General features: G+C 43.1%; 55 protein-coding genes, 2 pseudogenes and 1 riboswitch (1 of these 58 running past the window's edge). Of the genes and pseudogenes, 21 read left to right on the forward strand and 36 right to left on the reverse strand.

The features are described from left to right. Positions 1 to 205: 205 nt before the first annotated feature. The 11 genes from E4665_RS13565 to E4665_RS13615 all read right to left on the reverse strand — a co-directional run bounded on the left by E4665_RS13565 (position 206) and on the right by E4665_RS13615 (position 10368). Positions 206 to 1435 carry an MFS transporter gene (locus E4665_RS13565; protein ID WP_241654882.1) on the reverse strand — a complete coding sequence of 410 codons (1230 nt, stop codon included), beginning with the start codon at positions 1433 to 1435 and terminating at the stop codon, positions 206 to 208. Positions 1436 to 1979: 544 nt separating this feature from the next. Next, the gene (locus tag E4665_RS13570; RefSeq protein WP_135349344.1) at positions 1980 to 2495 is read right to left on the reverse strand and encodes a hypothetical protein; all 516 of its coding nucleotides are present in this window, start codon (positions 2493 to 2495) and stop codon (positions 1980 to 1982) included. Continuing rightward, positions 2492 to 3160, reverse strand: a complete 669-nt coding sequence (locus E4665_RS13575; protein WP_135349345.1) for an ATP-binding cassette domain-containing protein — start codon at positions 3158 to 3160, stop codon at positions 2492 to 2494. The genes E4665_RS13570 and E4665_RS13575 overlap by 4 nt, the downstream gene beginning before the upstream one ends. 11 nt (positions 3161 to 3171) lie before the next feature. After that, positions 3172 to 3981: a hypothetical protein gene (locus tag E4665_RS13580; RefSeq protein ID WP_135349346.1), complete on the reverse strand. Its 810-nt coding sequence runs from the start codon at positions 3979 to 3981 to the stop codon at positions 3172 to 3174. Continuing rightward, positions 3978 to 4778, reverse strand: a complete 801-nt coding sequence (locus E4665_RS13585) for a hypothetical protein (protein ID WP_135349347.1) — start codon at positions 4776 to 4778, stop codon at positions 3978 to 3980. Before E4665_RS13585 ends, E4665_RS13580 begins: the two co-directional genes overlap by 4 nt. Then, positions 4765 to 5547 carry a hypothetical protein gene (locus E4665_RS13590; RefSeq protein ID WP_135349348.1) on the reverse strand — a complete coding sequence of 261 codons (783 nt, stop codon included), beginning with the start codon at positions 5545 to 5547 and terminating at the stop codon, positions 4765 to 4767. The genes E4665_RS13585 and E4665_RS13590 overlap by 14 nt, the downstream gene beginning before the upstream one ends. A 22-nt stretch (positions 5548 to 5569) precedes the next feature. Then, the gene (locus E4665_RS13595; protein ID WP_135349349.1) at positions 5570 to 6340 is read right to left on the reverse strand and encodes a hypothetical protein; all 771 of its coding nucleotides are present in this window, start codon (positions 6338 to 6340) and stop codon (positions 5570 to 5572) included. After that, positions 6337 to 7281 carry a hypothetical protein gene (locus E4665_RS13600; RefSeq protein WP_135349350.1) on the reverse strand — a complete coding sequence of 315 codons (945 nt, stop codon included), beginning with the start codon at positions 7279 to 7281 and terminating at the stop codon, positions 6337 to 6339. The genes E4665_RS13595 and E4665_RS13600 overlap by 4 nt, the downstream gene beginning before the upstream one ends. 432 nt (positions 7282 to 7713) lie before the next feature. Then, entirely contained in the window at positions 7714 to 8145 is a 432-nt protein-coding gene (locus tag E4665_RS13605; protein ID WP_135349351.1) for a hypothetical protein, read from the reverse strand. A 684-nt stretch (positions 8146 to 8829) separates the two neighbouring features. Then, on the reverse strand, positions 8830 to 9783 hold the full coding sequence (locus E4665_RS13610; RefSeq protein WP_135349352.1) for a hypothetical protein: 954 nt from the start codon (positions 9781 to 9783) through the stop codon (positions 8830 to 8832). A gap of 393 nt (positions 9784 to 10176) precedes the next feature. Beyond that, positions 10177 to 10368 carry a hypothetical protein gene (locus tag E4665_RS13615; protein ID WP_135349353.1) on the reverse strand — a complete coding sequence of 64 codons (192 nt, stop codon included), beginning with the start codon at positions 10366 to 10368 and terminating at the stop codon, positions 10177 to 10179. A 297-nt stretch (positions 10369 to 10665) separates the two neighbouring features. Between E4665_RS13615 and E4665_RS13620 the strand changes: the two genes are divergently transcribed. Further along, positions 10666 to 11853: a S53 family peptidase gene (locus E4665_RS13620; RefSeq protein WP_135349354.1), complete on the forward strand. Its 1188-nt coding sequence runs from the start codon at positions 10666 to 10668 to the stop codon at positions 11851 to 11853. A gap of 143 nt (positions 11854 to 11996) precedes the next feature. On the opposite strand, the gene E4665_RS13625 is transcribed toward E4665_RS13620, so the two are convergent. Further along, positions 11997 to 13340 (reverse strand): helix-turn-helix domain-containing protein, encoded by a 1344-nt coding sequence (locus E4665_RS13625; protein ID WP_135349355.1) that lies wholly within the window; start codon positions 13338 to 13340, stop codon positions 11997 to 11999. A 775-nt stretch (positions 13341 to 14115) separates the two neighbouring features. Further along, positions 14116 to 14226, forward strand: a riboswitch (SAM riboswitch). A gap of 532 nt (positions 14227 to 14758) precedes the next feature. Between E4665_RS13625 and E4665_RS13630 the strand changes: the two genes are divergently transcribed. The 7 genes and pseudogenes from E4665_RS13630 to E4665_RS13660 all read left to right on the forward strand — a co-directional run bounded on the left by E4665_RS13630 (position 14759) and on the right by E4665_RS13660 (position 21936). Next, the gene (locus E4665_RS13630) at positions 14759 to 16333 is read left to right on the forward strand and encodes an ABC transporter substrate-binding protein (RefSeq protein ID WP_135349356.1); all 1575 of its coding nucleotides are present in this window, start codon (positions 14759 to 14761) and stop codon (positions 16331 to 16333) included. Beyond that, positions 16330 to 17340, forward strand: coding sequence for an ABC transporter permease (locus tag E4665_RS13635; RefSeq protein ID WP_241654870.1), 1011 nt, complete (start codon positions 16330 to 16332; stop codon positions 17338 to 17340). The genes E4665_RS13630 and E4665_RS13635 overlap by 4 nt, the downstream gene beginning before the upstream one ends. Beyond that, positions 17337 to 18203 (forward strand): ABC transporter permease, encoded by an 867-nt coding sequence (locus tag E4665_RS13640; protein WP_135349357.1) that lies wholly within the window; start codon positions 17337 to 17339, stop codon positions 18201 to 18203. The genes E4665_RS13635 and E4665_RS13640 overlap by 4 nt, the downstream gene beginning before the upstream one ends. Continuing rightward, positions 18203 to 18955, forward strand: coding sequence for an ABC transporter ATP-binding protein (locus tag E4665_RS13645; RefSeq protein WP_241654872.1), 753 nt, complete (start codon positions 18203 to 18205; stop codon positions 18953 to 18955). Before E4665_RS13640 ends, E4665_RS13645 begins: the two co-directional genes overlap by 1 nt. Before the next feature lie 86 nt (positions 18956 to 19041). After that, positions 19042 to 19725: pseudogene (locus tag E4665_RS13650) on the forward strand (ABC transporter ATP-binding protein); the annotation flags it as partial. Further along, a complete protein-coding gene (locus E4665_RS13655; RefSeq protein ID WP_135349360.1) occupies positions 19722 to 20789 on the forward strand; it encodes a pyridoxal-phosphate-dependent aminotransferase family protein in 1068 nt (355 codons plus the stop codon). The pseudogene E4665_RS13650 and the gene E4665_RS13655, both read left to right, overlap by 4 nt. After that, entirely contained in the window at positions 20779 to 21936 is a 1158-nt protein-coding gene (locus E4665_RS13660) for an amidohydrolase family protein (protein ID WP_135349361.1), read from the forward strand. The genes E4665_RS13655 and E4665_RS13660 overlap by 11 nt, the downstream gene beginning before the upstream one ends. Positions 21937 to 22740: 804 nt before the next feature. Here the strand turns inward: E4665_RS13660 and E4665_RS13665 are convergent. Then, positions 22741 to 23328, reverse strand: coding sequence for a TetR/AcrR family transcriptional regulator (locus E4665_RS13665; RefSeq protein ID WP_135349362.1), 588 nt, complete (start codon positions 23326 to 23328; stop codon positions 22741 to 22743). 213 nt (positions 23329 to 23541) lie between these two features. On the opposite strand from E4665_RS13665, the gene E4665_RS13670 reads away from it, so the two are divergent. Continuing rightward, positions 23542 to 24066, forward strand: a complete 525-nt coding sequence (locus tag E4665_RS13670; protein WP_135349363.1) for an NAD(P)H-dependent oxidoreductase — start codon at positions 23542 to 23544, stop codon at positions 24064 to 24066. 128 nt (positions 24067 to 24194) lie between these two features. Here E4665_RS13670 and E4665_RS13675 read toward each other — a convergent pair whose 3' ends face one another. The 5 genes from E4665_RS13675 to E4665_RS13690 form a co-directional block, all read right to left on the reverse strand. After that, a complete protein-coding gene (locus E4665_RS13675; protein ID WP_135349364.1) occupies positions 24195 to 25013 on the reverse strand; it encodes an aldo/keto reductase in 819 nt (272 codons plus the stop codon). A gap of 210 nt (positions 25014 to 25223) precedes the next feature. Further along, entirely contained in the window at positions 25224 to 25547 is a 324-nt protein-coding gene (locus tag E4665_RS13680; RefSeq protein WP_135349365.1) for a carboxymuconolactone decarboxylase family protein, read from the reverse strand. Positions 25548 to 25627: 80 nt separating this feature from the next. After that, positions 25628 to 26371, reverse strand: a complete 744-nt coding sequence (locus E4665_RS13685) for an SDR family oxidoreductase (protein WP_135349366.1) — start codon at positions 26369 to 26371, stop codon at positions 25628 to 25630. Positions 26372 to 26390: 19 nt separating this feature from the next. After that, positions 26391 to 26537, reverse strand: a complete 147-nt coding sequence (locus tag E4665_RS18195; RefSeq protein WP_167815209.1) for an NAD(P)H-binding protein — start codon at positions 26535 to 26537, stop codon at positions 26391 to 26393. Positions 26538 to 26574: 37 nt separating this feature from the next. Next, complete coding sequence (locus E4665_RS13690) at positions 26575 to 27558, reverse strand: aldo/keto reductase (RefSeq protein WP_135349367.1); 984 nt, start codon at positions 27556 to 27558, stop codon at positions 26575 to 26577. Positions 27559 to 27900: 342 nt separating this feature from the next. Here E4665_RS13690 and E4665_RS13695 point away from each other — a divergent pair, with 342 nt between their 5' ends. Next, complete coding sequence (locus E4665_RS13695) at positions 27901 to 28320, forward strand: MerR family transcriptional regulator (RefSeq protein WP_135349368.1); 420 nt, start codon at positions 27901 to 27903, stop codon at positions 28318 to 28320. Between the two features lie 285 nt (positions 28321 to 28605). Here E4665_RS13695 and E4665_RS13700 read toward each other — a convergent pair whose 3' ends face one another. From E4665_RS13700 to E4665_RS13730, 7 genes are all read right to left on the reverse strand, one after another. Then, positions 28606 to 28887, reverse strand: a complete 282-nt coding sequence (locus E4665_RS13700) for a DUF2933 domain-containing protein (RefSeq protein WP_135349369.1) — start codon at positions 28885 to 28887, stop codon at positions 28606 to 28608. Between the two features lie 29 nt (positions 28888 to 28916). Continuing rightward, on the reverse strand, positions 28917 to 29108 hold the full coding sequence (locus E4665_RS13705; RefSeq protein ID WP_135349370.1) for a hypothetical protein: 192 nt from the start codon (positions 29106 to 29108) through the stop codon (positions 28917 to 28919). Positions 29109 to 29213: 105 nt separating this feature from the next. Continuing rightward, entirely contained in the window at positions 29214 to 29414 is a 201-nt protein-coding gene (locus tag E4665_RS13710; RefSeq protein ID WP_135349371.1) for a hypothetical protein, read from the reverse strand. Further along, a complete protein-coding gene (locus E4665_RS13715; protein ID WP_135349372.1) occupies positions 29414 to 30823 on the reverse strand; it encodes a sensor histidine kinase in 1410 nt (469 codons plus the stop codon). The genes E4665_RS13710 and E4665_RS13715 overlap by 1 nt, the downstream gene beginning before the upstream one ends. Further along, on the reverse strand, positions 30820 to 31533 hold the full coding sequence (locus E4665_RS13720) for a response regulator transcription factor (RefSeq protein WP_135349373.1): 714 nt from the start codon (positions 31531 to 31533) through the stop codon (positions 30820 to 30822). The genes E4665_RS13715 and E4665_RS13720 overlap by 4 nt, the downstream gene beginning before the upstream one ends. Positions 31534 to 31881: 348 nt before the next feature. Continuing rightward, positions 31882 to 32097 (reverse strand): cation transporter, encoded by a 216-nt coding sequence (locus E4665_RS13725; RefSeq protein ID WP_135349374.1) that lies wholly within the window; start codon positions 32095 to 32097, stop codon positions 31882 to 31884. Between the two features lie 65 nt (positions 32098 to 32162). Further along, positions 32163 to 34562 (reverse strand): heavy metal translocating P-type ATPase, encoded by a 2400-nt coding sequence (locus tag E4665_RS13730; RefSeq protein ID WP_135349375.1) that lies wholly within the window; start codon positions 34560 to 34562, stop codon positions 32163 to 32165. A gap of 808 nt (positions 34563 to 35370) precedes the next feature. Between E4665_RS13730 and E4665_RS18850 the strand changes: the two are divergent. Continuing rightward, a pseudogene (locus tag E4665_RS18850) lies at positions 35371 to 35436 on the forward strand (IS200/IS605 family transposase); the annotation flags it as partial. 40 nt (positions 35437 to 35476) lie between these two features. Here the strand turns inward: E4665_RS18850 and E4665_RS13745 are convergent. Beyond that, entirely contained in the window at positions 35477 to 36013 is a 537-nt protein-coding gene (locus E4665_RS13745) for a GNAT family N-acetyltransferase (protein WP_135349376.1), read from the reverse strand. 203 nt (positions 36014 to 36216) lie between these two features. Next, entirely contained in the window at positions 36217 to 36480 is a 264-nt protein-coding gene (locus tag E4665_RS13750) for a hypothetical protein (protein WP_135349377.1), read from the reverse strand. A 255-nt stretch (positions 36481 to 36735) separates the two neighbouring features. Here E4665_RS13750 and E4665_RS13755 point away from each other — a divergent pair, with 255 nt between their 5' ends. The 4 genes from E4665_RS13755 (at position 36736) to E4665_RS13770 (ending at position 43019) form a co-directional block, all read left to right on the forward strand. Then, positions 36736 to 37845: a GerAB/ArcD/ProY family transporter gene (locus E4665_RS13755; protein WP_167815210.1), complete on the forward strand. Its 1110-nt coding sequence runs from the start codon at positions 36736 to 36738 to the stop codon at positions 37843 to 37845. Positions 37846 to 37884: 39 nt separating this feature from the next. Continuing rightward, positions 37885 to 39414: a spore germination protein gene (locus E4665_RS13760; RefSeq protein ID WP_135349379.1), complete on the forward strand. Its 1530-nt coding sequence runs from the start codon at positions 37885 to 37887 to the stop codon at positions 39412 to 39414. Positions 39415 to 39437: 23 nt separating this feature from the next. Further along, on the forward strand, positions 39438 to 40598 hold the full coding sequence (locus E4665_RS13765) for a Ger(x)C family spore germination protein (RefSeq protein WP_135349380.1): 1161 nt from the start codon (positions 39438 to 39440) through the stop codon (positions 40596 to 40598). A 441-nt stretch (positions 40599 to 41039) separates the two neighbouring features. Further along, positions 41040 to 43019, forward strand: coding sequence for a methyl-accepting chemotaxis protein (locus E4665_RS13770; RefSeq protein WP_135349381.1), 1980 nt, complete (start codon positions 41040 to 41042; stop codon positions 43017 to 43019). A 270-nt stretch (positions 43020 to 43289) separates the two neighbouring features. Here E4665_RS13770 and E4665_RS18855 read toward each other — a convergent pair whose 3' ends face one another. Next, positions 43290 to 43733 (reverse strand): transglutaminase-like domain-containing protein, encoded by a 444-nt coding sequence (locus tag E4665_RS18855; RefSeq protein ID WP_422067264.1) that lies wholly within the window; start codon positions 43731 to 43733, stop codon positions 43290 to 43292. A 322-nt stretch (positions 43734 to 44055) separates the two neighbouring features. On the opposite strand from E4665_RS18855, the gene E4665_RS13780 reads away from it, so the two are divergent. From E4665_RS13780 to E4665_RS13790, 3 genes are all read left to right on the forward strand, one after another. Continuing rightward, positions 44056 to 44334: a hypothetical protein gene (locus E4665_RS13780; protein ID WP_167815212.1), complete on the forward strand. Its 279-nt coding sequence runs from the start codon at positions 44056 to 44058 to the stop codon at positions 44332 to 44334. 289 nt (positions 44335 to 44623) lie between these two features. Continuing rightward, the gene (locus E4665_RS13785; protein WP_135349406.1) at positions 44624 to 44749 is read left to right on the forward strand and encodes a YjcZ family sporulation protein; all 126 of its coding nucleotides are present in this window, start codon (positions 44624 to 44626) and stop codon (positions 44747 to 44749) included. A 282-nt stretch (positions 44750 to 45031) separates the two neighbouring features. Then, positions 45032 to 45142 (forward strand): YjcZ family sporulation protein, encoded by a 111-nt coding sequence (locus E4665_RS13790; protein ID WP_277752227.1) that lies wholly within the window; start codon positions 45032 to 45034, stop codon positions 45140 to 45142. Positions 45143 to 45344: 202 nt separating this feature from the next. On the opposite strand, the gene E4665_RS13795 is transcribed toward E4665_RS13790, so the two are convergent. From E4665_RS13795 to E4665_RS13830, 8 genes are all read right to left on the reverse strand, one after another. Beyond that, a complete protein-coding gene (locus E4665_RS13795; protein WP_167815213.1) occupies positions 45345 to 46109 on the reverse strand; it encodes a polysaccharide deacetylase family protein in 765 nt (254 codons plus the stop codon). Positions 46110 to 46640: 531 nt separating this feature from the next. Beyond that, the gene (locus E4665_RS13800; protein WP_135349386.1) at positions 46641 to 49901 is read right to left on the reverse strand and encodes an FtsX-like permease family protein; all 3261 of its coding nucleotides are present in this window, start codon (positions 49899 to 49901) and stop codon (positions 46641 to 46643) included. A gap of 5 nt (positions 49902 to 49906) precedes the next feature. Then, positions 49907 to 50614 carry an ABC transporter ATP-binding protein gene (locus E4665_RS13805; RefSeq protein ID WP_135349387.1) on the reverse strand — a complete coding sequence of 236 codons (708 nt, stop codon included), beginning with the start codon at positions 50612 to 50614 and terminating at the stop codon, positions 49907 to 49909. Between the two features lie 303 nt (positions 50615 to 50917). Then, the gene (locus tag E4665_RS13810) at positions 50918 to 52234 is read right to left on the reverse strand and encodes a sensor histidine kinase (protein ID WP_135349388.1); all 1317 of its coding nucleotides are present in this window, start codon (positions 52232 to 52234) and stop codon (positions 50918 to 50920) included. After that, positions 52234 to 52911 carry a response regulator transcription factor gene (locus E4665_RS13815; protein ID WP_135349389.1) on the reverse strand — a complete coding sequence of 226 codons (678 nt, stop codon included), beginning with the start codon at positions 52909 to 52911 and terminating at the stop codon, positions 52234 to 52236. Before E4665_RS13815 ends, E4665_RS13810 begins: the two co-directional genes overlap by 1 nt. A gap of 92 nt (positions 52912 to 53003) precedes the next feature. Beyond that, positions 53004 to 53807, reverse strand: a complete 804-nt coding sequence (gene lgt, locus E4665_RS13820) for a prolipoprotein diacylglyceryl transferase (RefSeq protein WP_135349390.1) — start codon at positions 53805 to 53807, stop codon at positions 53004 to 53006. Between the two features lie 290 nt (positions 53808 to 54097). Next, positions 54098 to 54481 carry a DUF1634 domain-containing protein gene (locus E4665_RS13825; RefSeq protein ID WP_241654879.1) on the reverse strand — a complete coding sequence of 128 codons (384 nt, stop codon included), beginning with the start codon at positions 54479 to 54481 and terminating at the stop codon, positions 54098 to 54100. After that, a complete protein-coding gene (locus tag E4665_RS13830; protein WP_135349391.1) occupies positions 54478 to 55317 on the reverse strand; it encodes a sulfite exporter TauE/SafE family protein in 840 nt (279 codons plus the stop codon). The genes E4665_RS13825 and E4665_RS13830 overlap by 4 nt, the downstream gene beginning before the upstream one ends. A 206-nt stretch (positions 55318 to 55523) precedes the next feature. On the opposite strand from E4665_RS13830, the gene E4665_RS13835 reads away from it, so the two are divergent. The 3 genes from E4665_RS13835 to E4665_RS13845 form a co-directional block, all read left to right on the forward strand. Further along, positions 55524 to 56399 carry a LysR family transcriptional regulator gene (locus tag E4665_RS13835; protein ID WP_135349392.1) on the forward strand — a complete coding sequence of 292 codons (876 nt, stop codon included), beginning with the start codon at positions 55524 to 55526 and terminating at the stop codon, positions 56397 to 56399. Positions 56400 to 56462: 63 nt separating this feature from the next. Continuing rightward, positions 56463 to 57134 carry a potassium channel family protein gene (locus E4665_RS13840; protein WP_135349393.1) on the forward strand — a complete coding sequence of 224 codons (672 nt, stop codon included), beginning with the start codon at positions 56463 to 56465 and terminating at the stop codon, positions 57132 to 57134. Between the two features lie 163 nt (positions 57135 to 57297). Then, positions 57298 to 57671: the 5' portion of a DUF1259 domain-containing protein gene (locus E4665_RS13845; protein WP_135349394.1), read on the forward strand. 31 nt of this gene lie beyond the right edge of the window; the window shows 374 of its 405 coding nt (coding positions 1-374); it begins with the start codon at positions 57298 to 57300; its stop codon lies beyond the right edge, outside the window.

Raw genomic sequence — 57671 nt, forward strand, 5'->3', positions numbered from 1 at the left:
CGGTGAAGGGATACCCTTTTCCTTTCGCAAAATAAATGCCAGCTATAAAGTCCTACGGACATTATAGCTGGCACTTATTGGACAGGCAATCCCGTCAACTTTCGGCTAAAATCAGGCATCAATAACACTAATAAAAAGCATCCGATTCGGACATTCGTCCAGATCAGATGCTCTTTCTTTCATCTCTTAAGATTAACGTTGGCTCTTACTTCTCCTCAGCCTCTATGTACGACGTTTTTGATGATTCCTGCATGCGCCAGTAGACAATCAGGCTGACAAAGATACAGGCGGCAACATAGAAGAAAAATAAGGTCTCAATACCGATGCTCTTGAACCACAACGCGATGAATTCAGCGGTACCACCGAATATGGCTACGGTCAGGCCATAGGGAAGACCGACACCGAGCGCCCGGATTTCGGTAGGGAACAATTCGGCTTTGACGATCGCGTTGATCGACGTATATCCGGTGACAATCACTAGTCCAAGCATCATTAGCAGGAATGCGGCGATCACGCTGTGCGATGAGCGCATGATCAGGAACAGCGGCACGGTCAGGACCGTACCGAAGATACCGAAGAAAAACAGCAATGGACGGCGGCCAATATGATCAGACAAAAGGCCGGCAAGCGGCTGCAGGATCAGGAAGATCAGCAGCGCAAAGAAGTTAATCAACGTAACCACTTCCTTGTCAAGCCCGACAGAATTGATCATGAATTTCTGCAGATACGTGGTGTATGTGTAAAAAGCGACGGTTCCGCCGAGTGTCAGGCCGACAACCGTCAGGACTGCCCGTGGATACTGCATCAGCGCTTTCAGTGTTCCTGCTTTCTTCTTGGAACTGCCGGACATCTTCTTGAACTGGTCCGATTCATCCATAGTCAAACGCAGCCAGAGAACGGCGAGTGCCCCGAGGGCGCCGATCACAAACGGAATACGCCAGCCCCACGCGTTGAGCTGTGCCTCATTGAGCGTCAGCTGAAGGATAATCTGAACACCCAGCGCGACCAGCTGGCCGCCGACCAGCGTGACATATTGGAAGCTGGAATAGAAACCGCGCCGGCCTTTATTTGCCATTTCAGAAAGATAGGTTGCGGATGTGCCGTACTCGCCGCCGAGCGACAAGCCTTGAAACAGCCGGGCCAGGACGAGAATAATCGGTGCGAAAATGCCAATCGTGTGGAAACTAGGTGTTGCTGCGATGACGAGCGAGCCACTCGCCATGATCATTATTGAAAGTGTCAAAGCCGCGCGGCGGCCGTGACGATCCGCATAACGTCCCATGATCAAGCTGCCAATCGGACGCATCAAAAAGCCGATCGCAAAGACGGCGGCCGTGTTCAGCAGCTGTGATGTTGTGTTCTCTGACGGAAAGAAATCTGTCGAGAAATAAACGGCAAATGCCGCGTACACGTACCAGTCATACCACTCAATCATATTTCCCAGCGAACCTTTTAGAATATTACTGGCAATATGGCGCGACTTCGCGCGTTCTGTAACCTTAGCATCAGTCACTTGACCATCTCCTTTTTATGAACATTACCGTAATCCACATCAATCAATCTTGAAAGAACAAATGCAAGAATATCGACCATAATAAGTGAACATTGTAAGTTAATATACACGAGCTTCCCTATAAAGGTCGAATCATCTGCCTTGACGACATCCTATCGTTCAGCCACGGATGGCCGATATCCTCTTCTCTATGATTACGTAACTATTCATTTTTGTTATCATTATAATAACATATTGATCATAATCTATCATTGCATTTCTTCAATTTGTAAAATTTATTTGTTTTTTATTAATTCAGCAAAAAATATATTTTCTTTTTTCCTGCATCGATTAAGTAATAGTCCCCGACTGGAGCAGCTTTACCTCCATCGTCCAACAGCATTAATAAACAGGAGGAGCCATCCGATGACAGGCTCCTCCACTATATTTACCCACTCTAAGCATAACCAGATTCGTCCGCTCTTTTTTAAAACTGCACACCAATGCCGTATCTGATCCCCTTCTTATACTCTTTCAAAACAAGTGGGGCATACAGGTTTTGATCAAAATAAATTTTGGGCCTCTCACCTTTATGGTTTGGCTTAACTGAAAATCTTAGAATGACCGTCGTTGAATGGGAAGGTTGTAATTGCAACAGTTCACTTTTGTTAAAGTTTCCTGACATCGTTTGATAGTAATCCAAACCATAAGCGAGCTTCGCCTCAACGATTTTCAATATAGAAATGTTTTTAGTTGAGGTATTTCGAATTTGCATCGTCACCGTCGCAGGGATCGTCTTAAATCCATGGTTATTGGTCAACCGGCCATAGGTCAGACTCTTGACATTGAGCGTCGCGTTTCCAAACGGAACATTTTGGCCGACTTGATAAGTTCTGATCTGATATTTTTTCGCAACCCCTTCATTCACTTGATAGACACGGACCAGCCACACCGCGGCAGCGACAATGAGAACGGCCAAGATAGCTATTTTCATCTTGCTCATGGCTCTGCAGCCTCCTTGATCTCGTGACCGATAATTTTGCCACTCTCCATCTGGAAGATTTCATCGGACAGATAATCCAGATCCTCCTTGTCATGGCTGGCAATGAGGATACACTTTTTCTTATCTTTCAACTCGAGCAGTAACTTCTTCAGTTCTTCAATGCCATCCGTATCCAGCGCATTGGTCGGTTCATCTAAAATAATCAGATCCGGATCCTCCATGATGGCCTGGGCAATGCCAAGGCGCTGCTTCATGCCTAATGAATATTTTCGATATCTCCGCTTATCCTCAGGGTCCAATCCGACCAGACGAATTGATTCTTTTATTTGTTCATCGTCAATCAGGCCCTTAATTCCGGCCAACATTTTTAAGTTTTTGAAACCCGTAAACCCGTTTAAAAATCCAGGATATTCGATAAGCACGCCGACGCTCGGCGGGAAGGATGCCTCTTTCCCAAGAGTGATTCCACCTGCTTCAACGGTTCCCTCGGTGGGCAGGATCAGTCCGCTCAATGCTCTGAAAAGCATTGTTTTCCCGGATCCGTTTTTCCCTCTGAAACCGTAGATGAAACCGCGCGCCAGAGTCAGGTTGATGTCTTTAAGCACCATTTGATTTTTTATGGTTTTGGATAAGTGTTCCGCTTTCAAATAGATCTCGTTTGCCATCCTGAACCCTCCTATAATAATTCGCGTTGCTTGCAGATATATAAGGTGACTGTACTGACCGCCAGAAAGAGACAGGCAGAATACGCTAAAGAAAAGCCAAGCGTCAGATGATGTTCCAGATCAAAAATGTCCTGTTTCAGGATCATCGAGTGTATGGCCGGCAGCCATTTGCTGTCCAGAAAGGTTGACAGTGTACAGAGAACAACCACACAGAAAAAAGCGATGATTGGTTGCAGCCAATGAATCAGAAGCAGCAGAAGGCTTGACAATACAGTACTTGTCGCGATAAAGCCGATGAGCAGCCGCGTCACTAATAGCCCGGAAGATACTTTGGATTGCATCATCGGTTCAATAAACTGATGGAAATATGAAGAAGCGTTCAGCGAAAAATCGTGGGTCACGCTGCCGGAAGCCAGATAGACCGCCGCAAACAAACAGAGATACAGCGCGAGATTCTGAATGATCAGCCACACAATTTTTGACATAATATACTGCCGCTTCGATTGGCATCTGAGCAGCACATACAGTTGATTTTGCCGGAAATCATGAATGAGATAGTCCGCTGTTAAAAAGAGCGCGAAGAATTGAGTGAAGTCCCAATAATAGGGAATCACATAATCCGTGAGCGTTTTTATGTAACCATTGTCGCGCATCAGTAAAAAGAATGTATCCAAACCATTCGTTCCGATCGATTGATTCCGAAGACTGATTGCATACGCCAGAGCAGCCATATAGGCCAGAAAAATCAAGTACTTATATTTTCCATAGGAAAAGCTGTATGTGACATCACGCCAAAAAAGCCTGAAGAAGGAATAGATCATGAGAGAAAGTCCCTTCTTTCATAAATCATTCCAGTTATCCCATACAAAGCAAGAGAAACGATAAATAAATAGGCGCAATGAAACAGGATGCTGATCGGATTGATCCAGTTTTCGAGCACCAGCACTGCTGGTGTAATAAAAAATGATATAGGAAAAGGACCAAACATTTCAATACCGGCAAGGATTACAAGCACAATCAGGATCAACCCATCGTTCTTAATCCAGCATTTCAAGAAAAGGGTCAGAAAAGCAATCATCAAGAATCCTAAAAACTTAGTCACAAATAGAGCTGCCACTACTTTGTATGTCGCAAGATGGGGCAAAACACTTTGAAAACGCTGCGGATTATGGATCAGCCAGCTGACTGATCCGTCCGCACGTAACCATGTATTACCAAAGCCAGCAATTAATCCGCCTACTGCCCAAGAAAACAATAAAATCAGGACAGTAAATACGATTGAATAGACGATTGCCGCGATGACGTAAAGATGAAAAATCTGAAAACGCGATTTCATCTTGGTCAGAAAGGATCCACGATCCTTGAATTTCATTAATTGTGTCATCGTAATCACAATCATCGGGATACCGACCGAGACAAACATTAATTGATTCGTGCTACCATGGAGGCCATACAGATCAGCTATCAGGTCGAACAGCCCTCGAGGACCGGGACCCTGCTTGTCCAGTGCCATTAAGCATGTCAAGATAAACGCGCAGTAGATGCCTCCTCCGAGCCAAACGTTTCTAAGTGAGAACAATGCACCAACCGAAATCCGGAAAAGCCTAGATGGTCTCATGTCGATCACCAACAATATAATACCAGAGGAAGGTACCAATAGTCCCTACAATTAAATAGGTTGGAATGCCCCAGTTTGCCGGACCATTTTCAAGAAACAGCCCTGAGATTGAATATTGGCCCAAAAAGGTATAAGTAAAAAGATCAAATCCCATAAAGGCCAGAAAAGGAACCACAAGGACAATATAGCGATTTTTCAAAACGGTGGAAAAAGCGAGCCCGATTGAAGCCAGTATTCCGCCCAGCAGGAAGAACAAAAAGAGACGTAGCAGTATGTAAAGCACAGGATGTTGATAGTTCAAATCCGGCAAAAAGTTGCCATTGGGCACCAAAATCATACCAAAGTAATAGTTATTTTCAATTAAGGGGAATGATGTCATCTGGCCTAAAAAATTGAGAACCAGTGGAAAAACGACAACAGTCCCTCCCAAACAGTAATTTACGGCATAACGGATCATCAAATACTTCTTCTTGCTCACCTTAGTCACAATATTTTTGATATACCCTGAGTTAAAATCTTCCGCGTACGCATCGGCATAGGCTAATGAGGCAAGCAACGGTAAAATTAAGATAAAAATATTATACGTATCACCGATATTATAAGGCATCCACATCACATACGGGCTGCCCGGATAGAACGCATAATCTTCACTGCTTGATATTTGCGGCCATACCTGAACAACCGGCCATATCGCCAGAAGGGCACCAACTAAAATCAGGAACCAGAAAATCGGCCTGCGGGTCACCCGCTGTATTTCCATTCGTAGCATTCTGTCCACCGCCTTCAACTGATTAGTGATAAAATTCTTTGTATTTGTAAAACCTGACGCTTAAGAAATAGAAAATTGTAACACCCAAAAGAAAATAAATAACCTGAAACAACTGGTCGGTTGTCGACAGCCAGGTATCCAGTGTTATTCGTACCCGCTCCAAGAGTAGCGGAAATCTTTCTGAGATCAGGCCCTCGCCAGCAAAGATCAATAAAGACAAGAAAAACACATAGACATTTTTCTTAAGCACGATTTTCAGGAAAAGAATGAAAACCGCTATAAATAAAATAGCCATAAACCGTGTGCTGAGTAGATAGATCCAGATCTTTAAGCTGGTTACATGAGAGATGTAGAGAGGAAAGTAGGCTTTATTTTCAAGCAGAAAATAGATCGTGCCTTCCCGTGATCCCCAAAGATTGACCAGATGGCCTGTCGCAAGCAGCGAAACGATTATCCCTGTTGCCGCCGTGATCAATGTTAAGAGGGCAGCAAAACAAACGGACAAAACAACCAGTTGATTTAATACTTTACCTTTATCCCGAATACGGACCACCATAAGATGGTTCTCAAACCGATCCGTAAGCTGAGGCAGGACAAGAGCAAAGAACGGAAGGATTCCCAGTAGCAGCACCTCAACGCTCATACTGCCGCCCCACTGGACATTGGCCACATAATCGAAGAGCGAATTCCCCGCCCACTTTGGTGCCGTCAAGGTGCTGGATACATCCACAGCCAGAAAATAGATAAAGGCTAACACAGTCATTTTCACAGGTAAATATCTGATCGCCATCATGGTGTGTTCACCCCACCGGACGGCTTAGGAGCACTTGTACTGTTTACACTTCGGTCGATATATTCCTTAAAGGAAACTTGTTTGTTACCGGAGATGTCTAAATGAAAAACTTTAGGATCAACCCCTTTATTAATCCGGATCCCTCCAATAGTCACAAAGAAAATCACACGATTTTTTTGACCATAGCATTTCAAGTCAAGCAGGGCACCTGTATTTTTAGATACCACCATCGTAAACGATCCTTGTAAATCTTCAGAAACGTTGCTCGGAATTGTCCCTTTGATTTGATAAACAGGCATACCAAACTGTGTTCCCTCTTTATAGTTCCAATTTGTGTAATTACTGAACAGTAGACTCCACCATTCACTGCTGGTAACCATTTGATTAAACATGCCAATGTATTGATCTTCGAAATCACCGACGCTTTGTCCTCTTATTCTCTTGGGTGTATCCTTTGTATATATTTTCTGTTCAGGCCTCTTAAGAAGAGCTGAATCGCGATTGAAGAGAACATCCGTTGTTTCTACAACCTTCCCATTCTCATACTGCTTGTTGGTGGCTCGGTTTTTGTGATGATCAAAGTCTACATAAAAGTTGATCTGATTCATTTCGTCTTTAGAATGCCCCCATTGATAACTTCCCTGTGCATTATGAATATAGTCCCAAGCGTAATACATCTTATTTACGATGCTAAACTTATCGGGATATTTCTTCGCGAGTTGCTTATCACTCTCCGTATTAAAAGGAAAGGTACTTCCTTTCGACGAATCCCTGTGTTTGCTCTTAGTTACAGTTCCCTTGTTGATGCTGCTGGGACTATTCGTTCCTTCGTTGTTATGAAACAGCGAAGTTACCGCTTCAGGATAAGTGGAATAAATCTTAATGCCTGCTAAAATAAGGGCAAGTAAAGTAATCACTACGATTGGAATCCATTTCTTCATAGGATCGCCTCCTAAAGCACTTCTACTAAAACTTGCCCTTGTGCTTTACCTTTCTCCATGGATTATCATTATTTTCAGTATAGACACTCAATTATATATATTCGCTTTTTTCTATATATTTGTTACAAATTATAGCACATGAAATAGAAACTTGGCGTAAGCAAGAAAATTATTCTTACAATAGAAATCTTACGATTTTCAAGGGTATGTCACTTCGACCAATTTTGTCTCACCAACATTATTATCCTTTACAGAGTTGTAGAAGCTTTTAGATAAATCACAGTTGACATAATCTAATAAACATTATCTATTATTGGCATAAATAGGAGGCCCCCCTTAGTTCCAATCTTATATGGCAATAGGAACAAGGAGAACCCCTCTTTTTTAATAATTGCAATAAAGATTTAACAAGAATGCATCTTTTAATTCATTTTATATTGAATCTGGGCTCCAAACGCCGTATGCCCCAAACCCATGTACAGAATTTGCCGTTCCTTTAATTCGGACATAAACCTCACCCGCGTCTTCAAAGGCGTAATTTGAAAGGTATCTTCCTTGGTTGATATTCGCACGGTTGAAAGTATAGTACCAGGTTTTCGAAAAATTAGAATAGCTACTTTTAACTACTGAGGCAGTATATGATGGATTCGGATCAGATCCACTTATCGATTCCAATTTCATATAAGCTGAAGTATTGTTCGTTTTTAACCTGTCACCAGTGTATTGAGTTGTGCTACCTGGCCCAAATCCGTAACTAAAAGAAGTATCAGTATAATTACTGGCAAATGCAGTCAATGAACTCACAGACAAAATCACTACTACAGCAAGTACAGTCACATACAATTTTCTCTTAACCATTACCACATTATCGCTTCCTTTAATTTAATATTTTTAACATATTTAGTATATATTTCATTTTTAAACATATCAAACAATAAATTTCTACAAAAACCGACATTATTTATGATATATATTATAAAATCCCAACAGCAGGAACATCACAGTCGATGCATGAGTAAACTTACCCGAAGTGCTGATATATTCGCAACCCTTGGTTTCTACAACTCGGCGGAGTTACGGAAGCGTCTTATTGCTTAAAATCTTTCCCTCGCTTTCCAATCAGTGTCAAGTGTGTGGCGTGAAACAAGCCAGTACCTGTACCCATTCCGAGCACAAATATAAAGCGACCTATAGGGCATTGGAATTGATTTCATTAGCTGCACTTTATGGCGTTCATGTGTTCTATAGTTCGTTCTACTTCTGGTTGTGCTTGTTGGAGCCAAGATTCCGGTCGCTGCTATCACTAAGGTGAATAGAGAAACAATTAAAATCGAGAACCAGAAGATTCGCCAATCGGGGCAAAACTGATGTAAAAGTTATAAATCGTTTAAAAGTTAACGCATGCGTACTCATATTGCCCACTATCAAATTAGCCACAGAATCAAGTGATCTCCGATTCATCGAGTACTGGAATGATAGTAAAGATACTCACAATCAAAAAGATAAAACCACACAAACTCAATCTCACAGGTGAACATCTTATCACCATCATGGTGTGTTCACCCCGCCGGATTTAGATCCGTCCACATTATTCACGCTGGTCTGTCCAAACTCCTTAGTCGAGACCTGTTTACTACCAGTTAAATTCAGGTGAAAAACTTTAGGATCAAGCCCTTTATTAATCTCTATACTCTTGCAAGTCACAAAGAAGATCACACGATCTTTTTGACCATAACATTTCAAATCGAGCAAAGCGCCCGTACTTTTGGATACCACCATGGTAAAAGGGCCTAGCAAATCTTCTGATATATTGCTTGGGATGGTCCCTTTGATTTTATAAACGGGCATGCCAAACTGTGTTCCTTCTTCATAACTCCAGTTTGGATAATTATTAGAGAGTAGAGTAAACCATTCACTACTGGTAACCATTTGATTATACGAACCAATGTAGTTATTTTTGAATTCTTCGTCACTATGCCATACTTTTCTCTCGGGTGTATCCTTCGCATATATCTTTTGCTCCGGCCTCTCAATGATCGCTGCATTTTTATCGAATAAGAGATTCGTTGTTTCAACAATTTTCCCGCTCGCATATTGCTCATTGGTGACACGATTTTCGTTCTTATCAAAATCTACATAAAATTTAGCTTGTGACATATCTTCCTGGGAATGACCCCATCGATAACTACCCTGTGCATTATGAATATAGTCCCAGGAATAATACATTTTATTGACGATGCTAAATTTATCAGGGTATTTCTTCGCGAGTTGCTTATCACTCTCCGTATTAAAGGGAAAGGTACTCTCTTTCGATGAGTCCCTGTGTTTACTCATTGTTACAGTTCCTTTGTTGGTCCCATTGCTGACGCTGCTGGGACTATTAGCTCCTTCATCGATATGAAACAATGAAGTTACCGCTTCAGGATAAGTGGAATAAATCTTAATGCCCGCTAAAACAAGAACAAGTAAAGTAATCACTACGATTGGAATCCACTTCTTCATAGATTGCCTCCTAAAGCACTCCTAATAAAATTTACCCTCGTGCTTTACTCTTTTTGGACTCTCAATATTTTCAGTATAGATATTAAATTTCATATTTTCAGATATTTATAGATTTTTTCTCACAGATTCATTATGGTTTTCCTGCGAATCCACTTCACTTAACTTAACTTCGTCCCATAAAACCTGTTTACATTGTGTTGATCAAATTTCTTCCTTAAAATCCATTACGGGAAATAGAAAGATCTCAGTGAGCAGGGTGTTTATATAGTTAATATAATTCACAATATTTACTTTTAAAAGTATTTTTATCGATATATTTTTCGACAAAGAGATTATTCGAACGTAATATTGCCCTCAATATTGAATGATCCGCAACCGTTAAGTATTCTCACTTTAAGTCTCTTCTATTTGGTCCGAAGCATCTATTACCGATTTATAGATTGGAACAGAATACAGTTCTTTTGTTCCGCAATGAGCCGTATTGAATCCGATGGAGATAAGATCGCCGTCAATATTGCTCAACCAAATATTCATGTCCCTTTCGAATTCCGGTGGACTGATATGAGTAATAAGCTTAACCTTCATCATTCAATTCTCTTCATTCAAATCATGTTGTGAATTGCCGTTATATTTTTAACCATCCAATATAGCATTAATAATATCACGCCCAATCATTCAAATAAATTATCAATATTTTAGCTGATATAATGAAGTAAGTTATTCTGCTTAGTAAAAAAGAGATAGTTTTATTAACTTAATAGAATATTAGAAACTTGTCACCCTCTATTCGACAGACTTTGCATCATCATGATGCTATTGTTATTTCTATAATTTGTTCCCCCAGGAACAGATTAAATCAATTAACTCGCGAGGAGGAAAAAGATGAAACTATTTTTCAGGAAATTTGGAGTCATGATCCTAGCCGTTTCTCTGTCTCTGTTTGCCGCGACACCTATTTTAGCGAGTGCGAAAACAGCACCATCACCTTCATTACCCAGCGGATGGACCGCCCATCATCCATTGCATTTTAAGCACATTTCATCGGGCATAAAGCCAAGAGTGGTTTCTAATGTTTACTCTCCATCGCAGATCAAAAGTGCTTATGGCATTAATTTATTAAACGGAACAGGAGCGGGACAAACAATTGCGGTTGTCGATGCCTATGGGAGTCCGACGATCCAGGCTGATTTGAATACCTTTGATCAGCAGTTTGGCCTGCCAAGCGCAAACATCGAAGTCGCATATCCGCAGGGAAAACCAAGCACCAATGGCGGATGGGCCCTCGAAACATCACTGGATGCCGAATGGGCTCACGCGCTTGCTCCAGATGCAAAAATATTAGTGGTCGCGACAAAATCAGCATCCCTGACTAATTTGCTCGCAGGTATTGATTATGCAACGGCCAACGGTGCAACCGTTGTCTCAAACAGCTGGGGAGGATCCGAATTTTCTTCTGAAGCCTCCTATGACAGTCATTTTAACCACAGTGGCATCGCTTATTTGGCCTCTTCAGGCGACAACGGTGAAGGCAGTTCCTGGCCTGCTGCCTCGCCCAATGTCGTCTCCGTCGGAGGAACATCTTTATATCTCGGAACTAACGGGGCCTACAGCAGTGAATCTGCATGGTCCGGGTCCGGAGGTGCAGCAAGTACTTATGAAAGCATTCCAAGCTTTCAGGCACTTTGGTCAACCGTGGTTGGATCTCATAGAGGGATTCCGGACGTGGCCTTCGACGCTGATCCAAATACCGGGGTCTATGTTTATACAAGCACACCGGATCAGGGGCAGTCGGGATGGTTTCAAGTTGGAGGAACGAGTTTCAGTGCTCCGGCATGGGGCGCATTAATCGCATTAGCAGATGAGGGACGCCTGCAGCCTTTGTCGAGTGCACAAGCATTAAGCGCTATTTATAGCATCGCCGGATCAACAGGAAGCAGCGGCTATTCAACCGACTTTCACGATATTACGACGGGAAGCAACGGTTACAGTGCCGGACCTGGTTACGATGAAGTAACAGGGATTGGTAGCCCGACCGCAAATCAATTAATCCCTCTTTTAAGCACTTATTAAAAAACTGTTAGTGACAAGTGTTAATCTCTCATTGTGCTAGTGCCAATTTTGTTCGAGAAAAATTAAAGAACCGGATAAAAAAATCTCCGGTTCTTTAATCTGCTAAAAAGAATCATGGCCTTTAAACTAATGTATCAAAAGAATCAATGATCAGCTATTAACTCGCTATCAATTGAATAAATCTTATTCTGCCCTTCCAATTGAGAACCCAACGCCTCATCTACCGTCTTATAAGCGTCAGAACTGTTACCTTTTTTAGAGAGAATCATTCCTTTCAGCTTAAGGCATTTTCCCTGCCAATAGGGATCGCTGTCCAGTAAAATATAAGCCTTATCAATAATACCCTCTGCAGTTTTCAGATCATTTTGACGGTAATAAATTAAAGCCCCAACATAATTCAGTTTTCCATCCATTGAATCTTCATCGGTTAGGAGATCTAATCCCTCCCCAATCAAATCCTGTGCCTCATCGTATTTTCCAAGGTAACACAAGGTTAAGGATAGTTCAAAAATGACATTTTTTAAGGAAGCCGGAGACTGATCCTTTTCCATCATTCTGTAGCTTCTGATAAGTACTGTGTAAGACTGGTGAAACCTTCTCAATGAACGGTAGGCAATCCCCATATTGACGAGGCATCCGATGATTCGTTGATGACTCACTTCATCTTCATTTCCCTGAAAAAGTGTAAGAGCCGCCTCATCCGATTTTAATGCCGCTTCATGGTTTCCCAAATACATCTCCGACAATCCTTTAAGCATATAGAATTCCCCGCTGAGAAGGGCAGCTCTGGTGTCTTTCATTATTTTTATTGCCTGATCAATCACATCGAGCGCCCTGCCAAACTCTTTTCTTCGGGAATAACAATAAGCCAGATTAAAGTACAGTCGAAGTTGAAGCAAGGGATCTATTTTCAATTGTTTCGTCTGAGTCAAAATTTCCCCGTATAAGGCATTTTCAATAGCCTGTACATAATTTTTAGTATAACGATAGGCTTCGGCGAGTTGACAATGCGTTTCTATCAGCTCCTGCATATAGTCAGGTGTTAAATATAACAAGGCCTCTTCGAGGGATTGAATGGCGTTAGTAAAGTCCTCCCGTTCGAGAGCGATCGCACCTTGTTCCTTTAGAACAAGTCCGCGGGAGAAAACATTGTTCTCCGTTAACTTAGCCGTCTCTGATAAAAGTTTCTCTGCCTCATTCAGCTTCTTCGCCTCAAGAAGTGCATGACAAACCGATATTCTTTTCTTGATGATTTCATCACTGATTATCACTTTTTCTTCATGCTTATTACTCGAATCATCATCTACTAGGTTCTTAACGGGGACGCCTAGTTTATCCGCAATTAACTGCAGCGTTTTTAGTGATGGAACGCTCCTCCCACTTTCGATCAAACTAATCATGCTTCTGCTTAAACCCGGTCCAGCCAATTCCTGTTGTGTTAACCCTAATCCTTTTCGGATACGTTTAATATTTTGGATATACTCCATGTCTCTAACTCCTATTCTGTGTTCAATGTTTTATTATATATTTTTTAATATTTACTTAGCATCTTATCTATAATCTATTATTGACATAATAGTAAAATGTGAGTACAGTCAATTATATCAAATATAGTTAACAAATAAGGAGAGATTGTTTTGAAAAAATTAATTTTTTCCCTATTGTTACTCTTACTCGTTGCTGTTAGTGTTATAAGCGTAACTGATCAAGCATCGGTAGCAGATCCTGTGTGGCCTGGTGGTCCCGCAATCAGTTCTTTGTAATGAGTCAAAGCCGACAAAAAGCAAATTTGTACCGCACACATCAGTATTATTCATAGAAGTTGATCAATATATTTTTACCAATTTTTTGACACCTCAAAGTTTGAAGGTGTCTTTTTGTTTGATCAATATAAATTTCCAACACTGATATGGATGATTAAATCTATCATTATTATAGACTTTTCTCTGTTACATCCTGCTGTTCTAAAACAACACAATTTACGAAAACATCCAAATCATTTTTTAAATCTGTACAGATCATTGTAACATTCCCTGAAAGATATTAGAAAAAAATGAATTAAAATTCATACTGGCTTAGTCAGCATAAGTCAAAAAATTGCATGGACCACTTTTCGTTTCCTTATCCACCTCGGATCACGGAAGCAATAGCCGGAATCAGTTTGATTATTCCAACCGGTAAGAAAATAGGTGACTTAAAAAAAGTATTGACACGCACGGTATGGTTGCTTATTATTAATAGCAACAATTGAATCAGCAGAATTTCTTATCCAGAGTGGCGGAGGGACTGGCCCTATGAAGCCCGACAACCAGCACTTTTCAATGTGTATGGTGTCAATTCCAGGAGCGCAGCGATGCGCTCAAAAGATGAGAAGAAACAGGAACGGGCCTCTCATCTTCTGCGGCTTGTTTTTTTTTCGTTCCATAATCAAAAGGAGGGTGAACGGAAAATACACCAAAAAAGAAATCGGTTTTCAGATTTTCAATTAAATGATCGATAGGTCAGTAGGAAAGACATCGGAGGAACTTGTTAAAACCTCCCATGAAAAAAGAATCAAAACGATCCGAATTGAAAAAAATAAAAAACCAGCTGAGCTGGCCGTTTTCGTTAGGCTCTCTTTAAATTCATTGTTGATTTTGCCACTCCGTTGATTGGAGCGGAAGGCGCGAGACTCCTGCTGGATCAGCGAACCAAGTGAGACCCCGCAGCGAGGGTCCCGAGCGAGGAGGCTCACGGATTGCCCGCGGAAAGCGAGCGCCTGGAGCTGAAAAACAACGGACAAGTTTAACAAAGCCTTTCGTTAAAAAACAGCCTGACAGGAATGGCGGATTTATTTATTAGGCAAATCATATTAAAATTATATGTATAACAGGGTATTATACATAATCGAAGGGGAGTATCGTATATGTCAAAAGTTTCCGCATTTCTAAGGAAGAAACCTTTAATTGCATCTTTGATGATTCTTTTGTTAGTGCTTACCGCAGGATGTTCCGGATCAAATAATGCCTCTCAAAACACAGGCAAGAATCAAGTGGTAAAAGGGGGAACGTTCGTTTACGGCCGCCCCGCTCCCGTCACTTCGTTTGACGAGTACAGTGAGATTACGTCAAACAATGCCTTTGCGATCGACAAAGTTTTTGAACCACTGGTCGCATTTAACAAGGATGGAAAAATCGGCAATTGGCTGGCAAAGTCGCACAGTATAAGCAAGGATGGATTAACTTATACGTTTGTTTTACGCGATGGACTGAAGTTCTCAAATGGGACTGATGTGACTGCCAAGGATGCGGCTTTTTCAATTCAGCAACATTTAATTGATAAAGGGCCGCTCGCCATATCGGCACAGGTCGCTTCCATTAAGGCCAAAGATAATAAAACCCTTGTGATTACACTTAAAGAGCCCTATACGCCATTTCTTTCAGAGCTCGCAAACTTTTCCAACGGCATACTTCCAAATAATTTTGGCGGCGTCTCTGAGAAGCAATTCTTTAAAAAACCTATTGGCACAGGTCCCTTCGTTGTTCAAAAATGGGATCCGGCCGGTGATCTTACCTTCGTTAAAAACAAATACTACTGGCAGAAAGGCAAGCCCTATATCGACAAACTCGTCTACAAATTGATCGAAGATGACAGCCAGGCGATTAACCAGCTCAAAGCGGGTGAGGTTAATGCGATTGAATCATTGCCTCTCGAAAATGCCAATGAATTAAAGCAAAACGCTGGTACTGGTGTGTTAACCAGCGGCAGTTGGTCTATAGAGCAGTTGTTCTTTAATACTCTAGATAAGCATTTTTCCGACGTACATGTTCGCCGTGCACTCGCGCTTGCAATTGACCGCCCGGCACTGACAAAGGCGCTTACCTTTGGTTATGCAGAGCCTGCAAATTCGCTATTGCCACCTGCCATTCTCTACAATACAAATAAGACAATCAAAGCACTCAACTTTGATACGAACGCGGCCAAAAAAGAACTTGCAAAATCAGCGTATCCTCATGGATTCTCAACGAATTTGTTGATTGCGTCCGGAAACAGCACAACCGCGCATCTGGCACAGATTCTTCAACAAGCTGGGAAAACGATTGGCATCAACATCAATATTGAATCGATAGAGCTGGCCTCGTTCCGTGACCGTTTCTTTGCCTATAACTTCTCAACAATGATCAACGGTGGACAGGCGGATTATCCGGACGCGGATTCGATTCTCGCTTTTCAAACAGACCCGAAAGGTTTCAGCAAGTCATACTGGACCCACTACACCAATAATAATGTGACGAAGCTCCTGTATGAAGGTCAAAAAACGCCAGATGGACCAGCGCGCGCAAAAATTTACGCCAATCTCCAGCAAATTCTTGCGGACGAAGTACCCTATATACCTCTTTATTATCCTGATGTTCTGATCGGTGTCCGTTCATCAGTCAAGGGCTTGGTTGTACTTCCCAATGGCAGTGTTCGCTTCGATAGCGTTCAAATCACAAAATGATTAAATTATCAGCAACGGGCGGACGATTTAAAAAGCTTTCCGGATTATCTGCCAAAATAGCACCATCACACAGATGGCTTGTACGCGCACTCATCAGGGCGGTATCAGTCGTCTTCTGTGTGGTTGTGGCGGTCTTTTTCATCATCCGGATCGTACCTGGAGACCCTGCCAAAATGATTTTGGGGCAATACGCTACGCCTCAAGCCATTGAAAGTATGCATCATCGACTCGGGCTCGATCTTCCTATTTGGGAGCAGTTTATTCGTTTTGTGCAAAATCTCGTGACCCACGGAGATACCGGCACTTCGATTGTTCTAGGGACTTCCACAAGAACACTGATTGCGGAACGTGCCCCCGTCACGCTGCTGCTCATCGCAATGGCCAGTCTTCTTGCAATCATCGTCTCGATTGTGCTGGCCACTGTTGCGGCGACACATAAAAACGGGGTGCTCGATCACTTGATACGCATCTTACCTACTGTTACCCTTGGCATGCCGATCTTTTGGGTTGGTTTGTTGCTGATTATTTTTCTCAGCGTGCGGCTACGGTGGTTTCCCGTCGGAGGAGTCGGTCAGGGCTTGGGGGGTATGTTATACAGTCTCATGCTGCCTGCAATCACGGTCGCATTTGCGCACATCCCTACCCTCGTCCGTTCTTTAAGGACGCAGATGTTGGAAGTACTGGAGTCGGACTTTGTAGTTACCTTGAAAGCTGCGGGAATCCCTAATCGGGTGATACTGGTGAAGCATGTATTGCGCAATTCCGCACTTCCCGCTCTGATGCTTCTTGGCGTCAACATCTCCTACCTGATTGGCGGCACATTGGTCGTAGAACAGGTTTTTGGCATCGAAGGTATCGGAAGCCTGCTTTTTTCAGCCATTTCCAATCGGGATTTCCCGATTATCCAGGGCATTGCTCTTTATTGCGCGATATCTGTGGAAATTATAAGCTTCCTGGTTGAGATTGCTTCCAGGTTCCTCGATCCAAGGACGAAGGGGGAACTATGAAAAGCATACAATTAGACACTCAGCTTCAAGAGAACAGGAAAGGCAAAAGCTTGCTGAAAAAGGTACTTAACACACCACCTCTTCTATGGGGAGGCATGATGTTTGCCCTTCTCATCGGGGTGGCCGTGTTTGCACCGGTAATCAGCCCTTATCAGCCTTCTCACCAAAATCTGTTCGCTATTTTGCAGCCCCCGTCAACCAAGCACTGGCTGGGAACGGATCAGCTGGGGCGTGATTTGTTTACACGGGTGATCTATGCCGCCCGAACCGATTTGTCGATCATGGTTTTGGCTGAAGTGATCCCTTTTTGTACCGGCGTGTTTCTCGGAATGCTGGCAGGCTATTACGGCAAATGGATCGACACGTTGATCACACTAATAACAGATACTCTGATTGCCTTCCCCTTCTATTTAATTGTCATTATCGTGGCATTTGCAAGTGGTGCGGGGCAAAAGGGCATCTACATTACATTTATCTTAGTGGGCTGGATTGTCTATGCGCGTGTCATCAAAGGCCTGAGCGCGTCGTTTCGCAAGCAAGAGTGGATCGCCGCCGCCCAAACCCTTGGGATCCCCGGGGTGAAAATCATCCTGCGGCACCTTTTGCCGAACGTGTTGCCGCAGGCAGTGGTCGTGCTTATGACGGATATGGTTGGGCTGCTTGTCGCCATTGTAACGCTGGGCTATCTCGGGATCGGCATTGCGCCGCCAACTCCGGATTGGGGAACGATGATATCTGACGGGCAGTCCTTCATTGCCACAGCGTGGTGGCTTTCGGCAGTTCCAGGATGTGCTGTTGTATACACGGGGATCGCTTTATCCCTTGTGGGTGACGGTTTAGCGGACATATGGAGGAGAAAATGATGGCACCCATTTTAGAAGTGGAAAAGCTATCGCTTGCGACGCGATCTAAAAAAAAATTAGTTTCAAATGTGAGCTTTACAATCGGCAGAGGCGAAAGTATGGGGCTGGTAGGCGAATCCGGATCCGGAAAATCGCTCACCTTGCGCTCCATCATCGGTCTGCTGCCACCCGGGATTGAACAAGTCAGTGCAAACATCCGTTGCAGTGGCAGATGCGCCATGATTTTTCAAGACCCCATAGGTGCCCTTGATCCGCTTTGTCCGGTCGTCGGACAGCTTGCCGAGGTTGTAGCTTACAATCAGAAAGTGAGTCGGAAGGCTTCGCGCAAAATAGCTTTTGAGTTGCTTGACATGCTCGGTCTTCCCGCTTCCTTAAAGCAAAAGGACCGTTACCCCCACCAGCTTTCCGGGGGCCAGTGCCAGCGTATTGTTATTGCTATGGCTTTAGCGTGCAAGCCGGATATACTCCTTTGTGATGAACCAACCACAGCGCTTGACGTTACGGTTCAACATCAAATACTGGAAATCATCACACGCCTTCAAAAGGAACTGGGATTTGCCATGGTGTTTGTCACGCACAATCTTGCCATTGTTTCGTCAATGTGTTCCAGACTTTGTGTGATGAAAGAGGGACAGATCATCGAACGGGGTGACACTTTAACCCTTTTACAAAATCCGCAAAATCCGTATACCCAGAGGCTTATAAGTTCTGTTCTTCCTGTCCCGGATTTTGAAAGAAGGCCCGTCTTATGAAAACATCACTGCAGATCGAAGATATAACGGTGACCTATGGAAATTTTACCGCACTGGACCATGTTAGCCTGGAACTGAAGCAAAACACCACACTCGGTCTTGTCGGAGAGTCCGGTTCCGGCAAGTCGACTCTTGCGAGAGTCATAGCGGGGTTGATTACTCCCGATGAGGGGCGGATTGTGCTGGATTCCCAGGTATTGGGCAAGAGACGAAGCCGGGAGCAGCATAAAATGATCCAATTGATTTTTCAAAATCCCGACTCGTCACTCAATCCAAGACATACGATCAGGCAAATACTCGCCGAACCGCTGCTTTTTCATAAAATCGTCAACCGTTCTCAAGTGGACAAGAGATGCAAGGAACTTCTTGCGCGTGTCCAGATTGACGAAAACTCCCTTGTCAGGTACCCTCATGAATTTTCCGGCGGACAGCTCCAGCGGATCGCCATTGCACGCGCATTAAGCGTTGAACCAAGCATCCTGATCGCGGATGAACCAACGAGCGCTTTGGACGTTTCGGTTCAGCTCAGTATTCTCGAGCTCTTAAATGCGCTCAAATCTGAGCTTAAGCTGACCATGCTTTTCATCTCTCATGATATGGGCGTGATCAACGCGATAAGCGATACGGTTGCTGTCATGCGGCAGGGAAAAATCGTCGAGATCAACCAAAAGGAGAAATTCTTTTCTCATCCGGAGACGGCGTATAGCTATGAGCTTTTGTCCGCCGTTCCAAAGATGGACACAATCCCGTCCGACAGGAGGTTTTTATGAGACAAAATAATGAAAACTTCTCACCTCTCACAAGACCAGAATTTGATACGCTCACAGGCTCGCTCTCCAGACTCCTGTCCACAACAAACCGTCCGGTCATCATACCTAGCGAGGCCATTTTGGGAATCGAGGCAATCGCAGCGGGCGTATCCGCGCCCGGTCGGACAATTTTAAACATTGTGACCGGTCCGTACGGGGCTATCTTCGGGAAATGGCTGGCACGCGGTGGAGCAGAGGTTGTCACTATCAGTACATCTTTTGATGAAGTGGTCATTGCAGATGAAGTGGCCGCGGCGGTTGATCGCTATCACCCGTGCGCGCTTGCTTTCGTTCAGGCGGAAGCGGTCACAGGTGGCTCCAACCCGGCCAGCAGCATCCTGCAGATTGCACGCCAATCAAACATCATCACCATTATGGATTCTGTTTCGGCAATTGGGGCAGAACCGGTACTCATGGACAAGTGGGGCATCGACTTTGTGGCAATAGGCGCGCAAAAAGCACTCTCCGGTCCCAATGGAATCAGCGCCGTGGGCGTTTCTGAACGCGGCTGGACGTTCCTGGCTGCTAATGGGAAAGCTCCGCGCGATTCAATTCTTTCGTTGCTTGATTTAAACCCGCATCATCGCGTGGCACGAGAACAGGTTCCGGCAAACATCCCTATTCTTGAAGCCAGGGCTCTTATAAAAACATTAGAACGTGTTGAACAAGAAGGTTTAGAAGCGATTAACCAGCGCCACGAATTAGCATCATCTGCTGCTATTGCCGGCATCGAAGCCTTGGGCCTCGAGCCATGGCAACGGAACAAAAAATGGTACTCACCGCTTGTTACGACTGTCCGGATCCCTCAAGGGAGCAATCTTAATATCGAACGCCCCGAAGGCATTGTCGCTCCCGGAGACGGGGAATTGCGTGATAAACTCTTGCGTATCAATCATTTCGGTGCGAACGCCAATCAGGAAAGCGTTGAGGAAGCCACGATCACGCTTGCAAAGCTGGCACATCGGGACCCTCATGATGCGCTTCTTGCAGAAAGATCAGTCTGGGAGAATGAAGATGGAGAATAAATTTCAAAAGAAGCGGACATTTAAAAATCTATTTATAGCAGGAATAGCTGAGCAACGATTTGATATAGAAATAAGCAATGGTCGTTTTTCATCCATCGCGGAGTCCACAGAACCGCACACGCAACATGATCATCCAAATGAGGATCTATGGATTAGCCCGGGTTTGATCGATCTTCATACGCATTTGGCATGGACCGATTTTGATCAGGCGGACCAGTTAAAGCGCGATAAACGCGAAATAGAAGTCTTGCAGGCGCAGGCCTTTGAGGCGACTTTTCAGGCCGGATTTACAACCGTGCGCGACGCGGGCGGACTGTTGCCAGATACTGCCCGGCGTATCAATCAGCACCTCAGACAGCCTTTAAGTGTTTATGCCTGCGGCGATATGCTTGGCGTTAAAAACGCCAAAGGTCCTGAACACCTGGAGCGGCTGGTCAGTGAGATAATAAATACCGGAGCAAAATGGATCAAGATACTTGCAACCGGGGGGCTTGGATCACCGACGGAAAAAGTGCTTGAACCGATTTTTACACAAGAAGAATTCTTCACCATCGTACGCAGTGCCCATGCACGAAACACGAAAGTAATGGTTCATACATGGGGTGGACCTACTTTGGACTGGGCGATTGACGCCGGTGCTGACTCCGTAGAGCACGGAATCTATTTGACTGAGGAGCAGGCGAGCCGGTTGGCGCAATCAGGGATATCTTTTATTCCAACCGCAACGATTTATCGAATTGTCGCAGACGCGTCCGACGTGCTTTCACTGGGCAAAGAAATTCGCGAGCGGGCAGCCCGCGCCGCCGAAGCGCATCCAAATGCTATTCGCTATGCCAAAGAAGCAGGTGTCCGGATCGCATTAGGTACGGATTTTTCCACGCCTGTCCTGCATGGACGCAACCTTGAAGAAATAGACACATTAATCGACTGTGGACTGACCCGCAAAGGGGCATGGCAATCCGCTACGGAGTCCGCCGCAGAGATTTTAGGATACGGGGATAAACTGGGGCGTATCGAAGAAGGCTTCACTGCTGACGCGGTCATTTTCAATACTGATCCCTATAAATCTCAAAACGCAAAAGCATTGCACCAAAGTATCGTATCCGTTATTAAAGGAGGGGCTGAATCAGATCTATCCTCGTGTTGATTGGCAATAACGATGTTTAACTACAAATAAAGTCATTTCAAAATTACAATAAAGTTGTTCCATCTTGCTGTTACGCTGTAAATATGAACTGCGAAACAGTGAATGATGTCTGGAACTCTAGATTATGCTAAAGCTTCGATCATTCGTGTTGAACTTCTTAAATTAGGTTGAACTTTAATCTGATTCGGTTGAACTTTCTCTTAATTAGGTTGAATTCGAATTTTGACCTTCAATTTTCTATTGCACTGTTTTCGTCAACTGTTCATTATGTGCCAATTGTTATCGATATTTTGAACAACTTTATCTCAAAATGGAACAGATTTACAACGTAGAAATGCGACTTCACGGCTTCATGATTAAACAACTTTATTGTTACTGCACACCTCGTCCGAGCAATTATAACCTGAACGGAGAGTTCAATCTCCGTAAGGCCTTTTGGTATTCCATAAACAGCATTTATAAGTGGGAAGGCTACCTTAGCTCCCCACTTTAAATTACTCTATTATGCCGGACTTCTGTGCTCAGGAATGCACCCTCTCCTCTCATATGTGACAGGCAGGAGGACATAACTCTGAGCCCTTCACACAAAACTCAGTCAATTTTCACGAATCCCTTCCGCAGGACTGATTCTCTCGGCAAGAAGATCGCCGATGATTCAGAGATTTATGATCCGAACATTTTACTCCGGTGTTGTGTTACCTGTGGTTCCCAGCAGGGCTTTTTTTACGTAACAATATAAGACCGGCTGCCGGGATTAAAGAGGTGCCATAGCCGCACTTGCTTTTGCACAACCCTCAAGCACCTCTAGCATTTGATGTTATGTCTTTCAAACAATGTCCATACTTGCTCTGCCATATATTGAGGTGAGTGCGGCATCTGATTCAGAATCCACCATTCCAAGGTCCCGACGAAGGCTGAGGCGATAAACTGTGTCGTAATTTGTTTATCCTGACCTTGATTGATGCCTTGCCTGTCCAGCTTCTTCTGAATGGCGGAAGTAAAGATCTGCAACATGCGATCCCGGAAAGCAGACGTTTTATGGCAGGCAAGCATCGATGAGAAGAAGAGGGCATGCTCTTCGAAATAAATAAATAGTGACTTCAGTGCTTCAATTGACTCATTCACATCCGCTTTGTTCTCGATAAAATTGAATACACTTGAATAAATCATGTGATCGATGGTATCCAGATTACCTGCGATACATTGATCCAGAAGATCATATTTATCCGTGTAGTGCAGATAAATGGTGCCCCGGTTGACATCAGCTCTTTCAGCAATATCATTGATCGTAATTTGATTGAATGATTTCTCTTGTAACAGCTCCAGAAATGCCCGATTTATGGCCGCTTTTGTTCTCCGGATCCGTCTGTCCGTGTTGGTTTGTGTCCCCATTTTTTAATCTTTCCTTTCACTAATGAACATTTTTCATGAAATTGTTGACTATCCAACACTCGCCTCGATATTGACGATTGCATCCCCTTTGTTTCCTCCTATAATGATAATCAACGACGGTTTAATAATCAACAAATGTTCAATAAATATCCGATGAAAACTGTTAAATCAAAGGAATCAAAAGAATTATCGATAAGAAAGGACAACCTGAAAATGAAAATACTTGATATCGTCGTTCATCCTCATTTGACCGAGTCAGTGGTCAACAAAGCATGGATGAATCGTTTAAAACAAGAAGAGAACATCACTGTTCACGATCTGTACGGCACGTATCCGGATGGAATCATTGACGTGGAAAAAGAGCAACAGCTTCTGCTCGCTCATGACCGGATTGTTTTCCAGTTCCCCATGTACTGGTACAGCAGCCCTTCGCTTCTCAAGCAATGGGAGGACGATGTTCTGACATATGGCTGGGCATACGGATCTAGAGGAACCCAATTGAGAGGAAAAGATTTCATTTTAGCGATATCCATAGGCGGGCCGGAATCGCAATATCAAGCAGGTGGATCCCATCATTTTACAATCAGTGAACTCACCAGGCCCTTCCAAGCGACTTCCAATCTAATAGGCACCCGCTTCCTCCCAATCTTTAAAAGATATGGTGTTCGTCTGCTTTCAGATGTGGGGCTTCAGAAAAGTGCGGAAGATCTAGTCACCTATCTTAATGCGGAACATTAATTTATAACGATCCTGGAGAAAAAAGAACAAACAAAAAGCTGTCGGTTCTTCCGGCAGTTTTTGTTTGTTCTTTGATAAAAGGGTCCCAAGAGGAAGGTAAGCTAAATTCTTTTACTTGCTCTCAAACTTCACCTGGATGTGGTCAGTGTATCTAAATAAGCAATGTCCTGTTCTGAAATCGTAAAATCAATGTCCGCATTATTGCGAATGTGCGCTTCACTGGTCGCTTTAGGCAATGGCAAGACACCTTTTTGCAGGCAGTAACGAATGGACAATTGTGCCACGGAAACAGAGTACTTCTCGGCGATTTTTTGTAACTCAGAATTGTTTAAGATCTTCCCGGTCGCGAGCGGCGAGTAAGCTTCGACAAGCAAATCGTTGTCCTCGGCATATTTTGTAATATCCGGTTCCGTGAAGCCAATGAAATAGCGGATCTGATTGACCATCGGCTTGACCGTACAATGCTCAAAGATATTTTTCATATCAGACACATTGAAATTAGAAATACCGATTGCTTTGACTTTCCCGGACTGATAGACCTCTTCCATTAATCGCCATACTTCAAGATTTTCCTTTGAATAATCCGTACCCCATTCTGCCCATGGCCATGGCGCGTGAATCAAATAAAGATCCAGATAGTCGATATCTAGGTTTTCCATTGTTTCTTCAAAGCGCTTTTTTGCAGAAGCATAACTTTTTGCTTCAGCAGGGCATTTGGATGTCACAAAGATTTCGCTTCGATCAAGACCGGAATCACGTACAGCCTCCCCGACACTCTTCTCATTGTGATAAGCCCAGGCTGTATCAATATGGCGATAACCTAATTTGAGCGCATTTGTTACCGCTTCGTAAGTAACCTTTCCTGCCGGGATTTGCCAGGTACCAAAACCAATTTTTGGTATTTTAATGCCATTGCTTAACGTGTAAGCATCCGTTAAAACAGTCATTTTTAAGCCCCCTGATTGTGGATCAGCACTTTAATCGCTGGTTCATTGAATTTGTGACACTGCCCTTCAATTTAAAAGTATAAATGCTGAAGTGGACTCCATGTCAAACAAAAAGCCTGCTCATCCCTTCAGGTGCCGAGCTGAAAATCAGTTTTTGCATGAACAATCAAAAGGTCTGTCCTGAAATTTAGCATAATGGTGGAGAAGTGCTTAGTCCTCAGCATAAATTTCCTTAGCCAGATTAAAGGCAGACCAAGCCTTAGGCCATCCGGCATAAAAGGATAAATGCGTAATGACCTCCGCCATTTCTTCCTTGGTTACGCCATTTTCCTTAGCCTTGTTCATATGGTATTTCAATTGTTCAAACATGCCGGAAGTAATCAAAGATGTCACGGTGATTAAACTGCGATCACGAGCAGACAGTTCTTTTTCACGCGACCAGACTTCACCAAAAAGTACATCATCGTTCAGTTCTGCAAATTTGGGGGCAAAATCTCCAAGTAATTGATGCCCCGCGGTTTGTTTTTCTGCCATTTAAAAACACCCTTTCGCTGCAAAAATATTAACTCACTAAATACGAGCTGGACTCGATTCATCCTTGTTACAAAAATCGATTAAATGGATTGCTTCGTTGGACGGATCAGCAGCTCATTAATCGCAACATTTTCCGGAGTCCCAATGGCATAGGCCACAGCATCAGCAATTTGTTCCGAGGTAAGTCCCAGTCCGGGTGTTCGCTGGTTATTCTTCACCCATTCGCTGGCCTTTGGATCATTAATCGTTGTGTACAGTTCGGTATCTACGGCACCAGGTGAAACAAGGGTCGTCCGGATATTGTTTTCTCTTTCTTCTTGACGCAGCCCCTCCATAATAGCCCGAACAGCAAACTTGGTCCCGCAATAAACGGCAGATCCCGGATAAACAACGTGTCCGGCTACGGAATCAGTCGCAATAATGTGACCCGATTGTTGCTCTTTCATGATGGGCAAAACAGCGGCAATACCATTAAGGACACCCATAATATTGATGTCGAGCATTTGCTGCCATTCATGACGACGAATTTCGCTCAAGTTAGCCGTCGGCATGACCCCCGCGTTGTTAAACATAACGTCAATGCGCCCATACTTGTCTCGCGCCAATTTGGCTAGGCTTTCTAGATCTTCCGGTTGGGTCACATCCGTGACTTGATAATTGATCTCAGCATTCGGTAAGGATTCAACTAATTGCTTCAACCGTTCCTCGCGGCGGGCGCCAATCACCAGTCTAGCTCCTTCATTGGCTAAACGACGAGCTGTGGCTTCACCAATACCGCTTGAAGCACCTGCAATAATTACAACTTTATCTTTCAATGATGTCATTTGATTTCCTCCTAATAAATTAGTACATTCTCGGCTTATCGATATGTTTCAATCGTTTGGCTCGGCGCAGATACAACGTTAAATCATGATTGGTTTCAGACAGCAGCCGATCCGTTACAATTCGAGCGATATGACCGTTGGCACCTAAAACGAGAACTCGTTTCACGATTGTACCATCCTTTTCTCATTCGTTTGACTTCGACTTATGACCATTTGCCGGTCAATACTTCTGTTCGATCCGTCGCGGGCGCCGGTGTTCGTGATAAATCGGCTATCTCAGCGTACATGTCTTTTGTCATGTTAAAATCAGCAGCCGCAAGCGAATCTTCCAACTGTGCGAGATTCCGGGCACCGATGATGGGTGCAGTAACAGCTGGATTCGCCTTAGCCCAGGCAACGGCCAAGGTTGCCGGCGCTACATTGTGTTCCTTGGCATATGCGGTAAATCGATCGGCAGCCTCATAATTTTCCGCACCGGCATACCGATCTGAATAGCGCGCTTCATCAACTAGCCGACCGCTCGTCGGGCGTTTGCCTATTCCATACTTACCGGTCAATAATCCGCCGCCAAGTGGACTATAAGCGATAACCCCCATTTGTTCCGCCTGCGCCATAGGCAGAATTTCCACTTCCGCCTGCCGTTTCACCAGACTGTACATCGGTTCGATGATCTCGAATCGTCCGAGTAATTCTTTAGCCGCAATACCCTGAGCTTTCATGATTTGCCAAGCCGCCCAGTTGCTGACACCCGCATGAAGAATCTTGCCCTGGTGCTGAAGGTCATCCAGTGCCCGCATCGTCTCTTCCATAGGTGTATTTTCATCAAAATCATGAACAATGTAGAAATCAATATAGTCTGTCTGGAGTCTTCGCAGGCTTGCTTCAACACCGCGCATGATATGTCGACGGGAGAGGCCTCGCGCATTAATATCCTGACCGGTCGGCCAGAAAACTTTCGACGTAATGACCACGTCATCGCGCGAGTCTTTAATGAAACTGCCTAAGATTTCTTCGGAATGGCCGCTGGCATAAACGTCAGCTGAGTCAAAGAAGTTAATGCCTGCTTCTCGGCAGCGATCAAACATAGCTTTGGAAGTCGCTTCATCCGCGGTACTGCCGAAAGACATGGTACCGAAGGCTAAGCTGGAAACTTTAATTCCGGTTTTACCAACCGTACGATAATCCATATTCACGCACTCCTTTTGTTGATGTCTTTACCAGTGCAGTATATCCCCTTCGAGTTGTTAGAAGGCAAGTCTTTTGACCACTTTTTTGTAGAATGTTCGATTTTTATTTATATACCAAGGGATTCCCCAGTTACTTTTTCGCTTAGCAATATTTTAAATGTTGTTCCGTTCGTGAAAAAAGCACCAATGGTTAGCAGTGTTATAAGGAAAGGCTGATTATGCTGAAAAGAAAGCCATCATTTCTTGTACTGTATCAGCTTTCGTGATAATATCCTCTTTATGAATATCCAGTCAGGGTTAGTATGTACTAACTTAAGCTTTTCTAAGGGAGGGGGAATATTAATGTACACCATCCAAGAAGTTTCGCAAAAAGTTCATGTATCAACGTACAGCATTCGCTATTATGACGATCATGGCTTACTACCGACAGTCAAACGTGATGAAAATAATAGTCGGGTATTTGATGACGTTGATATCGAATGGGTAGAAATCGTGACTTGTTTGCGGGCAACCGGAATGCCGCTCGCCAAAATCAAGCATTACATTGAATTATGTCTCGAAGGTGACCAAACGGTCCCTGAACGTTACCGAATTATGGTGGAGCAGCAACGGGAAACAATGGCGCAGGCTGAAAAAATCCAGGCTCATTTGCGATTGATCAATAAAAAGGTCGATCACTATGCCAACGTATTGATTAACAATAAACCCGATACACTCATGCCAAATAAACACTTAGAAAAAATATACACTCAGGACTACTAAGGCGCGAACAGAATCAAGTAAATCTATTTGAATGCAATATATAATAACAAAGGCTGTCCCAAGAGGACCGCCTCCAAGTTATTAAAAATGAGGCTCATCTATATCAATCTTAGGTTAGACAATTATATCCTTAGACAAACGGATATATTTATTTCGTTAATTTAACATATTGAATTCCCACGCTTATCATCAACAAGGACATCACGAAATCCTTATTAAATAGAGACGAAAAACCCAATTGAGTTTTCGTCTCTATAAAAACAGTTGATCTAAATTTTTTTCAGGTCAATGATGATGCCCATTACCTTTCTTCATCATCGCCGGCATCATAAACAGATGCATCAACGGGCAAATCAGCACAGCAGCTAGTATGAGCAAACTATTTGATCCTGAAAATCCCCCTGTGAAAAACAGACCAATGATCACAGTTATTGGGACAATGAGGCAGACCGCCATCATCAAATTATGGCTGTGTTGATGCGTTCCATGAGCACTATTATTTTCATTTCCCTGACTATGATTTGCATGACTCTGAATGTCATGATCATGGTTTCCGCAGCAATTCATAAAACATTCCTCCTCGTAAATTTTGAAGATTAACCCTTGTTTTTAAGCTGCTGAAGTTGTTCCTGCAAGAGTTTGTTCTGTTCTTTCAGGTCATCTAATTCAGTTGAGCCATTCTGATGTCCGGAATGGTTTGTGTCTGAATGATTCCCCTTCATCATCATAAACAACATCGGGAGCATCATCAGGGGACAAGCAAGTAATGCTAACCAGCTCAAATCCATTGATTCCTTCCTCCTCTCATTCTTTAATCATGATTTTAGACAAGAATTGTGTGGAATCTGTGTGGAAAACATGTGGAAAGTGAATCGTTTCTGAAAAAAACAGCATCACCCTTTGTTCCGGTAATGGAACCATAGATACAGGCTGCCAACGAGGACACCCGGACAGGCGGCCCACATGCAGACTTTGAAAAGAATCCTCCCAAATGCAAAAAAACTCTCATGACCAAATGCGTTGGCAGAGAAGAGCAGGCAGGTCAGCCCCATGATGATTAAAAAAATGGAAAAGAACCAGTCTATTTTCTTCATCAGCTCATCCCGCCCCTTTTCTGCTTTTTTTCATGAGTAAAGATTAATGTAAAAGTAGTCCCGACGCCTATTTGGCTATCGATACGAACCGTTCCGCCCTGCATTTCAACAAATTTTTTGACGATGGACAAACCTAAACCCGTCCCGCCGTATTCACGCGCACGCGATTTCTCCACTCGATAAAACCGTTCAAAAATGTAGGGCAACTCTTCTTCAGAAATGCCAATGCCTGTGTCTGATACAGACAGTACCGTTGCTTCTTTTGTCGTAGTCAGTCGTACAAGAACGCTGCCCTTCTCCGTATAGCGGATCGCATTCTCAAGTAAATTTAACAATACCTGTTCCATCCGTTTGTGGTCTCCTCGAATAAGAGGAACATGATCGTGTAAATCCAGCTGTAAACTTAACCGTTTCTCTTCTGCTTTAAGTTTAACCTTCTGAACAGCTGTTTTAATTGTAGTTTTCAGATCCATCCATTCCATATTGAGTTTGATCTGTCCTTCCTCGATTTTCGAGAGGGCAAACAGGTCATTAATCAAATGCTCGAGACGGATGGATTCTTGATAAATAATGGAGAGGTACTGTTTTTTTTCTTTATCAGAATCAACTAATCCATCTTTCAGAACTTTAGCATAACCCTGTAGATAAGTGACAGGTGTTCGGAGTTCATGTGAAATGTTTGAGAAAAACGCTCGCCGTGTATCTCGATATCTTTGCAAACTTGCAGCCAGATCATTAATGGAGTGCCCAAGCATCCCGATTTCATCCCGGCTTCTGACCTGAAGCCGTGTCTCCCAGTTACCTTTTGCCATCTTATTGGTCATTTGCTGCATTTGAAGCAGTGGACGCGAAAGCAATTTACTCATGATCAGAATCATCCCTAAGGCGAGAAGAAACGCGCCCAGTCCAGAAAGCATCAGCAAGTTTCGAAGTCGTTGTAAAGAATCATCTATTTTTTTCATGGAAGAGACAATATAGATCGCAGACCTAGTGTTTTTTCCTATTCGAACAGGTTTGCCAATAACATAAAATCGGTTTCCATGACGATCATAGTTTTGAAAAGCTATAGAACGGCCGGAATGCAGTCGCTCGGTATCACGTGCCCGTATAAAAGATAGATCCGGCTGTTTTTCCCCTGGAAACGTCAAAATCTTTCCTTCATCAGTCAGCCAAAAGACTCTCACACTGGAAAATTTGGCAAAAGCCCGAATCATGGATTGTGAAGAGGTATCATTGGATTCTGCCATGGTCACAAAGTGTGCTGCGACTTCCTGTGTATTGTCCTTCATTTGAGCATCATAGAAATTGGTGAACAATCGATCTACTGCAAGGCCAGAAGACACGAGAACCACAATCATCAGCACGAGAACAGCCGCACCCAATTTCAATCCAATTCGATTGATCGTCATGATTTTCCGACCTCTGCCTCAAATTTGTAGCCGACTCCCCAACTTGTCTGAATCGGGTTATAAGCTAAACCGGATCTCTTTAATTTCTCTCTGATATTTTTAACGTGGATATCAACAACCCGCGCATCACCTTCGAAATCATAGCCCCATATTTGCTCGATCAACTGTTCCCGGGACAGAACACGTCCTTTATTTTTAGCTAGCGTAGCAAAAAGATCGAATTCTTTTGGCGTTAGATCCAACGATTGATCATGAACAAAAACCTGACGCCCATCCCTATCTATCATCAGCGCGGGAAAATGCAGCACATCATTATTTGTTTGTTGGGTAGAGTTAGAAGATGCACGGCGAATCAACGCATGAACGCGGGCGATCAATTCCTCAGGATCAAAGGGTTTGGTCAGATAATCATCCGCCCCGAGTTCCAGCCCCTGGACTTTTTCTTTTGTCTCACCGAGAGCCGTCAACATCAGAATAGGAACGGATTGTGTCTTCCGAATCGACTGGCAGACCTGCCAGCCATCCATATTGGGCATCATCACGTCAAGGATGACCAGATCAAAGGACTGATTTTTAATTTTCAGCATCGCTTCATGGCCATCCGCTGCCTCAACAGTATCAAAGCCTTCTTTGGACAAATAGATCCGCAACAAATTGCGTAGCTTCCAGTCATCATCCACCATTAAGACTTGTAATTTCTTCACACTCATCACCTTCTTTCATCATACAGTAACTATTTTCCGAATGACATATAGTAACAAATTCAGATTGCATGATAAATATGTAGAAACAATGTATAAGTAATTGTTCACCAAAAAAGATCTGAGCACCTCAACAGAGCCATTATTATAAAAAAAAGCCTCTGACCTTTTTCAGGCGAGGCACTTCATTACCATTCATCTTGTCCGAAACCATCGTATCCTTGCTTCAAAAGCTTCCCTCACCTTTTTGATCTGAATCCTTGATTGCTTTATCGTATTCAACTGAGGTTTTACCCTCTTCCAGGTCTTCTGAAATATACCGCATCTAATCATATCAAATGAGTAATCGATACCAATTCAGTGCTGTCCGACAACATCGTATCCTTGCTCTTCAACAGCTTCCTTCATCTTGTCATATTGTACTTTCGTATCATCATAGTCGACAGCAGCTTCACCCGTTTTCAAATCTACAGATACAGCAGATACCCCATCAAGACCCTTCAGTGTATTAGTCACCAGATTCTTGCAGTGATCGCCCATCATACCTCTAACATCAAGCGTTGTTTTTGCCATAAGTCGTCAATCTCCTTTTCATTTTTTTGATGCTCTATAGCTTCTCGGTCAAAAACCTTTCAAATTCAGACTTTAACTCGTTTCAGACGCAAACTGTTCGTCACGACGGATACAGAACTGAAGGCCATGGCGGTACCAGCTACCCACGGTGCAAGCAAGCCAAGTGCGGCCACCGGAATGCCGACAATATTATAGAACAGTGCCCAGAACAAGTTCTGACGAATGTTCCGCATCGTTTTCCGGCTTAGATCAATCGCTTTTGGGATATGAAGCAGATCACCACCGACCAGTGTGATATCAGCTGCCTCAATGGCCACATCTGTTCCGGTACCAATCGCCATGCCGATATCTGCTGTCGCTAACGCCGGTGCGTCATTGATGCCATCGCCGACCATAGCTACCTTCAGTCCCTTTTCTTGAAGAATTTTCACTTTAGCCGCTTTTTCTTCGGGAAGGACTTCGGAAAACACATGGTCAATGCCGGCCTGTCTGGCAATCGCCTGAGCCGTTCGCTCATTATCACCCGTAATCATATACACCGAGAGACCGCGTGCTTTCAATTCTTCAATGGCTTGCTTCGAAGATTTCTTGATGGTGTCTGCAACAGCAATGATCCCCTGAAGTTTGCCATCGTAGGCAACAAACATTGCCGTTTTCCCTTCAGATTCAAGCTTATTCATTCGTTCCTCAGTCTCAGCAAAAGAAATGCCTTCATCTTTCATTAGCCGCCGTGTGCCGATCGCTATTTCCTTTCCTGAAACCGTTGCTTTAATACCATAGCCGGCAAGAGCCTTAAACTGATCCGGTGAAGGGAGATCCGGGCTGCTCTGCTTTCCATAGGTAACGATCGCCTGCGCCAGCGGATGTTCACTGGCTGATTCTGCTGAAGCAGCAAGCGTTAGGAGCTCTTCTTTTTCTGCGCCATTCAGTGCAATCATGTCCGTAACTTCCGGTTTACCATTAGTAATGGTGCCCGTCTTATCAAACAGAATAGCCTGCAGACTTTGGGTCGTTTCGAGAAATTCACCTCCTTTAAAGAGAATGCCGTTCTCAGCCCCCTTGCCAGTCCCAACCATAATAGATGTCGGCGTTGCCAAGCCTAAAGCGCAAGGGCAGGCAATCACAAGGACACTAATGGCCGCAACCAGTGCCGGAGCAAACTGACCGGGAGTGACAAATACAATCCAGACAAGAAATGCCAACACCGATATACCGATCACAATCGGTACAAAGATACCCGAGATACTGTCGGCAAGCCGCTGGATCGGCGCTTTTGATCCCTGGGCTTCCTCAACAATCTTGACAATTCCGGCAATTGCCGTATCCTTACCTACTTTTTCAGCCTTCATGGTCAGCGTTCCATTAGCGTTCACCGTGGCCCCGATGACTTTGTCATCCATTCCTTTTTCGACAGGAATCGATTCACCGGTAATCATCGATTCGTCAACGGAAGAATGGCCGGTGACAACGATACCATCTACAGGTATTTTTTCTCCAGGTTTGACACGTAGCAAATCACCGACAGCAACCTGATCAATAGGTACTTTTCGTTCCTTCCCATCCTCAATGATTGTTGCCTCTTTGGCCTGCAGTCCCATCAGTTCAGTAATCGCCGCAGTCGTCCGCCTTTTTGCACGTGATTCAAAATATTTACCTAACAGGACAAGCGTAATTAGAATCGCACTTGTTTCATAATACAGCTCTGGATTGGCGAGTCCGCCGAACTGATAACGGAATGTCTCGAATGCGCTGTAAAAGTAAGCAGCACTCGTACCCAGCGCAACCAGAACATCCATATTGGCACTCTTATTTAATAGAGCTTTTGTACCACTGACATAAAACTGGCCGCCAATGTAAAACTGTACAATACCTGCCACGACTAGCTGGAACCATGGATTCATCAGCAAGTGGGGGATCGGAAGGCCTGTATTAAAGGGCAAGTGTGCAATCATTGTGTAAAGCAGCGGCAGCGAAAGAACAGCGGATAAGATCAGTTTCTGCAACTTTCTTCTGAGCTCCTTCTCTTTTTCGTCCGTCGCCTGTTCTTGTTTCGGAACAGCCTTGTATCCAAGCTTTTTGACTTGATTGTAAATGGCATTCGGTTCAGTAATCCCCGGCTGAAAGATCACAGTTCCAGATTCAGTCGCCAGATTAACCTGAGCTGATACGACACCAGCCATACGGCTCAATCCTTTTTCAATGCGCGCGGCACAGGAGGCACAGGTCATTCCGAGAATATCCGCATCCAACCTTTGCGTCCGCACACCGTAACCCAGCTTTTCAATTTTTTGTACAATGTCCGTGGGTCTTGCCTTCTCCTCATTGATGGTCACCTTCGCTTTTTCCAGTGCGAGGTTGACATTCGCTTCGACGCCATCCATTTTATTAAGCGATTTTTCAATCCTTGTAGAGCAGGAAGCACAGGTCATCCCCGTGATCCCGATCTGCATCGCCTTTGAACTCATTCATCTCATCCCCTTATATCCGTTCATCCAGAAGTCAATATGAACATCCAGAATAAATGATTTGTATTTGTTCAAACTAAAGATTCAGTTTGACGGCTCTTTTCATCTCCTTTCAGCCTCATTATACCCATGGGGGTATATACGTCAAATGAAACAATCTGTTTGCTACAGGTCATATGGTCTTTCGCATGAATGAGAACCTATACTTGTCCTTTGGTCTCATATATGCATTTTATTGAGAAGTTGTGTAGATTCTGTTAGGGTATGAAATTGTCATATCTTTTTTCAAATCGTTCTCGAATTAGCACGGACAAAAAAGGAAAATCCGTGAAGCATCGGGTAGCCTCTTATATTTTCGCTATAAGGTCATAGAATTTATGCGGAGGTATGCCAGTTGGCCAGTAGAGAAATTGATAAAATTGTTGAGGAATACATACAAGATACGGAATCTGTTTATCATACCTGGTTTCAATAACGATGAACGCCTTAAAGGATTTCGTACCACAAAGAAGGGCGTTAATCAGGTGGTGACTGAAATTGAAAACGTACCTTTGGAAATGATTTTAAGGGGTCCATCTTGGAGACTGTTGTCACTGCCATATCGGAGCAAAAACAAATCTTTGAGGGTGCGACTGACCCGTTTTTTGCGTATTTAAAATTAAACGAAAATGTGCTGTCTTTAGGGATTTAAATATCGCTAATCAGGCTGCGGGATCAACCAAGCCAATTGCCGCAATGGCGGTACCATTTATAACAAAAACTGCCGATTCTACGGCAGTTTTTGTTAACGCCCTATAAGGGCTCATCACCCAAAATGCCCGTATCCTATTTCATGGGTTACTTGAAAGGAAAAAGTAGTCTGATGATCCATGAGGCGTGGGATTTTTTTGTATGATCGTTTCCCGCCATCAATCCTAAATTGACTTCGAGGCAAGTAACGAGTAGACATGGGTATCGTGAGGGAGCCCACCTTGATACATATAATTTCTTAAAAGGCCTTCTTTTTCAAAGCCGAGTTTGCTTAACAATCGATCAGATGCGTTGTTCTCAGTAAATACAACTGCCCCGATACGTGTTAACTCGAGTTCGTTAAATCCGTAAGCGATAATTTTCGAAGCCGCCTCATAGGCATAGCCCTTTCGCCAGTGTTGCGGATGAAGTTCATATCCTATTTCAGCCCTTTTATGTTTGCGAGACCAGGCGTTTAAACCAATCGTCCCTATAATGCCTTCCTGTCCTTTTATTTGAATGCCCCATCTGATGCCGCGCTTTTCTTTATAGATGCCTGCAAAATAATCAACAAATTCTCTCGCATCCTCAAGACTTGTTAAAGTTTCTTGTCCATAATACCGTGTCACTTCGCTATTGGAAAAGCAATTAAAGATGGCAGGAGCATCTTCGTTAACAATTTCTCTCAAGAACAGTCTTCCGGTTTCTAATTCTGGAAACATTCGTTCACTCTCCTTGCAAATAGAAAATATTGGCTATTTTAGCCTAAATGATTCGAATGAACTTTGTCAAAATTAAATCGAAAGTCAATGCTTTGGGCGATATCTCAATTATAACTTATCCTTGTTACCATCATCCTGACGCTGAAAAAGATTATGTTCAAAGGATTAAAGTCCATAATAAAAACACCCCGTGGGGTGTCAGATCATTGTCTTGCTTCTGTTAAGTTCCACTTTTCTTTTCTTTTAAGATCACTTTTCATTCTTTTTTCAATATACTCACAATGCCTAACCAAGCTTTTAAATTCCATCATGCTTATTTCAAGCATATTTAGCGTTGACTCCAACTTATTAAATTCATCACCAATTTGTAAATACCACACAACACTTGTTCGATTCATGGCCATGTATTTACGTGGCTTCCAGCCGTGATCAGAAAGATACGTAAGCTTTTTTTGCTCTGTGTTCATTCAATTACCTCGCATTCATTTTTAAATCACATTTGATGATTCTATGTCTGCAGTGAACGAATTAGAACACAAAACTGAAAAAGCAGCGCCGATTTAAAATCCCCTTCACTCTATTGCAATTTCGTGCTACAAGGAAATTTCATTTTTTTTGGGAAAGTAGAGACATCTTGTTTCGTTTTCTTCGTATACTTTTCTTTTTTTTGTGAAAAGTATACGAAAGAAATAGAAATCAACGGAACAGGAGAACAAATGATCATGGCCCATAAAGAAATAATATCCGCGTCGCAAACCTATATCATTCTTTATCTGGGCATTGTAAGCACAGGAATTCTGACGATACCGATGCCTCTTTATCGTTATGCGCAGCAGAACATGTGGGTCTCTTTATTACTGGGTTCATTCATCGGTTACTTAATGGTTCTCTTGATCAGTTTTTTTCGTAAATATTTCCCTGAAAAAAATATGGGCGAGATTATCATTCAGTTACTTGGCAAAACATTGGGTCATGTGTCCCTTTTTTTGATCCTTTGTTTCTTTGCTTTTGAAGAGATCTATATACTTAAAGAATATCAGCTCTACATTTCTGATGTCTTCTATCAGTTCACATCACCCTTTATCATTATCGGCTTTATGATCCTTGTCTGCGCTTATGCAGTCAAAAATGGCATTGAAGTCATTGCACGATGCGCTCAGTTAATTCTTCCCTTCATCCTCTTCGTTTGCTTCGGTATTTTTTTTCTACTGTTGCCCGATATTCAATTTCAGAATTTGTTCCCTGTTCTAGAGAAAGGACTCATTCCGCCATTAAAGGGGTCTGTCTTGCCGATGGTCTGGTATAGCGAATTTTTTTGGATGACTTTCTGCCTGGGTTCGCTTACCGAGACTCCAAAAAAGATAATAAAATCCGGATTTTTGTGTGTGACAGCCATAACCGTAACGATACTCCTTACCTTTATTGCTGATCTGGGTATTCTCGGGTTATATACGGGCCTTACCCTTTACCCGATCTCACTCGCAGAACGATACATCCAGGTTGGCACGTTTGTTGAACGGACATCCGCTTTTTTCATGAGTATTTGGGTACTTGGCGTATTCATCAAACTCGCTTTTTTGTCTTTTATCATCATCAGGAATTCCGGAAAATTACTGCATATGACCGAAGAACGGCTGCTCATTCTTCCCATCTTCATTATTTGTTTCTGGATCAGTCTACGCATTTTTAACAGCACAGCAAGCTTATTTCAAACAGGCAATTTTCTGATTGTTGTCGCGATGTCTTGCAGCAATATAGCCTTTCCTGCCCTTTTCTTTTTGGTAGCGTGTCTGAGGCTGAAAATAAATAAAAAGATGGTATTGAAGAAATAATACGAACAATGAATCACTCCCAATAAGGATACCTACCCCATGCTAAACTGGCTTAGAAAAAATAAAAGGATCGATCATTCTTCCTCAAAAAATAATACAAAATACAACGACATCAAACGATTGGCACGACGATTAAGCGAGAATGAACGCATTATTCGCCAAGTGTACGCCAAAAGTTCAGATGTGGTCATCAAACACCTTACGCTAGGCAAAGCACCACAGATCCGTGCCCTCCTTATCTATATTGCAGGAACGGCAGATGTCGCCCAAATCGATGAGAACGTATTGAAGCCTCTTTATCTTCTGAAAGAGGGTCCGAGTGATCTGGCATCCATTAAAAACACTCTTTCAATTCCTGATATTAAAGAAATTGGCTCTTTTGATACCGTCTATCAGGAAGTGTCAAATGGTCATCCCGTCCTTTTTATTGATCGTTTGCCTCAGGCTCTTTCACTTGGTATATCAAAGTGGTCGACACGCCAGGTTGAGGAATCTTCTACGGAGTTTGTGATTCGTGGAGCGAAAGAAGGCTTTATCGAATCTCTGGAAACGAATACTTCACTCGTCAGAAAAAGAATTCGGACACCAAGATTGAAGATTGAACGCATGGAAATCGGGAGATACACCCATACCCCCATGATTATCAGTTATATTGATGGTCTGTGCGATCCTGATCTCGTCAGAGAAATTGTACTTAGAGTCCGGCGCATTTCTGAAGATGGGATTTATGACAGCGGGATGATTCAGGAATACATTCAGGATGTAAGCTGGAGTCCCTTCCCTACTGTTTTTTCGACAGAACGCCCGGATACATTTTGCGGGGCACTTGTTGAAGGACGGGCAGGTATCCTTGTCGACGGGAGTCCTCACGCCATTGTCTTGCCATCCACCTTTTTTATGTTTTTCAGTTCACCCGAAGATTACTATTCAGGATTCATTATCGGTACGGCTATTCGGATACTAAGGACATTTTATATGATGATCGCTCTTCTCGGGCCATCAATTTACGTTGCGGTAACGACTTTCCATCAGGAATTGATTCCGACAACGCTACTGATTTCTATCACGCAGGCACATGAGCAAGTTCCCTTCCCAACAGTGGTGGAAGCGTTAATTATGGAGATCACCTTCGAAGCGCTCAGGGAAGCGGGCATTCGATTGCCCCGGGCGGTAGGTCCCACAATCAGCATCGTCGGTGCTTTGGTCATTGGTCAGGCGGCCATTCAGGCGAGCCTTGTGTCACCGCTAATGGTTATTGTGGTTTCTATAACTGCCATTGCTTCATTTATGATTCCTCATTATGAAGCATCAAACACAGTCCGGCTGCTTCGTTTCCCGATCATGATTCTGGCAAGTACTTTCGGACTGCTTGGCATTATCTTTTCTTTTATTGTGCTTTTAATCCATCTTAGTTCGCTCCGATCTTTCGGTGTGCCTTATCTAGAACCACTCGCCCCGTTTAAGAAAGCCAGCATTATCGATACTTTGGTCCGAGGGCCTCTCTGGACGATGAAGAGGCGCCCGCATTTTACAGGTTCGACATGGAACCGGAGGCGGACCGGACACTAGATGATTTGCGGAGATGAAGTGATATGACAATCCGTCTTAAAGCTATAGTACGACGTATAACCTGTTCACTATTGATTTCAGTGCTCATCCTCTATCTTCAGGGATGTGCTGATCTAAAGGAGATTAACAATATCATCATTGTCACCGCAACGGGACTTGATCTCAATGATGAAGGCAAGGTTGAGGCGACCGTTCAGCTTTTTTTGCCTCAGGCTGCGGCATCCGGCTCATCAGGTTCTCAGAGTGCCTCTCAGACCATTCAATCTTCTGTACTTTCCGGTTCGGGTGATACCATTTCTGAAGCCATAAATAATATTGAAAAGCATGTTTCACGCCAATTATTTCGCGGACATGACCGGGCAATAATTATTGGCCGGCGGATGGCTGAAAAACGAATCAAGGATGTTCTGGATTATTGCATGAGATTCCGTGAAATCAGACAAAGAACGAATCTATTTGTAACAAATGATCCGGTTCCGAAGATACTTGAATATCAGCCTTTTCTTGAAAAAAACTCAGGGGAGCTGCTCAGCAAATATGTCAGAAAAGATGGCAATTTGTCCGTCACGCTCAAAGATGCGGTAGTAATGAATACGAATGCGGGTCATTCTTTCATTCTTCCCATGATATCAATTGAGGCAGCAGGTGCACAAGGCGAAAAAAAGACAATGGAAATCACACGGTCAGCACTTTTTTCGAAAAACAGAATGGTTGGCACGATCAGTCATGACTTGACCTATGGACAGTTGATTCTGACTCATAGATTCTGGCAAACCGTCTACTCATTGAAGCTTAGCCCGGATCCAGGTCAAATCGGAATCAACATTCAGAATGTCAAAGCGGATGTTCATGCTGTCATTCGCCACGGCCATTGGTTAATTATGGCTAATGTCACAGGAGACGGAATTATTTTTGAGAATACAACCCGATGGAATATGTTGAATTCAGATACGATTTGGCGTGTGGAACGAGCCGTTAACCGGAAAATAGCGGCAAACATCAAAGACAGTGTTAGAGAAAGCCAGAAAATGAAGAGTGACGTGTTTGATTTCTATCCAACATTTTTTCGTAAATACCCGGAAGAGTGTCTGAAGGTTGAAAAGAACTGGAATGATTTCTATCCTTCAATAGATGTTCAAGTAAAGAGCCATTTTAGTGTGATCCATTCAGGTATTAAACAATAAGAAAACGGAGAGGGCATGGATGTTAAAAGAAAATAGAAACGGTAGTTGTAAGATCAATTGGGCTAATTAAATTTGGGTAATCAAACACCATCATAAAATCCGATATTATCCTTTAAGCGACGAAACTCTAGATTAAAGAAGCATAGCACAAAACAGTTGGACTTTGACACATATGAAGGCGTTTCATCAAGGGCAGATTCACTACTCCGTTTATCCGCCGGTAGTCCATAAAAGCATCTCCTTCGAAAAAGGGTACCTGGCCGGGTACCCTTTTTTCCTTTACCTAAAGCAAGCGAAACCATAATCTGTCAATACATTCCTATAGCGTTTTTAAAAAATTTTATTTGAATGTCAAATTTTCGCCAAACATTTCCTGATGAATTCTGTCGATAATTATTAGGTCGTAAACTACTTTATTGCTTCCGAAGGAGCGAGTGTTTTGTGAGAAAAATATTGACGCTGTCCTCATTAAGTCTTAGAACCATCCTCATTTTTTTAATCATTTTTGTTGTCGTCATTCCTGATCTCTTTATCTTTACATTTGTTTACAATGACGTAAAGGGTGCTCTGGAAAATGATCTGAATGACAATGCGACAAATAGCGTTAACCTATTGAATGAAAACATCACTCAATTTGTCACCGCTAACAGCTTTACAATCAATCATCTAAGTCAGGAACTGTCCGGAAACTTAAGCCAGAAGAAGAAATTTCAGGACCTACTCAGTAATATCAATCAATCGGACAGTAACTCTGAAGCGATTACATACGGTAATAGTCAAGGACAATATGTACGCTCGCCTGAAGCAAAATTGACAACCGATATCAGGCAGGAACAATGGTATAAGCTGGCAATGGCTCATCCCGGAAAGATCGTAATCACGCCTCCCTTCGTTTCAACGCTGACAAAGAAGATCACCGTGATCATTGCGAAGACTACCAGGGATAATCAAGCAGCTGTTTCTATGGATGTTAGTCTAAGTACGCTTAATAAGTTGACAGATCGGGTTGTCGTTGGCGATCATGGCTATGCATTCCTGCTCGATGAAAACGGCAAATGGATTGCGAATCCAAAGACCGAGGCAGGCCAATCGGCCGACCGGTCCATTGCAGATCGAGCACGTAAATCATCAAAGGGCCTTTTTGAAGTTACACAAAACGGGCAGGACAATCGCATTTTCTATGTGACGAATCCATCAACCGGTTGGAAGATTGGCGGCGTTATGCGGGTCAGTGAAATTTATAGTAAAATTAATCCGCTGATTTACGCCGTCAGCTTTTTGATCGGCCTTTTCTTAGTCGTTTTCATTACCCTTGCGTTGCTCTTCATCATTTTTAGAATCATCCGCCCTCTTAAAAAGTTTGTGCTTCTTTTCACTAAAATAAGTGCGGGAGATTTAAGCCAGAAACTGGGAAACGACATAAAAGTCAATAAAGAATTTACAGAATTGACAACAAGTATGAACCATATGATTGACTCATTAAGTAAAGTCTTAGAAAGTATCAATCAAAAGGCAGAATCCCTGGCCGCTTCTTCAGAAGAACTGACTGCTTCCACTGAAGAAAACAAAGCTACTTCTGATGAAATTGCAAACTCCATTCAAGAGATTGCCATTGGATCGAACGACCAATCGGAAAAAGTATCTGATACCAGTCGACATGCTGAAGTCATCAATAAGGAAATAGAAAATATCACCACAAAGACAGGGAAATTGGGCCAGACTGCTAATCAGGCTTCTCAAACCGTAAGCTTGGGCACTCAATCGCTTGAGAAAGTGGCAGAGCAGATGAATCTGATTAAGCAAACGAACCAAAAGGTCGCCGTTTCGCTGGATGAATTGGTTGCACAGGTTCAGGATATTGGAAAAATGAGTGAACTGATCAATGACATCGCAGAACAAACGAATCTTCTCTCATTAAACGCAGCCATAGAAGCTGCGAGAGCCGGTGAAAACGGGAAGGGATTTGCTGTAGTAGCTGAAGAAATACGAAAGCTTGCAGAGCAGTCACAAAAGTCGTCCAAACAAATTTCACAGGTGGTTGCCACGATTCATGCAAAAAGCTTGAACGCTAAGGATTCAATGAATGGCGGTATTAAGGAAGTGGAAAAGGGCAATCACGTTGTTGAAGAGGCTGACCAAGCCTTTGATGCCATTCAGTTGAAAGTACAGACGGTAGATGCGGAAATTAAAAATGTAGCCGATTCGGTCCATAATATTTCGAAAGAGACAGAAAGTGTCGTTGCCACTTTTGATCGTATCGCTCAAATAGCCAAAGATGCAAGTAGTAATTCGGACAATGTCTCTGCAGCGGCTGAAGAACAGTCTGCATCCATGGAAGAAGTGGCAGTCAACGCAACCACTCTTTCCACGATGGCTGATGAACTCCATCAACTGGTCGCAACTTTCAAACTGAGAAATTAACTAAGTTCCTATTTTCTTGTTCTATTTCGCTTCAGCACAAGGAACTCATTGGCATTGCTTCCATTGGTCTTAGTCTTACCCATATCATTCTCATAGTTCGAACACCATATTCAGCTTTTCTGTTATAAAGGACTTGTCTTCCATCCGCATCTGAACTGACCCCCTGAAGTTGGACAATGAAAATCCACTCAGGGGGTTTTTGTTTCGCACAATACACGTGCTCAACGGACATAAGTCCAAAAATAAAAGACCCCTGAGGGTCTGAAAACATTAATTCCATAGGGCTATTATATGTTGATGCTTATGATCCGTATTGGGTTCGATCAGCCAATCAAGATATACCATATAATCCTTTTTACTGTAATCATAGAGACCGCATGTTGAATCATAAACGCGCCATTGATGTTTTGAAGGAATCCAGACTTCAGTCCATACGTGATTCATTAATCCGTGGGAAAGAGGCCTCGAAGATACCAGCCTCACCTTAACTTTCAAATGGCTCAGCATTGCAACCGTTAAGTAGGATTGGTCTGTGCACACACCTCGTCTCTGTTGGAATGCACGAATGGCACCACCTCCACCCCTCGGATGGCCATATTTTAAATGGCTATTTATCCAAGAACTCACAGCCTGTGCGGTTGCACTTGTACTCTTTCTTTTGAGCTTATCCGCCTGTCGATTAATCGAGTTATTAGACATGACACTGTAATCCATGTATCGTGCAAAGTTTCCGTTTGTCCAACCTTTCGATGAATAAATGATGCGATGCAGCACGCGTAGTTGTCGGCACGCTAATCGAAATAACTAAAATCAAAGCTGTTATGAGAACAATTAATGATTTCAACAATCTTTTCATCATGCTTATCCCTCACAAAACTAATCTCTCTGTTTTTATCGGTCTTTTATCCCAATTTTTTATGACTAGTCACAGGATATCGTAAAACCTGATCCTCTCACAATCCTTCGAGATCGCACAGCTTTTTGTTTTTCACTCAATATAGAAAAAAGAAAATGAAAAAAAGGAGCCCATCTTGGTATGATTATAAATGACCAAACCCACATACGAGGAGTGATTGATATGGACAAATTATCCGTTAATGAAGTCATTAATATGATCAATCAAGGCAGAGAATTTGATCTCATATATCAAGATAGTTTATATCAAATCTCACACACTGATACGCTTAAATTGGTCGCTAGTAAAGATGTTCAAAAAGAGTACAAGTCTACTGAAGATCTTTTTAATAATTTCAAAATAGACGGTAAAAAATTAGGCGAAATTTGGGATAAAGTAAAAATAGATGGCATTCTATAATTAAATGATTGAAATCAACTTATCTCTTTTTAAACGGAAACAATCCATTGCATATGAAAATTAACGCTCATTTGATCTAATGGCGCAGTAACTCCTACCCCTTGATTTACAGTTAGTACCTTCCAGTCGGCCTCTTTGGACTGGATCTTTTTTTCTTCGCTTAAGCCGTCACCCCGAATCCGCCAACGAGGCCACATTTCGAAAAACAGGCAGATTCACTACTCCGTTTACCCCTTTCCCATGTTGGTCTGAACCATAGAATATAGTAACACATGATAAGGAGGTGCTTCTGTTGGGATACGATGGTGGATATGGTTGTGGATATGGAGGCGGCAGCCACGTTGGTAGTACCTTTGTCTTGATTGTTGTGCTGTTCATCCTGTTGATTATCGTCGGTACTACTGTTGTTTATTAAGGGAATCACCAAGCCCATTGGCACTGATCACACCCCTTCATTCGGAGGGCACCTTGTAGCGGGTGCCCTTTTTAATTGGTCATTCTCTTTGACTGCTTTTTCATCAAAATTTGGGGCAACAGAAGCAAATGGTTCGGCCAATGACTCAAACGTCCTTCACTTTAGCCTCCAAATTCGCTGCTTATTTTGGAAAAACGGGCCATTTCACCGCTCCGTTCGTCCCTTTCGCAACATCATCAAACTCATAAAATGTACTATCAAGGTCATAAGGAGGTGAATACATTGAGCGATGGTGGATACAGTGGCGGAGGCTACGGCCATGGCAGTAGCTTTGCTCTGATCGTTGTTCTGTTCATTCTGTTGATCATTGTTGGAACGGCGTTCGTCTATTGATAAAATGGGACCGTTTAGCCGCCGGTAGCCCATAAAAACATCTCCTTCGAAAAAGGGTACCTGGCCCTGGTACCCTTTTTGCTTTACTTTAGTTGAAGAACTCTCTCCACCGCAATCCCTTATTCAAGACCACCAATCAAAGTACGACTTTTGCAAATACGCAAAGAGAAACTGCCAGTAGATTTTGCTGTTGTACCTTTTCTTACTGTTTTTTTAAGGGAAACTGCAGTGGATTCATTGAAGCATCAATTCCTTTCATTTGATATTTATGTTGCTGTAAATAGAGAAGCAGCGATTCAATATGCCTCAAGGTGTAAGTCCGATCATGAAGCAAAAGAACCGGGACCTGTCCTTCTTTTTCAACTTTTTTTATTTGCTTAATGGTTTGCTGAACAAATCTCCAGTCCCTGTATCTCCAGTCATAACTGTCAACATTCCAGTCCCACATAATAAATCCATGGTTCACGACCGCGCGGCGATAACTTTCCTTCATGAAAGGATAACTTCCATATGGAGTGCGAATAAATGGCGTTCTGAGACCAGTCACTTCCATAGTTATGTTTTGATCGTCAATCATGTCCTCAACAACCGATTTTTCCGAGCTATACAGTTTTTTATAGTCATGACTGACGCCGTGCAATCCGATCGTAAAGTCTTCCCGTTTCATATTCCTGACGACTTCAGGGAATTTTAGAATGTGTTTGCCGAGCAGGAAAAACGTCGCCTTGGCATGATATTGATTTAATAAACCCATAATCTTCTCTGATGATTCAGAGGGACCGTCATCAAAAGTCAAGTAGCATACCTTTATTTTCTTTTCGTTGTGCCGCATAGAATAAACCGGTTCTGGAATTTTCCCTTTCGTTTCATAACGATTCTGTACTTGATCAATGGGTGAGAAACCAGTTGTTAAGATGAACGAACATAGAACGAGTAGCGGCAAAATTTTTTTCACACGATAAGGCACATGATCCATCTCCACGATAATATATCTGCACATCAGCTTAATATATCCATTACCTGCAAAATTCATCACGTTTGTTATGTACTACCAGAAATGATGCAGGATTAAATGGATCAATAGGTAATTTCACTTGAATAACTGGGTTCAGTAACCACATTGCCGGTACCCCAAACCGCTATTACGTCCACGTTATTAAGCGATAGGATGCATAAAAAGGACACCAGTCAACGCGATATGCGTAGATCAGTGTCCTTAGGCATCCCCATGACTTTTTTCTTCATCAGTAGTTTCAGCTCCATATGATTTGCTTCCATGATAAAAATGAACATGGTCTCTCTTTCCTGAACCAGAAGTGGGTGCTTCAGTTCTATATTTCACTCGGCTTACTCATTATGTCGTGCTTTCTGCCTATCCACCGGTCATTGTCCGGCCTTTATTATATATGAAAAAGGAGCCTACACTGATTAGGCTCCTCTTTACTTCTGAAATACATAATAAACAATGATACACCCTCACGATGTTATGTGTTCTAGGTTACTCATTACCCTTTAGCGCCTCAACCATGTCAATCTTGCGTAATGGGCGCATGGTCATCAAGTTGACAACCCAGGTGAAAATGAAGGTAAGCAAGGCACTGACAATAAAGCTTTGCGGTAGGATTGACTTGACAAACATAACGCCGTCTACTTCAATACCGCTAAGAATCTTTGCGTGCAGGAATAGTCCGCCAATGAGTCCGAGCACGATGCCTATTAATGTTAGTAGATAGCTTTCACGGGTGACATATGCCGAAACTTCTCGGTCATAAAATCCCAAGACTTTAATCGTGGCAATTTCCCTGAAACGTTCACCAATATTGATCGTCGTCAACGTATAAAGAACCACAAACTCAAGAAGGATGGCCGACAAAATAATGACCCAGACCACATCGTTAAGACTCTTAACCGTGTCTTGAAAAGTTTGTTCACTATCAGACAGGAAAGACACGTTGGCGACACCATCGACTTTCGTCAGTGATGAAGAAATGGAGTTATGAGAGACCTTCGTGTTGAGATTCGTCAGAATCTGGTTGACCGCTACTTGCGAGCCGTATGCCTTTGAATACAAAGTGGGTGTCATGAACACATAATTCAGCAAATAATTCTCTGCAATACCCTCAACGCGAAAATGATAACTATGCGTCGCATCATCCTCAATCGCAAGGGTATCGCCCGTTTTGATGTTTAACAGCTGAGCGAGCTGCTGCGTAACGACGACACCATCATTTGACAAAGAAATCGGTGCGCCCGTTTTTGCAAAGCGCGAAGGTGCTTGTCGCAGCTTAAAATAGTTTGAAAATTGATTGGGCTGCTGCGGAACCATGCGATTCACCTGTTCGCTTTTCGAACCCGATTTCACGGTGATATTCTTGTTGGTATTTTTCATGAACGAGGATACCCCGGACGTGTTCCTGAGAAGGTGCGTTATCGTGTCTGTCTGACCGGCAGTCACATTGTTTTTCAGTTGAACGGACATGTCGTATTTCATAATCTCGCCAAATTCTCTTTGAGAGACTTGAGTGGATATAGAATCCTTGAGCCCCAGACCGGTGACGAGCATCGCGCAGCAACAGGCGACGCCTAATACCGTCATCCAGAAACGCTTTTTGTATCGGAAAAGATTGCGTGCCGTTACTTTCTTACTGAAACTCAGATGGTTCCACAGAAAATGGATACGCTCAAGAAGAATCCGTTTCCCACTTTTTGGCGGTTCCGGTCGCATCAATGCCGAAGGTACAGAACGAAGCTCGCTGATACAGGTGAACAGCGTGGCTGCCGTGATTAGTGCTAATGAAATCACCAGAGCTGTAGCGGCGATACCGGGATGAAAACCGACACTCATGGCTGGCATCGAATACAAGATCATATAAGCCTTGAATAGTACGGACGGCAATAAGATAAACCCAAGAACCATGCCGATGATACTTCCAATCAGACTCGCCGAAGCAGAATAAAAAAGATATTTGAACGCGATGGCCCCATTGCTGTAACCCAAAGCCTTAAGCGTACCAATTTGTGTACGCTGTTCCTGTACCATCCGAGTCATTGTCGTCAGGCAAACAAGAGCAGCTATTGCAAAGAAGATGACCGGGAGAATACTGGACATGCCATTGCTACGGTCAACGGTACTTTGGAAACTTGAATAGCCCGTATTGTCATCGCGGCTCAGTATCTTCCAATTTGGTTTCACAATCTGGTTGACTTTTTGTTTGGCATCATGGATTTGCTGCTCCGCCTTACTCAGCTTTTTGTTCGACTCCGTTTTTTGTTTTTTTAGATTCTGCCGTGCTTGATCAACGAAACTTTTTTGCCTGTCAATCTCTTGCTGCCCTTGTGTGATCTGCAGTTTCGCCTTTTTCTGCGCAGCAGCAAATGAATCCTTCTGACTGTTCAGCTGTGCCGCCGAATCGGCAAGGCGTTGTTTACTGGAATTCAGTTGCGTTTGCGTGGCCGCAAGCTTTTTCTGCTGAGCCGAGAGATTAGCCTGTGCTGTTGCCCGCTGCTGTGTCAAAGTGACCAGTGTACTTTTTATTTTTTGAATCTGTGCGTTTAGACTTCCCATCTGTGCAGGTGTCAGGCTTCCGCTCGTCTGACCGACAGAAAGTTCGGTTTCCAGTCCGTTAAGCTGATTCTGCAGAGATGAAATTTTTGACGAAAGGGCATTGATTTGCTTCTCGGTGGTGGCAAACTGGTTTTGTGCCGCTGCTGCCGATTGTTGAAACGAGGCGGATTTTTGGTTATATTCTGCCGTGCTGTTGGCAAGTTGCTTTGCTGCGGTGTCAAGTTTAGTCTGTGCCTCGGAAAATTGCTGATTGGTTTGACTTTCCATCGCTTTCAAGTGATCCTGTGCAGCTTTCAGCTTATTCTGCGAATCGTCGATTTTCTGCTGTGCATCAGCAAATGATTGATCCGCTTGTTTCTTTTTTTTGTTATATTCGTTCTGCTGCTGAGCAATCCGCTTATTGTTCTTGCTGACGAGATCGTTATAACGCGTTTTGGTCCGGCTATCTGCCACGTGATTTAAGTCGTCTCTCACAGCGGAAACTTTGTTGGAATAAGTGTCGTTGAACACTTCCAAACCGTTGGTATCCGCTGCGGTAACTAGAATGGCCGTGTAGTCAGATTGCTTGAAGTTCTGCTGCGGCATAAAGATCAGACCGCTTACCTTGCCATTTCCGATGGTGCTGGTTCCCCGGTCTCTGGTTAAATAGGCAGGGCTATCGACAGTACCCACTACCTTAAGTTTCGTGTCGTGCAAGCTGTCTGATAGGTTCGCCGCCGAACCGGATGACAAAGTGACAAGGTCGCCGATCTTCGGATTGCTTCCGTTTTTTTGCTGATCCACGACGACCTCGTGGGAATTTTTCGGAAACCTTCCCTTTACAAGGGTCAGCGAGTTGATCGCTTCGTTTGATCCGTTACCGTTTGGTATGGAGATTAAATGCGCAACATTGGTCTGTTTTCCGTACGTCTGCATGGCGTCCATCATAAAAACAGGCTGGGCATTCTTGACGCCGGGCACCGTGCGTATCGCTTTTAAATCGTCCTGATTAAAGCCAACAGGTGACAGGATTTGAAGATCCATGAACCGACTTTTTGAAAAGTAGCTGGCAACGGATGCAGATAAATCCGGGCCGATGGAATTAAATCCGACATAAAAAGCGACACCAAGCGTCACAATCACGAGGATTGCGAAAAAGCGGTTCAAAGAGCCCTTAATTTCACGAAATACTTCTTTAATTAGTGTTTTTTGCATCGCACTCACCACTTAATCTCTTCAACATTGACAGGGTTAGGATTGATCTCCATGTTTTCAACACGTCCATTTTTGATCTTGATCAGTCTGTCGCCCATCGGAGCAATCGCCAGATTGTGCGTAATCAGCACAACGGTCATGCCGGTTCTCCGACACGTATCCTGCAAAAGCTTTAATACGGAACGCCCCGTATTGTAATCGAGAGCCCCCGTCGGCTCATCGCAAAGCAGGATCTTCGGATTTTTTGCGAGTGCGCGGGCAATGGCTACACGCTGCTGCTCACCCCCGGAAAGCTGTGCAGGAAAGTTCTTCACACGTTCTTCCAGGCCCACCTGCATCAGCACATCACGAGGCGGAAAGGGGTGATCGCAAATTTCAACAGCCAGTTCCACATTTTCAAGGGCGGTCAGGTTTTGCATCAAGTTATAGAACTGAAAAACAAACCCAATTTGCTTGCGACGGTACGTGATCAATTGCTTTCGTGAATAGTTGTTGATCTCTTTGCCGTCAACGGTAAAGTGTCCTTTTGTTGGGGTATCCATGCCACCAAGAATATTCAGCACAGTGCTCTTCCCAGCCCCACTTGGACCCGCTACTATAGCGAATTCCCCTTTATTGACGATGAAATTCACGCCGGAAAGAGCATTAACAACCACCTCCCCCATTTTGTACTGTTTGGTTATTCCTTTAAATTCAATGATGGGTTCACTCATATCTACTTCCTCCTCTCTTTAAAAATAGGCCATGTTAACGCTAAAAGTTGATTTTGCCCATGACTGGTTTGAGCGGGAAGGCGCGAGACTCCTGCGGGATCAGCGAGTCAAGTGAGCCCCCACAGTGCGTGTAAAAAACGAGGAGGCTCACGGATCGCCCGCGGAAAGCGAGTGCCAGAAGCGAAAAACAACAGACACGTTTAACAGAGCTTAAAAATAAAGAATGGGTGACCAGGGGATTACCCTATGTCATCCATCCTAACAATTGAAAATAAAATAAAAATAGAAAAAGATAAAGAAAACTTAAGAATTGACGATGGGCAGCTTTAGCTCAATACCAAAATCATTGTTCCAGGGTTTGTAAGCACGAATGGATCCTTCGTGCTTTTCAATAATTTCCCTGCAGATAAAAAGACCGAGCCCACTGCCCCCTTTTTCACGGGATCGGGATGGTTCTCCGCGATAAAAGCGATCAAAAAGAAGCTGCAGTTTCTCCTCCGGAACCTGCATCCCGTTGTTTTCAATTTTTACTTTTATATCATTATGGCTTTGTGTTATATAAACATGCACAATAAGTGGCCGCGCACCGTATTTGATCGCGTTGCCCATGATATTCGCAATTAATCGGTTGATTAAGGACGCGTCAACTCGAACCGTCTGTGTATTGTCTATTTTACTGTCGTATTCAAGCTTCGCATCCACACCGTCCCATTCTTCTGTATAAGGTTCCAAAACAGATTGCCAGAATTCTGAGGCAGTGACGATTTGAAAGTCTGCAGGTGCATTTAAATCAGTGACAAGGGCAGCGTCCTGAAACTTATCAATCAGGTCTCTGATATCGTCCGCCTTCCGACCGATCACTTCAAAATAATGCTGCTTTTTCTGATCCGAAACTTTTCCGGAAGACAACCGCTCGGTATACGTGATGATCGATGTGAGCGGTGTTTTCAGATCGTGCGAAATGGCTGCCAGCATCGTCTGTTGCTGTCTGTCGACAGTTTGTAATCGATTGATCATTTGATCAAACCTTTTTTCCAAAACACCGATCTCGTCATGCCGGTAGTCCTTTGCCCTTATTTTCATTTTCAATGGATTGCTCTCCATCCGTCTATAAAGCGCTAAAATAGGTTTTGTAATGGATAGATGAAGAAAAAAGGCGATCAATAAAAACAGAAAAGTAAAGAGAAGCAAGATGATCCATAGGTACTTGATGGCGTACTCTTCAAATACCTCGGTGCGTGTCAAATTCATCCCATTTATCCGCAGGCCATATCGTACGGTACCTCGCGTAATGATATAATCTTTTGCCGATATGTTAATAATTGTTGGCGATTGACCCAACGACCACAGTACGTTTCCCTTTACATCCAGTAATTGAATTTGCATTCTATGATTCGCGTAGGAGGTCAGCAGTCTCTTTATGCTCTTCTCATCCTTGGATGCAGACGCTTTTTCAGCAAGTCTCGAAACCATATTTTGATAATATTGCTCCTCTTTTACCACATCATAACGAAAATCATTTCTGAAAAAAATAACAAAACTGAACAGAAGCATTGCGACAAACAAGAGAAACATGACAAGAAAAAACACAGAGAGCTTGAGACGGATCGATTTCTGCATCAGCGATCGCCTTCCAACTTATAGCCAATGCCCCAGACCGTTTTAATCCGGTGCCCTTCGCGGCCCAGCTTGGAACGAAGATTTTTAATGTGTACAGTAACCGTATTGAGATCTCCACCATAGGTGTCATTCCAAACTGCAGAATAGATTTGTTCACGTGTCAGTACCCTGTTCTTATTTGCAAAAAAGTAACTTAGAATTTGAAACTCTTTAGTCGAAAGATCAGCAGACACCCCATTCACAGCGGCCCACCACTCCGATTGATGAAGCTCAATAGTTCCTAAATGTAAAACGTCTCCTTTTCTCTCTCTTTTTTGTTCGCGTCTTAAATGGGCATTGATTCGAGCAATAAGTTCATCCATTGAAAATGGCTTGGCAACATAATCATCCGCACCCATCTTCAGAGCGATGACTTTGTCAATATCACGACTCTTTGCACTGAGAATAAGCACAGGGGCATCTGAGTCTTTTCTAATCTGGTTCAACGTCTCCAGTCCGTCCATTTCCGGCATCATTATGTCGAGTACAAAAATATCTATTTTTTCAGACTGCATCAGATCAAGCACCTGTGAGCCATTATATGCGCGGCTGACAAGAAAACCTTCGTCCGTTAATGCATCAGATATGATCTCGACAATTTCTTTGTCGTCATCTGCGACCAGGACTCGATACGGCAATTTCATCACTCCAATGATGTGAATGAAAGTCAAACAGATTGTTAATTAAAGTAAAAAGTGTGTCGTTCCGTATTACAGGCGGAACAGAATGATCAGGCATCCAGATAATACGGACGCTTCTCTTTTTTTACTCTCCAGAACAGGATCAGCCCGACCCCGAAAATGATCAGTACGACTGCCAGCCATTGAGAGACGCGCAGCGGTCCCAGCATCAGACTGTCTGTCCTAAGTCCTTCAATGTACGAGCGGCCGAGCGAATACCAGATGACATAGGACATAAAAAGTTCACCACGGCGCAGGTTCACCCGCCTAAGTATAAGGAGGAGGATAAAACCTGCAAAATCCCAGATCGACTCATATAGAAAAGTCGGAATATAGTAGGTGCCGTTAATCAGCATCTGATTGACAATAAAATTTGGAAGATGCATATTCTCAAGCGCAGCTCGGGTCGTCGGGCCCCCATGGGCCTGCTGATCCATAAAATTACCCCAACGTCCAAGTGACTGTCCGAGAATCACACTCGGAGCAATAACATCAGCCACCTTCCAAAACGACAGATGACGCTTGCGACAAAATACAATCGTCGTGGCTACCCCTCCGATCAAAGCACCATAAATGGCAATGCCACCGTTCCACACAGCAATGATTTGTGACGGATGTTGCGAATAAAAAGACCATTCAAAAGCGACATAATAGATACGAGCACAAATAACGGCGATCGGTACTGCAAACATGATAAGGTCAACATATGTATCCTTGGGAAGTCCACGCCTGTTGCCTTCGCGCATGGCAATCATCAAGCCAAGCAACGCACCGCAGGCAATAATAATACCATACCAATAAATGTGAATAGGACCCAGCTGAATAGCGATCGGGTTCAAAGGTTGAACAGCCACAAATTAACTCCTCCACTTCAGCAATTTTGCTTTTGATCTTAGATTTTTCGCTGACTTATCAAATAAATTGTATCATATTGACTTTTTATTCTATTGGCTATGTTTAAATCCAATGTTATTTTTGCCTCTCCGCTGTTTGGAGCGGAAGGCGCGAGACTCCTGCGGAATCAGCGAGCCTTCTGGCCCCGCAGCGAGGGTACCGAGCAAGGAGGCTCACGGTTCGCCCGCGGAAAGCGAGCGCATGGAGCGAAAAACAACAGATAAGTTTAACAAAGCCATTTTATTAAAACTTACGCCATTCTACCAATATAGAAACTAATGATTAGAATAGAAAAAACGATCAGAGTAATCACTGTATATAAATAATCTTTCTCTACGAGAAAGGCGATAATCGAAATGCCTACTCGAAAAACCGGAGTGAGCATGAGGAGGAGCAACCCTGTCAAGATTACACCATATGGTTTCAGTGCAAAACAACCTTGCATTATATCTTTGATGTGCGTTGGATAACGATTTGCCTCATATCCCGATTGACCCTTGATATAAAACAATATAAGTCCGGCAATAATGATTGTGCTACTCATCGCTATCCCTATCCTCAGTGTCCACCCAATTACTATTCCGACTGAATCCATGTCCTTTTCTCTAGTTGCCTTCGCTTGCGAATGATTCACCACTTCCACCCCAATCCTTCGAGCATCATCTGAATGGCGATATAAGCAATCACCGGAACAAAAATAATTCGAATGGTTTTGCTTTTCATCCGCTGCATAATCTTAGCACCAATTGTTGCTCCTACGAGCACACCAATGGCAATCGGTCCGGATATTTGAGGATCAATATCACCACGAAGCAAATAAACACCAGCACTCGCTGCCGCGGTGACACCCATCATGAAATTGCTCGTCGCGCTGGAGACCTTCAACGGTAATTTCATGAACAAGTCCATGGCCATGACCTTGAAACTGCCACTTCCGATTCCAAGCAATCCTGAAGCCACGCCAGCACCATACATCACACCAAATCCTGCTGGCACATGAACCGCATGATAGGGGACCTCTTTTTCCAGATTTTTATCATAATAGCTTCCGTTCAGTTTCATTTTATTGGCTAAGGCTTTTTCCCTGTTCAGATCATATTTCTCTGCTTTCTTTTTTTGAAGCATGGCTAACGCTGAATATAATAAAAAGAGTCCGAAAATGATATAGAGCACGCTTGATGAAATGAAACCCGCTAGGAAAGCCCCGGTGATCGCACCAATTGTCGTTGCAACCTCCAAAAACATACCGATACGCAAATTTGTAATCCCATCATTAATATAGGCAATCGCAGCACCGCTAGATGTGGCAATAACAGCAATCAGACTGGCACCTATCGCATGATTTATGTCAATCCCAAACATCAGAGTCAATATTGGAGTGACAACCGTACCCCCACCAAGTCCAAGAACAGAGCCAAAGATTCCGGCAAGCACAGCAACAATGATTAGTTTTATTACGAGTAGTGACAAGGTTTCATCTCCCGTAAAAATGATTAAAAATCACATTGATTATTCTGAAGTCTTCTACGATACCTCGGCTATATTAGAATCAGTAAGCTCAAAAGATAAACCGTCCTAAGTGATCCCTACTATTTAAATAGTATGCCTTGTTAATCGATAACAAAAATATTATTATTTTATTAATGTTATAAGTAATCTATTATGGAGGAAGAACATTGACATTCAGACATCTTCAAATATTCATCACAGTATGTGATAAATTGAACATGACAGCCGCTGCCGAATCCCTTTTTTTGTCTCAACCTGCAGTCAGTCAGGCTATCTCTGAACTTGAAAAGCATTTCGGTGTTCGGCTTTTTGAGAGGCTGTCCAAGAAACTCTATCTTACAAAAGCTGGGAATAACCTTTTATACTATGCTCGTCACATTACCCAAATGAACAGCCAAGCAGAAAAAGAAATGCGTTTGATAAACAAGAGAAATTTTATACGGATTGGTGCAAGCGTCACAATTGGTGCCTATATACTTCCGAAACTTATTCTAAAATTTAAAGAATTGAATTCTGAGACCACGGTTGAAGTTATTGAAGATAATACTGCAAAGATTGAAAGTCTCATCTTGCGAGACCAACTGGATTTAGCTCTTGTTGAAGGAGAAACTACTTCACCGGACCTCATTAGAAAATCTTTTATGGAAGATGAACTCGTCCTTATTTGCGGCGTTCACCACCGTTTCGCTACAATGACCTCAGTTAATCCGCATGAACTTGAAACTGAACCCTTCATCGTTCGGGAGAAAGAAAGCTGGACGCGTAAAAAATTTGAAGAGGTTATGGCAGAAAAAGACTTGTCCTGGCACGCTTCTTGGACATGCAACAACGTAGATTCCATAAAAATGGCCGTTGCCGAAGGTCTTGGTGTCTCCGTTATTTCAAAGTTTGCCGTAATAAACGATGCTTGTTCCGGCCAGTTGTGCTATAAGGAAATTGATGGCCTGCATTTCAACCGTCATTTTAAAATGATTTATCACAAGGATAAATACCTGACCTCGACAATGCAGAGGTTTATCAAACTTTCCTACGCTCAAAATTAGTAAACCATTGGTTACAGCGAGATGATGGTGGTGATGTATAATTAGCAAAAAGGTCATTTATTCATGAAAAAATATTATGAACTGTTTATGTTCTCGTTGGTTCTTATCTCCTTAGTAACGATTTCTTTTGAAAATCCATTCGTTAATTTACTGGATTGGATCATCTGGGGTATCTTTGTTATTGATTACTTTTATTTTTTTATCCGTGCAGAGAGCAAATGGGGATATTTTAAAACTCACCTGATTGAATTGATTGCAATCGTTCCTTTTGGATCAGGATTCCGGCTTGCCAGAGGTTTGCGCTTGGTTCGTTTATTGCGATTTACGGCAATTGGCCATCGGTACATCGGACCAGTTTACAATTTTTTAAGAGAACGAGGACTTCATAAGGTATTTGTATCCCTACTGGTTGTCATTCTTGTAACTCCAATCCCTATCTCTTTAATTGAGCCGCACATGCACGATTATTTCGATGCGCTATGGTGGGTGATCGTGACAGCAACTACGGTTGGCTATGGAGATATCTCACCAGTAACGCCGATTGGTCGGGTAATTGCTGTAGTATTGATGATATTTGGGATTGGGCTAATCGGTATTGTGACATCCTCAATCACTTCTATACTAATCGGAGAAGATAATAAAAAGGACCAACTTGCACGAATTATCAATGAAATAAATGATTTAAGCGATCAGGATAAAGAAATTTTGAAACAATACGTTAACCGAAATAAATAATATGTGGTCCCCATCTTCTTCCCTACGCTACGGTATAAAGACTCTTGACGCTTATGATTGCATGATGAGCACCCCTCTGGGGAAATAACTATCTGCCGGTAAAACCGGCAGATAGTTATTTATTTCTTTCCATCTCGCATAAATATTATGTGAGGTGATCCGGATGGCTGAAGTGGAGAGTATTTGTCAGCAATTTGCAGACATTTTTCATAGTAAATCAAAACTCGAAAATGGCGTTTGTTCTGTTACATTGAGTAGAACTTTTCAAGTAATCATTCAAGGAAAGACGAGTGTTGATGTAGCTCACGCTGAAATCTCATTTGAATCACTTGACTCATCAGGAAATGCACTTAATTTAGCCGAAATCGCTGTCCTTCAAGAAGAAGTGCCTCGATTTGTTTGGTCATTGTCTCAACAAGGGATCATAGTGAGCGCCATTCATAATCACTGGATCTTTACAGAACCATTAATCCTATACGTCCATCTGCAAGCTGTTGAACCGCCTCTGATATTCGCTAAGAAACTTGCAAATTCTTT

Source organism: Sporolactobacillus shoreae, assembly GCF_004684935.1.
Lineage (GTDB): Bacteria > Bacillota > Bacilli > Bacillales > Sporolactobacillaceae > Sporolactobacillus > Sporolactobacillus shoreae.

What these genes read in the sequence shown, in the direction of transcription:
- E4665_RS13575 (WP_135349345.1), bottom strand. Translation starts at nt 3,160, where the DNA reads ATGGCAAACGAGATCTATTTGAAAGCGGAACACTTATCCAAAACCATA.
- E4665_RS13805 (WP_135349387.1), bottom strand. Translation starts at nt 50,614, where the DNA reads ATGAGTGAACCCATCATTGAATTTAAAGGAATAACCAAACAGTACAAA.
- E4665_RS13675 (WP_135349364.1), bottom strand. Translation starts at nt 25,013, where the DNA reads ATGACTGTTTTAACGGATGCTTACACGTTAAGCAATGGCATTAAAATA.
- E4665_RS13585 (WP_135349347.1), bottom strand. Translation starts at nt 4,778, where the DNA reads ATGAGACCATCTAGGCTTTTCCGGATTTCGGTTGGTGCATTGTTCTCA.
- E4665_RS13730 (WP_135349375.1), bottom strand. Translation starts at nt 34,562, where the DNA reads ATGAGTTCAAAGGCGATGCAGATCGGGATCACGGGGATGACCTGTGCT.
- E4665_RS13715 (WP_135349372.1), bottom strand. Translation starts at nt 30,823, where the DNA reads ATGACGATCAATCGAATTGGATTGAAATTGGGTGCGGCTGTTCTCGTG.
- E4665_RS13600 (WP_135349350.1), bottom strand. Translation starts at nt 7,281, where the DNA reads ATGAAGAAATGGATTCCAATCGTAGTGATTACTTTACTTGCCCTTATT.
- E4665_RS13625 (WP_135349355.1), bottom strand. Translation starts at nt 13,340, where the DNA reads ATGGAGTATATCCAAAATATTAAACGTATCCGAAAAGGATTAGGGTTA.
- E4665_RS13570 (WP_135349344.1), bottom strand. Translation starts at nt 2,495, where the DNA reads ATGAGCAAGATGAAAATAGCTATCTTGGCCGTTCTCATTGTCGCTGCC.
- E4665_RS13620 (WP_135349354.1), top strand. Translation starts at nt 10,666, where the DNA reads ATGAAACTATTTTTCAGGAAATTTGGAGTCATGATCCTAGCCGTTTCT.
- E4665_RS13720 (WP_135349373.1), bottom strand. Translation starts at nt 31,533, where the DNA reads ATGAGTGTGAAGAAATTACAAGTCTTAATGGTGGATGATGACTGGAAG.
- E4665_RS13680 (WP_135349365.1), bottom strand. Translation starts at nt 25,547, where the DNA reads ATGGCAGAAAAACAAACCGCGGGGCATCAATTACTTGGAGATTTTGCC.
- E4665_RS13690 (WP_135349367.1), bottom strand. Translation starts at nt 27,558, where the DNA reads ATGGATTATCGTACGGTTGGTAAAACCGGAATTAAAGTTTCCAGCTTA.
- E4665_RS13800 (WP_135349386.1), bottom strand. Translation starts at nt 49,901, where the DNA reads ATGCAAAAAACACTAATTAAAGAAGTATTTCGTGAAATTAAGGGCTCT.
- E4665_RS13700 (WP_135349369.1), bottom strand. Translation starts at nt 28,887, where the DNA reads ATGAATTGCTGCGGAAACCATGATCATGACATTCAGAGTCATGCAAAT.
- E4665_RS13745 (WP_135349376.1), bottom strand. Translation starts at nt 36,013, where the DNA reads ATGTTTCCAGAATTAGAAACCGGAAGACTGTTCTTGAGAGAAATTGTT.
- E4665_RS13640 (WP_135349357.1), top strand. Translation starts at nt 17,337, where the DNA reads ATGAAAAGCATACAATTAGACACTCAGCTTCAAGAGAACAGGAAAGGC.
- E4665_RS13810 (WP_135349388.1), bottom strand. Translation starts at nt 52,234, where the DNA reads ATGCAGAAATCGATCCGTCTCAAGCTCTCTGTGTTTTTTCTTGTCATG.
- E4665_RS13840 (WP_135349393.1), top strand. Translation starts at nt 56,463, where the DNA reads ATGAAAAAATATTATGAACTGTTTATGTTCTCGTTGGTTCTTATCTCC.
- E4665_RS13705 (WP_135349370.1), bottom strand. Translation starts at nt 29,108, where the DNA reads ATGGATTTGAGCTGGTTAGCATTACTTGCTTGTCCCCTGATGATGCTC.
- E4665_RS13590 (WP_135349348.1), bottom strand. Translation starts at nt 5,547, where the DNA reads ATGCTACGAATGGAAATACAGCGGGTGACCCGCAGGCCGATTTTCTGG.
- E4665_RS13760 (WP_135349379.1), top strand. Translation starts at nt 37,885, where the DNA reads ATGCTAAACTGGCTTAGAAAAAATAAAAGGATCGATCATTCTTCCTCA.
- E4665_RS13685 (WP_135349366.1), bottom strand. Translation starts at nt 26,371, where the DNA reads ATGACATCATTGAAAGATAAAGTTGTAATTATTGCAGGTGCTTCAAGC.
- E4665_RS13665 (WP_135349362.1), bottom strand. Translation starts at nt 23,328, where the DNA reads ATGGGGACACAAACCAACACGGACAGACGGATCCGGAGAACAAAAGCG.
- E4665_RS13630 (WP_135349356.1), top strand. Translation starts at nt 14,759, where the DNA reads ATGTCAAAAGTTTCCGCATTTCTAAGGAAGAAACCTTTAATTGCATCT.
- E4665_RS13755 (WP_167815210.1), top strand. Translation starts at nt 36,736, where the DNA reads ATGGCCCATAAAGAAATAATATCCGCGTCGCAAACCTATATCATTCTT.
- E4665_RS13615 (WP_135349353.1), bottom strand. Translation starts at nt 10,368, where the DNA reads ATGAAGGTTAAGCTTATTACTCATATCAGTCCACCGGAATTCGAAAGG.
- E4665_RS13610 (WP_135349352.1), bottom strand. Translation starts at nt 9,783, where the DNA reads ATGAAGAAGTGGATTCCAATCGTAGTGATTACTTTACTTGTTCTTGTT.
- E4665_RS18855 (WP_422067264.1), bottom strand. Translation starts at nt 43,733, where the DNA reads ATGGATTACAGTGTCATGTCTAATAACTCGATTAATCGACAGGCGGAT.
- E4665_RS13660 (WP_135349361.1), top strand. Translation starts at nt 20,779, where the DNA reads ATGGAGAATAAATTTCAAAAGAAGCGGACATTTAAAAATCTATTTATA.
- E4665_RS13645 (WP_241654872.1), top strand. Translation starts at nt 18,203, where the DNA reads ATGGCACCCATTTTAGAAGTGGAAAAGCTATCGCTTGCGACGCGATCT.
- E4665_RS13780 (WP_167815212.1), top strand. Translation starts at nt 44,056, where the DNA reads ATGATTATAAATGACCAAACCCACATACGAGGAGTGATTGATATGGAC.
- E4665_RS13710 (WP_135349371.1), bottom strand. Translation starts at nt 29,414, where the DNA reads ATGAAGAAAATAGACTGGTTCTTTTCCATTTTTTTAATCATCATGGGG.
- E4665_RS13725 (WP_135349374.1), bottom strand. Translation starts at nt 32,097, where the DNA reads ATGGCAAAAACAACGCTTGATGTTAGAGGTATGATGGGCGATCACTGC.
- E4665_RS13565 (WP_241654882.1), bottom strand. Translation starts at nt 1,435, where the DNA reads ATGATTGAGTGGTATGACTGGTACGTGTACGCGGCATTTGCCGTTTAT.
- E4665_RS13595 (WP_135349349.1), bottom strand. Translation starts at nt 6,340, where the DNA reads ATGATGGCGATCAGATATTTACCTGTGAAAATGACTGTGTTAGCCTTT.
- E4665_RS13765 (WP_135349380.1), top strand. Translation starts at nt 39,438, where the DNA reads ATGACAATCCGTCTTAAAGCTATAGTACGACGTATAACCTGTTCACTA.
- E4665_RS13695 (WP_135349368.1), top strand. Translation starts at nt 27,901, where the DNA reads ATGTACACCATCCAAGAAGTTTCGCAAAAAGTTCATGTATCAACGTAC.
- E4665_RS13670 (WP_135349363.1), top strand. Translation starts at nt 23,542, where the DNA reads ATGAAAATACTTGATATCGTCGTTCATCCTCATTTGACCGAGTCAGTG.
- E4665_RS13580 (WP_135349346.1), bottom strand. Translation starts at nt 3,981, where the DNA reads ATGATCTATTCCTTCTTCAGGCTTTTTTGGCGTGATGTCACATACAGC.
- E4665_RS13750 (WP_135349377.1), bottom strand. Translation starts at nt 36,480, where the DNA reads ATGAACACAGAGCAAAAAAAGCTTACGTATCTTTCTGATCACGGCTGG.
- E4665_RS13655 (WP_135349360.1), top strand. Translation starts at nt 19,722, where the DNA reads ATGAGACAAAATAATGAAAACTTCTCACCTCTCACAAGACCAGAATTT.
- E4665_RS13635 (WP_241654870.1), top strand. Translation starts at nt 16,330, where the DNA reads ATGATTAAATTATCAGCAACGGGCGGACGATTTAAAAAGCTTTCCGGA.